A 43,480-nucleotide genomic window follows, 5' to 3' on the forward strand; every position below is an offset into this window, starting at 1 on the left:
GGCAATGCCGAGGAAGCTTCGAACTGGATCCATGCCAAGGGATACCGGAGCGTTTTGATCGTCACCAACAACTACCACATGCCGCGAAGCCTCGCCGAGCTCTCCTATGTCGATCCCGACATCGACTTCATCGCTTATCCCGTGGTCAATTCGGATTTGAAGAGCCGCAACTGGTTCACCGACCCGAATGCGATGCGCGTCATGCTTGCCGAATATGTGAAAGTGCTGCTGACCGGCGCCCGCAACATCACCGGCTTTGGCCGTCACACCGGGCTGCGCTCGGCAAATGCGTCCGGCCCGCAATAGACGCGCCACGCGTCGAGCCGAATTCGCGCGACGCGCTTTAAGCCCTGTTTTATGCGAGTCGTTGTCCCAAAACCGCTGCGCAGTTTTGGGCGACATGCACGAGCCTTTTGCATGAGGGCGTCATCAAACGCTTTTTATGACGGACAATATCGTGTAGGCCGGTCGCGTGAGCATGCCTCGGGAAAGTTCCATGATCGCCCTGCGTTCCGTTCTCTTCAATACGATCTTCTACGCCAACCTCATCATCCGGATGATCGTGCTCTCGCCATATTATTTCGTGGTGCCGCGCAAGATCGCCTATGCGATCCCGAAGAACTGGGCCCGCTCCAACCACTGGCTGATGCGGGTGATCGTCGGCACGACCTTCGAGATCGAGGGGCTGGAGAACCTGCCGGGTGACAGTTACATCCTGGCGCCGAAGCACCAGTCCTTCTGGGATACCTACGCGCTGCTGCCCTGGCTCAAGGACCCGGTCTATATCCTGAAGCGCGAACTGATGTGGATTCCGCTCTTCGGCTGGTATGCGAAGAAACAGCGCATGATCCCGGTCGATCGCGGCGCCCGCGGCAAGGTGATGGTGGAAGTGCTGAAACGCACCAAGGACGAGCTTTCCACCGGCCGGCAGCTGATCATCTATCCCGAGGGCACTCGCCGCCCGCCAGGCGCCGAACCGGTCTACAAATACGGCGTCGCCCGCATGTACCGCGATCTCGGCATCCCGGTCGTTCCGGTCGCCATGCATCCCGGTCTCTTCTGGCCGCGGCGCAGCATTCGTCGTTATCCCGGCCATTTCAAGGTGAGGATCCTGCCGCCGATCATGCCGGGAATGGATCCGGACGCCTTTTTCGCCCAGCTGATCGAGGTATCGGAGCGGGCAAGCGATGAGCTTCTGCTCGAAACCGTCGAACGAAATCCGCATCTGCCGCTGCCGCCGACGGCGATCAAAAGGCTGGCGGAGCTGCGCAAACTGAACGCCGCGACCGTCTAGATTAAGATCAGGCGGCGCGCAACCGTTCCACCTCGTGGACGACCTGCTCCAGCCAATGGTCGCGAATGCCCATCTGCTTCAGATGCGTCAGCGTATTGAAGACATAGGCATCATTCGGACCGGACTGGCCTTTTGCTTCGTTCACCACCCGTGCCGCGGCAAGCGCATCGAGGGCGCCAGCATATTGCTCATGGTCGCGGTCGATGATGTAGGCGACCGCTTCCACCCGGCGCCGGCCGGCAAGCTGCAGCCGCACCCGGCGCTCCAGGTAGACATTGGTGACCAGCTCGCGGGCGCGGAGATAATCGATCACCTCATCCCATTTTTCCGCGGAAATGCGGAAAGCCATGCCGCGGCAGGCGCCACCCCTGTCGAGGCCGAGAACCAGGCCAGGATTGTCGCGTGTGCCGCGATGGACAAAGGAACGGACACAGAGTGAACGCCTGTAGCCATAGACCAGAGCCTCTGCCCGCTCCATGAACTCGAAGCCCGGATTCCACATCAGTGAACCGTAGCCAAATACCCAAAATTCGTCCATATCGCACGCCAAGACCGGGAATCACATTCGCGATTCACCATTGGAGAACATCATGGCAGCGTCAAGCCGATCCGGCAGCAGCCAATCCGGCAGCGGCAAGAAATTCTGGTTGCTGGGTGGAGGCGTCCTCCTGGCGATCGCGCTTTATACCGGCGGCTGGTTCTATGCAGCGTCGGCGCTGAAGACCACGGTGTTGAAGGCGATCGCGCCGCGCGGAGAGGCTGGCGTCAGCGGCGAATGCTCCGATATCGAATTCCGCGGTTATCCCTTCCGCATCGGCCTGTTCTGCTCCAGGATCGACGTCGACGACAACGTCAACGGTGTCTCCGCCACCTTCGGCGCGCTGCGCTCGGCAGCCCAGGTCTATGCGCCCGGCAATATCGTCTGGGAGCTCGATTCGCCGGCCGAGATCCGCACCGGCAACGGCCTTTCGATCTCGGCCCAATGGACGAACCTGCAATCGAGCCTTGCGACCAGGCTCAGGGGCATCGACCGCAGCTCGACCGTCATCGAGGGTCTGAAAGCGATGGCAGTCTCCTCTTTCACCGGCCAGACCATCAGCTTTGATGCCGCTCGCACCGAAATCCATCTGCGCCAGAACGGCGCCGATCTCGACGGCGCGATCTCCGTGCAGGATGCGAACACGGCGATCAAGGATTGGCCGCAGATCTTCCCGAAACTGTCGGCCAGCATTGACCTGACCGTCGCCGGCAAGGCCGGCCTGATCGACGGCAGCGACCCAAATGGCCTCAATGGCGCCACCGGTGAACTGCGCCGCATCGTCGCCGACATCGGCGACGGCAAGGTGATGACGCTCACCGGCCCCTTCTCCTTCGACGAGCAGGGCTTCCTCTCGGGAAAATTCAAGCTGGAGATCGAACAGCTCGGCCCCTGGGGCGACAGCCTGAAGCAGGCCTTTCCCGACCTCGCCTCGACCGTCAACACGGCGACGAAGCTCTTGAAGGCGCTTGCCGCCGGCAGCGACAAGGTCTCGGTCGATCTCGTCGTCGATCGCGGCAACGCCACCGTCAGCGGCTTCATCCCGCTCGGCCGGATTCCGCCGATCTGACCTATCTCGCCTTTCAGGCTGTCGGCTTGATGAAGAAGACCTCCGGCACCGATTGCAGGCCTGGCAGTTCGATCGCGCCGGTTTCGGTAAATCCGTTGCGGCGATGCCAGTCCTGAGGCCGGCTTTCATCGCATTCGCTCGACGTCATCAGCAGACGGGCGCCCTCACCGCGCATAGCCTCTTCCCAGGCGAGAAACAGCGCGGTGCCGACGCCCGACCGGCGATGGCCGGGCAGGACGCGGATCATTTCCATATAGGGAACCCTGCCCCAGAAGCGGGAGAAGCGCAGAAAGCCGACGATCTCGCTGCCCTCCTTGGCAACGAGGTATTCTCCGAGCGTCACGCAGCGCGATACCCATGCTTCACCGGAACTGGCATCTTCACGAACCAGCCAATCGGTATCCGCCTGGCTCGCATTTGCCACTTCCACCATCGCGGCGGCTACTTCTTATCCAGCGCGTGGGGGCGGCCGAAATCAGGCGCGTCGACATCCTGGCCGGCCTGGACGATCGAGCGGCGGATGGCGCGCGTGCGGGTGAAGAGTTCGAAAATCTTGTCGCCCTCGCCCCAGCGGATGGCGCGCTGCAGATAGGCGAGATCCTCCGAGAAACGCGCCAGCATTTCGAGGATCGCATCGCGATTGTGCAGGCAGACGTCGCGCCACATGGTCGGGTCGGAGGCGGCAAGGCGGGTGAAATCACGAAAGCCCGAGGCGGAATATTTGATGACCTCGGACTCCGTCACCGTCTCCAGATCGTCGGCAGTGCCGACGATATTATAGGCGATGATATGCGGCAGGTGCGAAACGATGGCGAGCACCTTGTCGTGATGCTCGGCATCCATCTCATCGACCTTCGAGCCCAGCGCTTCCCAGAAGCTGCGCAGCCGCTTCAGCGCCACCTCGTCGGTACCGGCGACCGGCGTGAAGATGCACCAGCGGCCTTCGAAGAGGCCGGGAAAGCCGGCATCCGGGCCGGATTTTTCGGTACCGGCCAGCGGATGGCCGGGGATGAAATGCACATTATCAGGCATATGCGGCAGCATCTGTGCGATGACCGAGGCCTTGGTGGAGCCGACATCGGTGACGACAGCCCCGGGCTTCAGGCTTCCCGCGATCTCCTTCGCCACGCTTTCCGAAGCGCCGACCGGCACCGAGACGATCACCAGATCGGCATCCTTGACGGCATCCTGCGACGACGTCGTGTAGCGGTCGCCAAGGCCGAGTTCTTCCGCACGCTTCAGCGTATCGGCGCTGCGGGTGGCGACGACGATCTCCCTTGCAAGGCCGAGCCGTCTGATATCGTAGGCAAGCGAAGAGCCGATCAGGCCGATGCCGATCAGCGCGATCCGATCGAACTGCACGCTCATGACTGATGTCCCATAAATTCGCTGAGCGCGGCAATGACGCCGCGGTTGGCCTCTTCGGGACCGATGCTCATGCGCAACGCATTGGCGAAGCCATAGCCGCGCACGGCACGCAGGATGTAGCCGCGGCTCGTCAGGAACTCGTCGGCATCGGCGGCGCGCTTGCCGTCGATCTCGGGGAAATGGATGAGGACGAAATTGGCGACCGACGGCGTCACCTTCAGCCCGATCGCTTCGAGCGCCCGGGTGAGCGTCTCCACCCACATCTGATTGAAGGAGACGGCCTGCTGGACGAAGGCTTGGTCGCGGATGGCCGCGGCGCCGGCGGCGATTGCCGGCGCGTTCAAATTGAACGGCCCGCGCACGCGGTTCAGCGCGTCGACGATCTCGGCGGGCGCATACATCCAGCCGACACGCAGCGCCGCAAGACCATAGGCCTTCGAGAAGGTGCGGGTCATCACCACGTTGGCATTGGAGGACACGACCTCGATGCCGGCTTCATAATCGTTGCGGCGCACATATTCGGCATAGGCAGCATCGAGCACGAGGACGACATGTTTCGGCAGCCCGGCCTGCAGGCGGCGGATCTCGCTGACGGGAACATAGGTGCCTGTGGGATTGCCGGGATTGGCGATGAAGACGATCTTCGTCTTCTCCGTCACCGCGGCAAGGATCGCATCGACATCGACGGTACAGTCCTTTTCCCTGACGACGACAGGCACGGCACCCGCGCCCAGGATCTGGATCTTGTAGACGAGGAACCCGTGCTCGGTGATGATGCCCTCGTCGCCGGCGCCGAGATAGACATGGCAGAGCAGGCCGAGCAATTCGTCCGAACCGTTGCCGCAAAGGATGTTTGCCGGATTGAGACCATGCACGGCGGCGATCGCCTCGCGCAGCTCGACCGCCTGCCCGTCGGGATAACGCGCCAGAGTGTCGGCGGCCGCCTTGAACGCCTCGATTGCCTTCGGGCTGGCGCCGAGCGGCGTTTCGTTGGACGAAAGCTTGTAGACGCGGGCAACGCCCGGCGCATGTTCCTTACCCGGCACATAGGCTGCGATATCGAGAATACCGGGACGCGGAACGGGCTTGCTCATCTCAACGCTCATGGGTCGACCTTGGAATTGCCGGAAATCCGGGCTGAAAAACACCAAGTGGCATTAAAGCGGAATGCGATTGTTGTCGAGAGGTATGGGCGTGACGCAAGCAGCCTGAGAAGGCTGAGAGCGGCGTCAGCGGTTGCGTGTGGTCGGCACGCCATGCGGTGCGAGAACCGGCACGAAGACGCGGCGGGAAGCCCGCGCTGCAACCGGCAGCCCCTGATAAAGCCGCTTCTGCGCCTCGACGATGATGACGCCCGAGAAGGCCGGCCACAGCGTTCGGCCGATCCGCTCGAAGGCACGGCGAAGGCGCAGAATGGTCCTGAGCTTCGAAGGTGGGAAGAACAGCGCTTCGGCCGTCGCGCCCGGCGTGAAATTGGTCTCGCGCAGCAGATGCGTCAGCTGGCCGCGCGAATAGGGCCGGCCCGAACCGAAGGGTGTATGCTCCATGCGCGCCCAGACGCCGCGCCGGTTCGGCACGACGATAACAAGCCGTCCGCCTGGCGCCAGCACCCGCCAGAGCTCCTTCAGCGTCTCGCGCGGACTTTCGGCGAATTCCAGCGAATGCACCATCAGCACCCGGTCGATCGAGGAATCCGGCAGCGGCAACTCCTCGTCGAAGACAAGCGTCGTCGACGAGAGCGAGCCCATCGGCCAGTTCACCGCGCCCTGCCCGGCCGGCATGAAGGCGAAGGTGCGCTCGGTATCGGCCTGGAAACGGTCGAGGAAGGGCACGGCATAGCCGAGACCGACCAGACGCTCCTGCGGCAGCCGCACCCAGAGCGAGGATAGCGCCATGGCGATCGACTGCTCGGCAAGACGTCCGAGCTCGGAATGGTAGAACTGGCGTAGGTCGACGATATCGGCGTGCATTGCGACAAATGTTATCAGCGGGCGGTTGGACTTCAAGGCCGGAACCTCTACATTCCCGCGAGACTCCTGAGACAAGGGATTATTGAACGATGAAACCTTTGGAATTAGACGTTTTTCTCTGCCGCACCGACAATTTCGGCGTTCTCGTGCACGATCCGGAGACAGGCTTGACCGCGGCGATCGATGCGCCGGAGGAGGCGCCGATCCTGGAAGCGGCGACTCGCCGCGGCTGGAAAATCAGCCATATCTTCACCACCCACCACCACACCGACCATGTTAGTGCCAACCTGGCGCTGAAGGAGCAGTTCGGCTGCGAGATCATCGGCCCGATCAACGAGGCCGTCGCCATTCCCGGCCTCGACCGGACGATGGCCGATGGCGACAGCTTCCTTTTCGGCGATCACACGGTCAAGGTCATCGAGACTCCCGGCCACACCGCCGGCCATATCTGCTATCACTTCGTCGACGACAAGCTGCTCTTTGCCGCCGACACGTTGTTTGCGCTCGGCTGCGGCCGGCTGTTCGAACGCCCGGCCGCCGACATGTGGCATTCCCTGCAGAAGCTCGCCGTGCTGCCCGATGAGACTGCCGTCTATTTCGGCCATGAATACACCTTGTCCAATGCCCGCTTCGCGCTGACGATCGATCCGGACAACGAGCGCCTGAAGAGCCGCGCCGCCGAGGTCGAGGCCCTTCGTGCCGACGGCAAATTCACCATTCCGACGACGCTGGGGCTGGAAAAGGAGACCAACCCGTTCCTGCGCGCCGCCGATCCGGCGATCCGCCGCAATCTGATCATGGAAGGCAAGACCAACGAGGAGGTCTTTGCCGAGATCCGCAAGCGCAAGGACAATTTCTGATGTCGCCTCAGGACATCATCCGCGAACTCGGCATGCAGCCGCATCCCGAGGGTGGCTGGTATGCGCAGACGTTCCGCGATACGGCGGGCGGAGAACGCGGCCACTCGACGGCGATCTATTATCTGCTGACCAGGGGACAGCGCTCGCACTGGCATCGCGTCCATGACGCGGTTGAGGTCTGGCATTATTACGCCGGCGCGCCGCTCTTCCTGCATCGTTCGGAAGACGGAACCGCAAGCGAGACCCTGACGCTCGGGACGAACCTGTCCGCCGGCGAGCGGCCGCAGGCGATCGTTCCCGCCAATTGCTGGCAATCGGCCGAAACCCTCGGCGATTTCACCCTGGTCGGCTGCACCGTCTCGCCCGGCTTCGAATTTTCGAGCTTCGAGATGGCGCCACCCGATTGGAAGCCCGGCGCTAGAGCATGATGCCGAAAAGTGTGAGCGGCTTTCGGACGACATCATGCTCTAACTATATAATTTAGAACAGGATTCAGAATTTAGGCCAACCGGGCGTAAAATCTGGATCCTGTTTTAAGGCCTACTCTGCCGCAGACTGCGCCGGAACCTTGCGGCGGAACATGTCCTGGGCGGCCAGCACCGCCCCGCCGGTAACGAGCAGGCAGGCAAGAGCAACGCGCCAGCTCGGCTCGGCAAATCCGAACAGCAGCAGGATCAGCGTCGAAAGCAGAGGCGCGGCATAACTTGCCGCGCCGAGGATCTGAATGTCGCCGTTCTTGACGCCGTGATCCCATGCATAGAAGGCAGCACCGACCGGAAAAAGCCCGAGCCCGGCGACGGCAACCCATTCGAAACCCGTGGCCGGCCAGACGGTCGTCTCCAGGCCGAGATGGCAGAAGAACGACAGGATGGATGTCGCAAGGCAAAAGCCGGTGACGACATCCGTGGAGACGGCATCGAAACGCCGCGTCAGCAGCGAATAGCCGGACCATGTGAAGGCGCAGAGAAAGGCGGCCCCGTAGCCGACGGCATAGGCGCCGTCGAAATCGATGCCGTTGCGGCCAACGATCAGGAAGGTGCCGCAAAGCCCGGCAAGCGCACCCGCCAGATGATACCAGCGCAGCCGTTCGCCCGGCAGCAGCGCCGAACCGACGACGATCAACAGCGGCCAGAGATAGGCGACCAGCCCCGCCTCCACCGCCGGTGCGTTGCGGAGCGCGGTGAAATAGAGGAAGTGATAACCGAACAGCCCTGCAATACCCGTTATCCAGACCTTGGCCGGCTGCTTCAACAGCGCCAGCCGCGCGGGGTTGAGGACAAGCACCGCGAGGCCGGGGATGCTGCCGATCGCAAAGCAGATGGCCGCAAGCTGGAACGGCGGCATCTTGCCGGAGGCGGCCGTGAATAGCGCCAGGAACGACCACATCAGGATGGCCGTAAAACCGATCAATGTCGCGCGAAGCCTCACCCATCCCCCTTCACGGAGACAGAAGCTCCGTCAGCTGTCGCTGCCGTATTTGACGGCAGTGATCGTCACCATTCCATATTCGGTTGGAATACGCACATAGACGGGAGCGTATACATTTGCCGTGTCCGACTTGGCAAACCAGATTTCCATGCGGTTGCTTTTGCTGAGATAGTCGATGTCCTTGCGGCCCTTCTTGTAGCCGGAGCGCGGCACGAAGCGCACGCCGCAGACAACCGCCTTGCCTTTGAAGCCGTTGGTCGAAAAATCCTCGTCGCCCTTCGGCGAAAGCACCAGATCCATGCGCGTCTCGCCGTCGAAGATCGGCAGCGTCTGCGAGCAGACCTTGGTATCGCCGGTGAAGACCAGGCCGGAGATCGGATCGAGCACCGATCGCATGTCGCGTGGTGTGACATCGATCCAGTTCTTCGGACGCTTCGGCGCCGGTGTTGTCGTCGCCGAGACGATGTTGCCGTCGCGGTAACTGACCTCGTAGACGCGGGCCTTCTTGCCGCTCTTGTAGTAGAGCGAATATTTCTGCGCCTGCAATCTATCATTGCGCACGACACCGCTCACGCTGGTCTTGGCCGAAATCGTCGTGACGAGATCGGCAAGGCCGGCGGAATTGATGCTGCCGGCGATCTTGTAGCTGTGATCGTCCTCGATCTGCGTCAGGAAGGCGGCGCGCGCGATCGGCAAGCCGGCGAGCGTCACCCGGTATTCCGTCCGATGTTGGATTTCGGCCGCCGATGCCGGTATGGCAAGCAGCGCGGCGATGGCCGAAATGAAAATCCGTCTGCCCGAATGAGCCATGAATCAAGCCTTGTCTTGGCGCGCGCTGGCAGCCCTTGTTAAGCGCTCTATACTCCTGCCGTGAAGGGAAGAAAACAGCAGCTTTTTGACAGAATTGCGGGAAAGGCCAAGGTTTGGCTTGACGCAAGCAGCCTGTCTGACTATAGAACCGCAACTTTCCAATCATGCCTGTTGGATTGCGCGCCTGGTTTTGCCGGGAATGTCAATTCGATGGCCCGACAAAAACAAGAATAGGTGTTCCATGTCCCGCGTGTGCGAATTGACCGGCAAGGCCGTCCTGACTGGTAACAATGTCAGCCATGCCAACAACAAGACCAAGCGCCGGTTCCTGCCGAACCTGTGCCAGGTCACGCTGATATCCGACGCTCTCAACCAGCGTTATCGTCTTCGCGTTTCGGCTGCTGCTCTTCGCTCCGTCGAGCATCGTGGCGGCCTCGATGCCTTCCTGCTGAAGGCCGGCGAAAACGAACTCTCGATGCGCGCGCGCCTGCTGCGCCGTCAGATCGTCAAGAAGACCGCCGAAGCCGCTGCTGCGTAAGCTTCTGCCTTTCTTTCATACGGCTTCAAAAGGCTTGAACGGATAATACCGGACAAGCCTTTTGCTTTGTCGGTTTACTCCTCCAACTGGTGGCATCACCCAGGATAAAAAAATGCTGAAGACCCGCTATACCATCGCCTATGTCGCGCTGATGACGCTCGTCGTCGTCGCCTCCAACTTCCTCGTCCAGTTTCCGCTGAACGCCGAAGTCGCCGGCATCAACCTTGCCGACATCCTGACCTGGGGCGCCTTCTCCTATCCGATCGCCTTCCTGATCACCGATCTGACCAACCGCCAGTTCGGCCCACAGGCCGCCCGCAAGGTCGTCTTTGCCGGCTTCGTCGTTGGCGTGACACTCTCCTTCTTCACCTCGGTTCCGCGCATCGCCATCGCCTCCGGCTCGGCCTATCTCGCCGGCCAGTTGCTCGATATCGCCGTCTTCAACCGCCTTCGCCGCCAGGCCTGGTGGCGCGCGCCGCTGGTCGGCTCGCTGATCGGCTCGGCGCTCGATACGGTGATGTTCTTCTCGCTGTCCTTCGCCGCGTTCTTCGTCCTCCTCGGCCCGAACGATCCTTTCGCGCTGGAAGCAGCTCCCGTCCTGGGCGTCTTCGCCACGGAGGCTCCACGCTGGATTTCCTGGGCGATCGGCGATTTCGCCGTGAAGATGATCGTCGGCCTCGTCATGCTGCTGCCCTATGGCGCGCTGATGAACGTGCTGCGGCCGATGCAGGCCGCCCGCGCCAGCTAAACCGACGACCGTGTCAACGCCGCCGCCGGACCGCACCGGCGGCGATCGCCGGATGCAGCAGAGCCTCTGCAACCAGATCGTCGATATCTCGTGACGAATCGAGCCGCAACACCGGCGCTGTCTGCGTTTCCAGCCATTGCTCATGCGCCGCAAGACTGCGGCGTTCCGGACCGGCTGTGTCGTAACTCGCCGCCCACTGCAGGAATTCCCCGCTTTTAACTTCCATGTCGCCACCGGGCCCGATCCTGTTTCCATACCGGGCAATCTCCCGCGCATGGATTCGCGCTATCCGCAGTTCCGGCTCGATCCTGAGAAATACGATCAGCTCGTAAAGCGGCTCCAGTGGCCCGCCCCATTTCAGCGCCGATCCGGAGAGAACCCAGCCGTCATGCCGTGCGGTTTCATCAAGGAGCAGCCGGATACGCTCGTCGGCATTCCTCGGCGTCGTGAACGGCGGATCGGTCGGCATCCAGAAGAAATCGTCGGTGTCGAGATGGGCGATATCGAGCCTTTCGGCAAGCGCACGGCCGAGCGATGTCGTACCGGAACCGGACGCGCCCATGACATGAATATGCACCATGAATCTCCCTCCGAAGACGGATTCCCGATTGCGCGGGATAGCCGAGGCATATGACATCAGTCTGACGCTCTAGCATTTTCAATCCTCGCATCGCGCTTTCCGAAAATCGATTCCGATTTCGGGCCGGTGGCTAGGATCAATTCCGCTTCTGGGAACTCGGCGCTACCCACGCGGCTTCTTCCGAAAGCCGGAATTCCAGCATCAGGTTGCGCTGCAGGATCGAATGATTGTCGTCCGACACCAGGATGATATGGGTCGTGCCGTCGGCCGCCTGAAAGGCATCGAGCCCTTCCATATTGTCGATCTGCGAGTTGAAATTGCCTTCCAGCAGCAAGTCGCCGCTGACGACGGCGCCGGGCTTGATATCGGCGCCCTTGATGCGCCGAAGGCGCATGCCGATGCCTTCGGCCATGTTGAAGCGGCGTTCCAGCAGCAGCAGGTCGCCGTTCGGCAGGAAGGCGCCGTCGGTGACGTCGAAGCTGCCATCCCGCTCGACCGAGAAACGCCCTTTCAGCGGCCCGCTGAGAATGGCCGCCAGCCGGTTGCCGTCGCTGTCGAGACCGCGCTCGGAGACGATGACCACGCCGCCCTTCAGCGGGCTCGATGCCGGCGCCACCGTGATGGTCTCGATGCCGCGATTGTCGCTCAACATCTTCCGCGGGATAAGGATCGGCAAAGTGGCGATCGCGCTCGAATCGGCGAAGCCGGGGTCGGGATAGACATCGACGCGATGGCGCTGCTCGAAGGAGACCAGAATCCGGTCACCGTCCAGCGCCAGGCCCTCGGCATCCATATATCCCTTGCCCTCGAAGCTCAGCCCGGCGCTGTTCTTCATCGGCGTGATCTCGACATCCAAAAGGCCGGAAAGCCTGCCCTTGACGTCGCGCTCGATGCTGCCGGTCAGCCATTGGCCGGTATCGAGCACGACGACGAAATGTTTTTGGTCCGGCCGGAAACGGATGGAGGAGAGCGAACCGAACAGCGCTCGGCTGGACACCATCTCCAGCCCGCCGAGAAATTCCATCGATCCGAATTTCGTCTCTGAAGAGCCGATCCTGAAGTCCGATATTTGCCGGCTAATGACCGGCACCTCGTCAGCAGCCCAGGACGGGAAGGCGCCTGTGGCGATACAGAGGGCAATCGACGCCGCACCGCAGAGACGCTTGATCGTCATGCCGGGTATTTCCTTTGAGCGACATCAGCCGGCACGGCGCAGCCGGCCGCCACGCGGCTGGACGGATTGATCTTCGAATAGCGAGGCAAGCTGCTCGGTCATTGCACCGGCAAGCTCGTCCGCATCGACGATCGTCACGGCGCGGCGATAGTAGCGCGTCACGTCGTGACCGATGCCGATCGCCAGCAATTCCACAGGCGAGCGCGTCTCGATCCGTTCGATGACGGCGCGCAGGTGCCGCTCCAGATAATTGCCCGGATTGACCGACAGCGTCGAATCGTCCACCGGCGCCCCGTCCGAGATCATCATCAGGATGCGGCGCTGCTCGCGGCGTGCGAGCAGGCGATTGTGTGCCCAGATCAGCGCCTCGCCGTCGATATTTTCCTTGAGCAGACCCTCGCGCATCATCAGCCCGAGATTGGCGCGGGCGCGCCGCCACGGCGCGTCGGCCGACTTGTAGATGATGTGGCGCAGGTCGTTGAGGCGGCCCGGCGTCTGCGGCTTGCCGCCGGCAAGCCAGCTTTCACGCGCCTGCCCGCCCTTCCAGGCCTTCGTCGTAAAGCCCAGGATCTCGACCTTGACGCCGCAGCGCTCCAGCGTGCGGGCAAGAATATCGGCGCAGGTGGCGGCAACCGTGATCGGCCGGCCGCGCATCGAGCCTGAATTGTCGATGAGCAGGGTGACGACGGTGTCGCGGAACTGCGTGTCGCGCTCCATCTTGAAGGAAAGCGCTTGCATCGGGTCGATGATGATGCGCTGCAGCCGGGCCGGATCGAGATAGCCCTCTTCCAGATCGAAATCCCAGGAACGGTTCTGCTGCGCCATCAGCCGGCGCTGCAGCCGGTTGGCAAGCCGCCCGACCGCGCCCTGCAGATGCGCCAGTTGCTTGTCGAGGAAAGCGCGCAGGCGCTCCAGCTCGGCGGCATCGCAGAGCTCCTCGGCGGTGATGATCTCGTCGAACTCTTCGGTATAGACGTGATAATCGACCTTCTCGTTGAAATCGGCAAAAGGCGTGTTCGGACGGCGGGTTTCGCCCGGCGTTTCCGAATCGTCCTCGCCCTCTTCCATCATGTCGTCGTCGGAAATCTCGGCGCCTTCGGTCTCGCCGTCCTCCATCTGCTCGTCGGCGACTTCGCTGTCCTCGACGGGGGCGGCATCGGTGCCGGCATCCTCGTCGACCTCGTCCTGATCCTGCTCGTCGCCGTTCGGCTGGTCTTCCTGCTCCGACTGGTCGTCATTGTCGGCTTCGCTGTCGTCGTCGCCATACTCCTCGGCCATTTCCATGGCCGACAGCATGTTGCGGATGACCTTGGCGAAGGCCTGCTGGTCGTTGATCGAGTTCGACAGGTTGTCGAGCTCGGTCCCTGCCTTGTCCTCGATGAAGCCGCGCCAGAGATCGAGCACCTTGCCGGCAGAGGCCGGCGGGCGCTGGCCGGTCAGCTTCTCGCGCACCATCATCGCCACGGCTTCGCCGACCGGTGCGTCTTCCTGACGCTCGATGCCGGTAAAATTCGCCTTGGAATATTTCTCCTCGGTCATCGAGCGCAGGTTCGACGCCACGCCCTCCATGCGCAGCGCGCCGATCGATTCGACGCGCGCCTGCTCGACCGCATCGAAGATCGCCCGGGCGTCCGAGCCCTGCGGCGCCATCGTCGCATGCACCTTCTCGTCATGGCAGGCGAGGCGCAGCGCCATGGAATCGCCGAGCCCGCGGGTGACCGCCAGCTCATGCGCCGTCGGCCGCTTGGAAAGCTCCGGCAGCCGGATTCGCTCGCCGGTCATCCCCGGCCGTTCGTTGGCGAAGGTCACCTCGACATCGCCGTCGCCGGCGATCGAGCGCACGCAGCCGGTTATCGCCCGGCGCAATGGCTCGACGTCGACAGGCGCGCCGGGTTTTGCTTTCGAATTGTCACCGCGAGCTGCCATGATCGGTCGATCTCAAGCTCCGAGAACGATATTGGCGGCACTTTCCTTCAGCTCGACGCCGAAGGCGCGCTGATAGTGCTCGGCGACCAGCGGCCGCTCCAGCTCGTCGCACTTGTTGAGGAAGGTGACGCGGAAGGCGAAGGCGAGATCGCCGAAGATCTCGGCGTTTTCAGCCCAGGTGATGACCGTGCGCGGGCTCATGACGGTGGAGAGATCGCCGTTCATGAAGGCGGCGCGCGTCAGATCGGCAACCCGAACCATCTTCGAAACCGTCTCGCGGCCGTTCTTGTCCTTGCCGAAGCTCTTCACCTTGGCCGCAACGATATTCACTTCGTGATCATGCGGCAGGTAGTTCAGCGTCGTCACGATCGACCAGCGGTCCATCTGCGCCTGGTTGATCTGCTGCGTGCCGTGATAGAGGCCGGTCGTGTCGCCAAGGCCGATCGTGTTCGCCGTCGCAAACAGGCGGAAGGCAGGGTGCGGCCGAATGACGCGGCTCTGGTCGAGCAGCGTCAGGCGGCCGGAGGATTCGAGCACGCGCTGGATGACGAACATCACGTCGGGACGGCCGGCATCATATTCGTCGAAGACGAGTGCGACATTGTGCTGATAGGCCCAGGGCAGGATGCCGTCCTTGAATTCGGTGACCTGCAGCCCGTCCTTGACGACGATCGCATCCTTGCCGACGAGATCGATACGGCTGACATGGCTGTCGAGATTGATGCGCACGCAGGGCCAGTTGAGGCGCGCCGCCACCTGCTCGATATGCGAGGACTTGCCCGTGCCGTGATAGCCGGAGATCATCACGCGGCGGTTATGCGCGAAGCCTGCGAGAATGGCGAGCGTCGTGTCGCGGTCGAACAGGTAGTCGGGGTCGAGGTCCGGCACATAGGCGTCGCCCTTGCTGTAGGCGGGAACGCGGATGTCGGAATCGATACCGTAGGCCTCGCGGACCGAAACGGTGGTATCGGGCAGTTCTGATATATCCAGGTCGATCTTGCTCATCATGTCTCCAAGGCGGGTGATGCCACCCGGCCATACTGTCTCAGGCCATGTCGCAACCCGGACGCCGCGATTTTATTCCACGCCCGTCCAGGTCGGAACGTCGGCGATACTTCTCCGGGACTGAAACGAAACCTCGGCGGGATGATGACCGCGTGCGAGCATTCTTGAAAGAGTCCCGGACAAGAAACGCCGCGTCCGGAAGGTCGGCGGAGGCGATGTCGGGAAAACGCACAAATATGAGCCGCGTTTGCCTGCGGCCTCAGCCGATTTGGACCATACCCGATTGAAGCCCAAGAGCAAGGATGGGAATTAACAAAAACCGTTCTGCTTCAACAATTGATAGGCCTGGATGACGGCGCGGAAACGCTCCTCCGACCCGCGGTCGCCGCCATTGGCATCCGGATGGTGTTTCTTGACCAGTTCCTTGTAGCGGCTCTTGATCTCCGCCGACGTCGCATTGGCGTCGAGGCCCATCGTTTCGAAGGCTTTGCTTTCCAGCGATTTCAGTTTGCGGGCCTGGGGAAAACGCGGTCCGCTGCCCTTGCCGCCGCCTTCCTTGACGAAGCCAAAGGGATCGCGAACACGGGTATAGGCGCCGGAGCGGACCTCCGAATGCAGCGGACTGTCCTTCGCCGCCTTGTTGACGCCGACGGTCCATGTCGGCCGGTGGCCGGTGATCGCCTCTTTCTGATATCGCGCGATCTCACCGTCGGAAAGACCGGAGAAATAATTGTAGCCTTTGTTGTAGTCCTTGACGTGCTCGAAGCAGAACAAAAAGAACTGGCCTTCCGCATTGCGTCCGACAGGAGCGCGATGCGTGCCTTTCTTGTCGCAGCCGTCCCACTGACAGGTAGGCGGTGCCTGCTCTGGCTCCGGCTCCCGTTTGCGGCGTGTTCGGATGCGATCGAAATATTTGGAATCAAGTCTCATGACGGCGCTAATTATGGTCCTGCCGCGAAGCGACAACAAGAATTGACAAATGGGAATGTTACTGGCTTGGTGGGAACCCTTTTCGCGAAGCTGCAAGACCGGATGATGACCCTGCGAACCCGCATTGAAGAAAAACTAGTCGAAGCCTTCGCGCCCGAACGCCTGAGCGTCATCGACGAAAGCCATCTGCATGCCGGCCATCAGCCTGATATCACGGGCACCGGCGAAACCCATATGCGGGTGAGAATCGTTTCGGCCAAATTTACCGGCATGTCGCGGCTGGCGCGCCACCGGGCAATCACCGACCTGTTGAAACCGGAGCTGGATGCCGGACTGCACGCGCTGGCCGTAGAACCGGCAGCACCTGACGAACCGACCCGCTGGTAGCGGCAGCAAAGCTTATATAGGCATTGGCGGCCGGCAATCCTACAGCGCCGCGCATCTTTTCAGATGCGCAAGGGATCCTGTAGCAATTTGAATGGATCAGGCTGGTTTTGCGCCGTCTTCCCCGGCCGGGCGGATACGCAGCTTGGTGATGCGGTTCTTCTCCCGCTTCATGACGATGAAACGCTTGCCATGAAAGGTGAAGGCCTGGCGCTCCTCCGGGATGGTCATCGATTCGTGGATGACGAGGCCGGCGATCGTCGTTGCCTCCTCGTCGGGCAGGTTCCAGTCGAGCGCGCGGTTCAAGTCGCGAATCGGTACGCCGCCGTCGACGACGACGGAACCGTCGGCCTCCTGACGCACGCCCTGTATTTCGATATCGTGCTCATCGGAAATGTCGCCGACGATTTCCTCGAGAATGTCCTCCAGCGTGACGATGCCCTGCACCTCGCCATATTCGTCGACGACGACGGCGAAATGCTGCTTGCGGCGCAGGAAAGCGTTGAGCTGATCCTCGAGGTTGGTGCTGTCGGGCACGAACCACGGCTTCTGCGCGATTTTCACGATATCGAGGTTCTGCGGCTCCATGTTCGGCTCAGCAAGCGCCCGCAGCAGATCCTTGGCGTGCACGACACCGATGATGTTGTCGATCGTGCCGCGCCACAACGGCATGCGCGTATAGGGGCTTTCGAGAATGGCGCGCACCACCGCTTCCGGCGGATCGTCGGCATTGATCGCCCGCATCGCCGTGCGGTGGACCATGATGTCGGACAGTTCGAGCTCGCTGAGATCGAGCACGCCACCGAGGCGGTCACGGTCGGCCTTCACCACCGATCCCTCGCGGTGCAACAGGTCGACGGCGCCGCGCAGTTCCTCATGGGCCGTCAGCATCGAGGTCTCTCGTGACAGATTGATACCGAACAGCGAAAGAATCCGGCGAACGATCGCATTGACGAAGGAGGAAGCCGGGCCGACGACGATGACGAAGAGCCTGGCCGGGATAGCGATGGCGAGTGCGAAGCGGTCGGGCGTCGAAATCGCCCAGCTCTTCGGCAGCACTTCGGCGAAGATGACCAGGATAACGGTCATCGCCAGCGTCGCCAGCGCCACGCCGGAACTGCCGAACAGCCCGAGAAAGAGGCTGGTGGCGATCGAGGATGACAGGATGTTGGCGAGATTGTTGCCGATGAGCAGCGCCCCGATCAGCCGGTCGCGCCGCTCGATCAGCTGCCGGACAAGGCCGGCGCGTTCGTCGCCATTGACTTCAAGCGTATGGATACGGCTGCGCGAAACGGCGGTCAGCGCGGTCTCCGAGCCGGAAAAGAAGGCGGACATGAGCACGAGCGCCGTGATCGAAAGGATCTCCGGCCAATATGTCGCGAGAAATGCCAGAGCGCCTTCGACCGACATCAGGGATGCTTTTCCCGGAGAAAGCTGATCACTTCGGACGCCGGAACATCGTCGGCGACGAAGGACTGGCCGATGCCCCGTGTCAGGATGAAGGTGAGCTTGCCGCTTTTGACTTTCTTGTCCTGCGCAATCGCATCCATCAGCGATTCCGCCGGCGGCAGGTCGCCCGGAATATCGGACATGCGGGTCGGCAAGCCGACCTCCTTCAGATGCCGTTCGACGCGCCGGGCGTCGTCCGGGCTTGCAAGGTTCATGCGTGCGGAGAATTCGTGCGCCAGCACCATGCCGATCGAAACACCCTCGCCGTGCACGAGGCGCGAGCTGTCATAGGCGGTCGCCGCTTCGAGCGCATGGCCGAAAGTATGGCCGAGATTGAGCAGCGCCCGTTGACCGTTCTCGCGCTCGTCGGCAACGACGACATCGGCCTTCGCCTGGCAGCTCTTGGCAATCGCCTCGATACGCGCGGGGCCGCCTGTAAAAACCGACGTCCAGTTCGCTTCCAGCCAGGCGAAGAAATCCGGCTTGTCGATCAGCCCGTATTTCGCCACTTCGGCGTAACCTGCGCGGAATTCGCGCTCGCTCAGCGTATCCAGCACATCGGTATCGGCCAGCACCAGATCCGGCTGGTGGAAGACCCCGATCAGATTCTTGCCATGGCGGGAATTGATGCCGGTCTTGCCGCCGACCGAGGAATCGACCTGCGACAGCAGCGAGGTCGGCACCTGGACGAAGCGCACGCCGCGCCGGACGATGCCGGCGGCAAATCCCGAGAGATCGCCGATGACGCCGCCGCCGAGCGCGATGACGCAATCGTTACGTTCGACGCGAGCCTCCAGCACCTTGTCGCAGGCCGTGATGAGATGTTCGAAGCTCTTGGTCTTCTCGCCGGCTGGCAGGACGACCTCAGCCGACACGATGCCCGCTTGATTCAGGCTTGCGACGAGAGCCTCGAGATAGAGCGGAGCGACATTTTCGTCAGTGACGACAGCCGCCTTGCGGCCCTTGAGGCGAGAGGCGATCTCGGCGCCTGCCCGTGCAATCAGCCCCGGCCCGATCAGGATGTCGTAGGCGCGCTCGCCGAGCGGCACATGCACCGTTCGGATCGTGGAGGCGGAGGGTATCGCATTCATGACGCTGCACTTTCCTTCTGAGCTTCGATCATGGCCTTCAGCACCTCGTCGGCCATGATTTCCTTGCGCACGTCGCGCGAAAGCACGGTGATATCTGCCTGCGCGTAGATCGGATAACGCGCATTCATCAGGTTTTCGAGCGTCTGCTTGGGATTTTCGGTCTTCAGCAGCGGCCGCGTGTCGCGTTTGTTGACCCGCTCCCACAACACGTCGAGATCCGCCTTCAGCCAGACCGATAGGCCGCCCTTCTTGATATGTTTGCGCGTCCGCTCGTTAATGAAGGCGCCGCCGCCGGTAGAGACGACACGCGGCCCGCTTTTCAGCAGCCGCTTCATCACCCGCGTTTCCAGCGCCCGGAACTCTTCCTCGCCATAGGCGGCGAAAAGTTCGGGGATCGTCATCCGCGACACACGCTCGATCTCGAGGTCGCTGTCGACGAAGGGAATGGCCAGCTGGCTGGCGACGATGCGCCCGACGGCGGATTTGCCGGCGCCCATCAGCCCGACAAGGATCAGATTACGTGAACCGAGCGCGGCGCGAGCTCTGTCTTTCAGGCTGTCAGCAACGGTCAGCAGTGGTTCACTCATCGGTCCATTCACACTTTGTTTGCAAACGGTATCGACAAATGCAGATGGAGCGTCAAGTCGCGGACAAGGGAATCATGGCTTGAATACCGCTTCTTGCACTTGCAGACAGGCTTCCTATAACAGAAGCAGAGCATGAAGGAGTTGCCGGATGCCGACCCTGTTCCGTTTCCTGTTCGTCTGCGCGATCCTCGCCGGGACGGTCTACGGAGCGATGCTGGCGCTTGTGACCTTCGTGGAGCCGCAGCAGCGCGACGTGACGATCCGCATTCCGTCCGAGCGGGTCAATCCGCCCGCCACGGGCGCCATCGACACGACCAGGAAGTGACCGACATGGTGGATTTCGGCCGCGTCCACGTGGAATCCTTCCTGGAGATGATGAGCGCCGAGCGGGGTGCCGCCGCCAATACGCTGCAATCCTATGAGCGCGACCTCGATGACGTCAGCTCCTTCCTGAACGGCCGCAGCGTGCGGCTGACCGAAGCCGCCTCCGCCGATCTCGCCGCCTATCTCTCCTCGCTCGCCCAAAAGGGCTTCAAGCCCTCTTCCCAGGCGCGCCGGCTTGCCGCCATGCGGCAATTCTACAAGTTTCTCTATGCCGAGGGCCTGAGGACCGACGACCCCACCGGCATTCTCGACGCGCCGAAGAAAGGCCGTCCGCTGCCGAAGACGATGGGCGTCGAGGAGGTCGGCAGGCTGCTTTCCCAGGCCGAGACCGAGGCGGAAGATCCGGCTCCGGGCCAGCTGCAGCGCCTGCGCATGCTGGCGCTGCTGGAGCTTCTCTATGCCACCGGCATGCGCGTCAGCGAACTCGTTTCGCTTCCTGCCCGCGTGCTCGATCAGGAAGGCCGGTTCCTGATGATCCGCGGCAAGGGCAACAAGGAGCGGCTGGTGCCGCTGTCGCAATCGGCAATCACAGCCTTGAAATCCTATGGGCGCCTGTTGGCGACCGAAAACGCCGCGGCAAAGGAGCCGCAGGAAAGCGCCTGGCTGTTTCCCGCCGCCTCGAAGGAGGGATACCTGCCGCGCCAGGTTTTCGCCCGCGACCTCAAGAACCTGGCGATCCGCGCCGGCCTGACGCCGTCACTGATCTCGCCGCATGTCATGCGCCACGCCTTTGCCAGCCACCTGCTGGCCAACGGCGCCGATCTGCGCGTCGTGCAGGAACTGCTCGGCCATTCGGACATTTCGACTACGCAGATCTACACACATGTCCTGGAAGAGAGGCTGCAGCAGCTCGTCCAGACGCATCACCCCCTTGCCAAACAGGCGAAAAAGCACGAATAGGACCGGCGACATGGGGCGGAGCCAGGAAAACGCCCCGGGCACAAGGAACGGAAACGCACCTCATGCACAATTATCTCGACTTCGAAAAGCCGATCTCCGACCTCGAAGGCAAGATCATCGAGCTGAAGAAGCTCGCAACGGAAGACGAGAGCATCGACACCACCGATGAAATCGGCAGGCTGGAGGTTCGCGTCCGTGAGGCGATCGTCGAAATCTACTCCAAGCTCAACGCCTGGCAGAAGACACAGGTTGCCCGCCATCCGCAGCGCCCGCATTTCGTCGATTATGCCAAGACGCTGTTCCAGGAATTCACACCGCTTGCCGGCGACCGCAAGTTTTCCGAAGATGCCGCGATCCAGGCGGGCCTTGCCCGTTTCCGCGGCCAGCCGGTCGCCGTCATCGGCCAGGAAAAGGGCAACGACACCAAGAGCCGCATCAAGCACAATTTCGGCAGCCCCCGTCCGGAAGGCTACCGCAAGGCGATCCGCATCCTTGAAATGGCCGATCGTTTCGGCCTGCCGGTGATTTCGCTGGTGGATACGGCAGGCGCCTATCCCGGCGTCGGCGCCGAAGAACGCGGCCAGGCCGAGGCGATCGCCCGCTCGACGGAAATGTGCCTCGGCGTCAAGGTTCCGCTCGTTTCCGTCGTCATCGGCGAAGGCGGCTCGGGCGGCGCGATTGCCATCGCCACCGGCAACCGCGTCTATATGCTCGAGCATTCGATCTACAGCGTCATCTCGCCGGAAGGCGCCGCCTCGATCCTCTGGCGCGATTCCACCCGCGCCCGGGAAGCGGCGACCAACATGAAGATCACCGCCGAAGACCTGAAATCGCTCGGCGTCATCGACGGCATCATTTCCGAGCCGCTCGGCGGCGCGCATCGTGATCCCGACAGCGTCATTGCCGCGACCGGCGATGTGATCGCCAATGCTCTGGCCGAAATGGCGTCGCGCTCCGGCGAGCAGTTGCGCAACGATCGTCGCCAGAAATTCCTCGCCATGGGCCGCAATCTCTAACTCAACTTCGGCTCTTCACCGATTGGGGCCAAATCTTGGCCACATTGATGTTATCTGTAACTTTCGCGCTTGCGGGGATGTTCGTGGCAAGTCATAGGCTGGTAGGGATTTATAAAGTATAAGCCGCCTATGATTCCTTCCAATGCCCGGACTCCATAGGCGGGACCGGATCGCACTATCTTTATGGGCTAGTTTGGATGCGCATACGTCATTTTGCCTATATTTCCCTCATGGCGCTGGCTCTGTCCGGCTGCAATGACGCGTTGGAAACCGCGCAGGTCGATCTTTCCAAGGTCAAGAACAAGGTGGAGCAGCCGCTTCCCCCACATATCCTCACCGCCATGGCCGCCAAGGGCATGGACCGCAATTCGCCGATCATGATCCGCATCTTCAAGGAAGAAGGTGCCATGGAGATCTGGAAGGCGAAGACCGACAACCGTTTCGACAAGGTCGCCGATTACAAGATCTGCGCCTGGTCCGGCCGTCTCGGCCCGAAGGTAAAGACCGGCGACCGGCAGGCGCCGGAAGGTTTCTACGAGCTGACGCGCGCCAACCTGAACCCCAATTCGAAATATTATCTGGCGATCAACACCGGCTTCCCGAACCGCTACGACGCGGCGAACGGCCGCAGCGGCTCCGATCTGATGATCCACGGCGCCTGCTCGTCCTCCGGCTGCTATTCGATGACCGACCAGCAGGTGCTGGAGATCTACGCCTTCGCCCGCGACGCCTTCAAGGGCGGCCAGGCAACGGTGCAACTGCAGGCCTTCCCCTTCCGCATGACCGCGGAAAACATGGTCAAGCATCGCCTCGACAGCAATTACGACTTCTGGAAGATGCTGAAGGTCGGCTACGACAATTTCGAAGTCACCAAGCGCCCGCCTGAGGTGAACGTCTGCGAGAAGAAATACGTCTTCAATCAGCAGGCAACCGACGGCAGCGCCTTCAATGCCGCCGGCAAGTGCCCTGCTATGTCGACACCGCCGGCGCTGACGGCGGCCCTTGCCTCCTACGGCAAGACCTATGATGCCGACTATGCCAAGGCGATGAGCAAATATGACGGCATGGCCTGGTACGATCCCACGGAAGCCGAGCGCAAGGCCGTGGTCGCCAAGCTGCGTAAGGGCCGCGAACTCGCTTACGCCCCGACCGGCACCTCGCTGGAAGCCGGCCGCATGGTCAAGGTCGCCGAACTCGAAGACCTGATGGCCAAGCGCACCGCGCAGGGCCTTGCCGCCAAGAGCGCGCCGGGCGCCACGCCGGCAGCGCCTGCCGGGCCGCAGGCAATCTCCGCCCAGCCGCAGGAAACGGCCATCGCTGCCGCCACACCGGCGGTCGTGCCGGTGCCGATGCAGAATCCGCTGGCCTTTACCGCGCCCGAACCGCAAGAAACGGCAGACGCCGCGGCAAAGAAGCCGTTCTGGAAATTCTGGGCGAGGAACTGAACGGCTTGAACCCCGTTCTCTACGATCTTCGCGGCCTGAAATGCCCATTCCCCGTGATCAAGACACGCAAGAAGCTTGCCGCCATGGCAAGCGGTGCACTCATTCGCGTCGACACGACAGATCCGCTGGCTGTGATCGACATGCCGCATTTCTGCAATGAGGAAGGCCACGAGCTGGTCGAGACGGAAAAGACCGAAAGCGGCCATCGCTTCCTGATCCGCAAGCGCTAAAACGCGTCGTTATCGCAACACCGCTGCCGAGTTTTTCGCGACATGCTCTAAATTCGCATGCCGGGGATAGCAAGCGGATTGTCGGACAGCGCCGCGCGGTCGGGCATGTCGATGCGCGGCTTGCCTAGGAAGGCGTCGAAGAGGTCCTTCACGAAGGCTTCCGGCAGATCCCGGGTGATCAGCACCATGCGCGTGCGCCGGTCTTCTCCCGGCCAGGCAGGCAGCCGCACCGGCGGATGGAAGATGCTCTGCACCCCATGCAGCACCAGCGGCCGATCCGGCCGGTCGGAGACCGACACGATCGCCTTCATCCTCAAAAGCTTCTCGCCATGGGCCGAACGCAGGAGATCGATGAACATGTCGAGCGCCATCGGATCGATCGGCTTCTCCTCGATGATCGAGAAAGAGCGGATCGAGGCATCGTGACGATTGACGTCGTGCGGGTCCTGATCCGCATGCCCGTGATGATGATGGTGGTGGTGCCCATGGTGATCGCCATCATGATCCTGATCGCCATCACGATTGTCATCGTGATTGTGATGATGATGCGCCTCATGCGCATCCTCGTCCTGCAGCCAGCGGCCGACATCGGCGATCTTCGTCGCCGGATCGTAAAGCCCGTTCACCAGCACTGCGGCACTGCCCGCCTCGGCACTGTCGGCATCCATAATCGCCGCCCGAGGATTGAGCGCCCGCAGGCGCTTTTCCAGCCCGTCGGTTGCCTCGGCCATCGCCTTTTTCGAGACGATCAGCCGGTCGGCGACCGCTGCCTGCTTGCGCGCTTCCTCATGATTGTCGAGCGTCTGCAGGCCATTCACGGCATCCACGACGGTCACGACGCCATCGAGTTCGAAATTTGTAGCGATGACCGGATTTCCCATGATCGCCTGCATGACGGGTGCGGGATCGGCAAGGCCCGTCGTCTCGATGACGACGCGTTTCACCGGCTTGACGCGGCCCGTCTGCACGGCATCCATCAGGTTCGCCAGCGTATCCACCAGCTCGCCGCGCACGGTGCAGCACAGGCAGCCATCGGACAGTTCGATGATCGAATCGCCGGAGCTTTCGACCAGGAGATGGTCGATACCGACATCGCCGAATTCGTTGATGATGACGGCCGCATCCTTCATCACCGGGTCTTTGAGGATACGGTTGAGCAGCGTCGATTTGCCGGCGCCGAGAAAGCCGGTCAGGATGGTGACCGGAATCCTGTCGTTGAGCGCGCTCATGTCATTTTACCTTGAAGCTTAAAAGGATGTCGGGCGCGGCATCGGCACCGGCACGTTGGCGATCGCGCTTGCGGTATCGCCCCGCGCCATCTTTTCCGGCTGCGCGGCCGGCTGAGGGTCCTGGCCCGGAATGAGGCCGGCGAAGACGAATCGCGGATCGTGGTCCATTTCCAGGATATAGGGCGACTGCACCCTCATCCGGCCGACCTCGTCGCGCGTTTCGCTGCGCACCTTGGCGCCCTTGGCGCTGCAGATATCGGCGGTGATGTCGGTAACCTGATCCTGTCCCGGGCCGTAGGGCCGCAGCGAACCCAGCGTGTCATTGCCGGGAAACTGCGCGGTGAATCCCTTCTGCAAAAGGTTCGCCGTCGCATCGGCGCGCGCCGCAAGACTGTCGGTGCCGAGCACGACGGAGACGAGAGTGCGGCCGTTACGCGTCGCCGAACCGATCTGGTTGAAGCCCGAGGCGCAAATGAAGCCGGTCTTCATGCCATCGGCGCCGGCGAAGCGGCCGATCAGCATGTTGAGGCTCGGTACATTCTGCTGGCCGGTGGTGAAGCCCTCCAGCGAGAAATAACCGGCATATTGCGGAAAATCGCGGCGCAACGCCACGGTCAGCACCGCGAGGTCGCGCGCCGTCGTATATTGGCCCTTGCCGGGCAGGCCGTTCGGATTGACGAAATGCGAATCCGTCATGCCGAGCTTCAGCGCCTCGCCGTTCATCCGCGTCACGAAGCCTTCCTGCGTACCGCCGATGGCTTCCGCGACCGCGACGGCGATGTCGTTGGCCGATTTCACCATCAGGATCTTCAGCGCGCTGTCGAGCGTCAGCTTCTGGCCCGGCTTGAAATACATCTTGGCAGCCGGCTGCGCGGCGGCGCGCTTGCTCATGACGATAGGCGTATCGAGGCTGATCTGACCGGCGCGGATCGCGTCGAACACGGTATAGACGGTCATCAGTTTGGTCAGCGAGGCTGGATACCACTTGCGGAAGGCTTCTTCATGCTCGAGCACGCGGCCGGTCTGCACGTCGACGAGAATATGCGGATTGGCCTGGGCAAGCGGAACGAAGGCAAGAAAGCTAGTTGTCGCAGCGACGATGAAGCTCAACGGTCGCAGCGCTGCAAACAAACGGAAGTGGCTCGTCGACACAGTTCGTCCTTCGGATATCAGGAAAATCTCGAAACCTTCCCCTATTTAGCCTATATGGCTATGACATGGCAAAGGTCATTGACTAAGTAATTTCCAAAAGCCTCACACCCCAGCTTCACACCGTTGTGATGCGGTGAAAGATTGTCGGGATTTCATAACAGGAACGCGAATATGCCGATTTTGAACAGAGCCGCGGAGTTGCAGGACGAAGTCGCCGAATGGCGCCGCCACATCCACGCCCGGCCCGAACTCCTCTTCGCGGTGGAAAACACGGCCGCCTTCGTCGCCGAAAAACTCAAGGAATTCGGCGTCGACGAGATCGTCACCGGCATCGGCCGCACCGGCGTCGTCGGCCTGATCAAGGGCAAGGGTGAAGGCCGCCGCACGGTCGGCCTGCGCGCCGACATGGACGCCTTGCCGCTGACCGAGATCACCGGAAAACCCTGGGCCTCGAAGACGCCGGGCAAGATGCATGCCTGCGGCCATGACGGCCACACCGCCATGCTGCTCGGCGCTGCGAAATACCTGGCCGAGACCCGCAACTTCAACGGCAATGTCGCCGTCATCTTCCAGCCCGCCGAAGAAGGCGGCGGCGGCGGCAATCTGATGGTCAAGGACGGCATGATGGAGCGCTTCGCGATTGAAGAGGTCTATGGCATGCACAATCTGCCGGGCCTGCCCGTCGGCCAGTTCGCCATCCGCAAGGGCGCGATCATGGCGGCGACCGACGAATTCACCGTCACCATCAAGGGCCGCGGCGGCCACGCCGCCCAGCCGCACCGGACGATCGACCCGATCGCCATCGGTGCCCAGATCGTCGCCAACCTGCAGATGATCGCCTCACGCAGCGCCGATCCGCTGCGCTCTGTGGTCGTCTCGGTGACCAAGTTCAACGCCGGTTTTGCCCATAACGTCATTCCGAACGATGCCACCTTCGCCGGGACGGTCCGCACCCTCGACCCCGAGGTGCGCACACTCGCCGAGACACGGTTCCGGCAGATCGTCGAGGGCCTGGTCGCAGCCCACGGCGCCGAGGCCGACATCAGCTTCCACCGCAATTATCCGGTTACTGTCAACCACCCCGACGAGACAGAGCATGCGGTCGCCACCGCCAGTGCCATCGCTGGTGAAGGCAATGTCAACGCCGAGATCGATCCGATGATGGGCGGCGAGGATTTCTCCTACATGCTGAACGCCCGCCCCGGCGCCTTCATCTTCATCGGCAATGGCGACAGCGCCGGCCTCCACAACCCGGCCTACGACTTCAACGACGAAGCCATCGCCCACGGCATCTCCTATTGGGTCCGCCTCGCCGAACAACGCCTCGGCGCTTAGCAACAATTAAGGCTTGGCTTCCCGCCAAGCCTTTTGTATGCATGGCACTCAAGTGGTCCCGTAGCTCAGCAGGATAGAGCACCAGATTCCTAATCTGGGGGTCGCGCGTTCGAATCGCGCCGGGATCACCAGTCAATCAGATGCTTATCTCCCTTGAAAGAACGCACGTTCCTGCGGACATGCAAGAACGCAATAATGATGTCATGAGAAACCGGCCTTTGATCGGTAATAGCCAGGCCAAGTGTCGCGTTGAGGCCGCACGACCGAACTCTTCGGATGCAGAAATTGGCGATCGATTGGATTCGTTCAACTGGCTAGTTTTTCAACATCGGCGTCGATCTACGGTCAGTCAACTCAAAATGCACGATCGCGTCTCAGCACAGACTGCCCCATCGAAAAAACACTCCGGCTAGAACCGCTGGATCAGGACGATCAACGAATATATTCGCAATCAGTGTTGAGCCGGTCGCAAATCTGCGCACATCGGAGCATGCTATCGCAAAGTGGATACAACCACGCTAGCGAATTAGCCGTCCTAAACTGAAAACAGTCTCTGCAATAACCGCGCGCAGCGTCGGCCCTGATGGTCAGCCATGCGAAGTCCTTGGCACGGCTGCCTCGGCATCCCAGCCCGTAAAGAATGGCACGCTTCTTGCGTTGTTTGGCGTAGTGCCGAGCATATTCGGCGGAAGCCCGCGAATGCCCACAATCGGAAGGTGGACGAGTTCCCGGACATCGAGAATAGGCTGATCGACGGCCAGGAGCAGATGACAACATATTCGATCGTTCTAGGACGCGAACGCCATGTCTTTCAGGATCTGAAATCGGTATTGGCTTGCGCTTCGCCATTGAAATCAGGTGACGTGCTGGCCGGGATCGCCGCGTCAAGCAACGAGCGGCGGGTGGCCGCCCGCTATCTGCTTGCGGATATGCCTCTCAAAACCTTCCTGGAGGATCTCGTCATCCCATACGAGATCGACGAGGTCAGCCGACTGATCGTCGACCGCCATGATTGGACGGCATTCGCGCCGATATCTCATATGACGGTCGGCGAGTTTCGCGATTGGCTTCTCTCCTATGACGCGACCGCCGAAAGACTGCTTGCCATTGCACCGGGCCTCACCCCCGAGATGGTCGCGGCGGTCTCCAAGATCATGCGCAACCATGATCTGATCACCGTCGCCGGCAAATGCAGGGTGGTCACGGCCTTTCGTTCCACGATCGGTCTGCCCGGCCGGCTGTCGAGCCGGCTTCAGCCCAATCATCCCACCGATGATCCTGAAGGTGTCGCCGGCTCGACGCTCGACGGACTTCTTTATGGGATCGGCGATGCGGTGATCGGCATCAACCCGGCTACCGACAATCTCGAGGCATGCACAAGATTGATGGTTCTTTTCGACCGGCTGCGCGAACAGTTCGATATCCCGACCCAATCCTGCGTGTTGACCCATGTCACCACGTCAATCAAGGCGATCGAGGCTGGAGCGCCGCTCGATCTGGTGTTCCAGTCAATCGCCGGCTCGGAAGCCGCCAATAAGGGTTTCGGCATCGACCTCGCCCTCCTGAGGGAAGGCCAGCAGGCGGCACTTTCCATGAAGCGCGGCACGGTCGGCAACAATGTCATGTATCTGGAGACCGGCCAGGGCAGCGCCCTCTCGGCCGACGCCCATCATGGCGTGGACGAACAGACGGTGGAGGCGCGGGCCTATGCCGTTGCACGTGAGCTCGATCCGTTGCTCGTCAATACCGTGGTCGGCTTCATTGGCCCCGAATATCTTTTCGACGCCAAGCAAATTATCCGCGCCGGGCTCGAAGACCATTTCTGCGGCAAACTGCTTGGCGTGCCGATGGGGGTCGACGTTTGCTACACGAACCATGCGGAAGCCGACCAGGACGATATGGACAATCTGATGGTGCTGCTGACTGTCGCGGGTGTCAGCTTTCTGATCGCGGTGCCCGGCGCCGACGACGTCATGCTCAATTATCAGAGCCTTTCCTACCACGATATTGTCGGCCTCAGGCACCAGTTCAATCGTCCGCCGGCTCCGGAGTTCGAAGCCTGGCTTCATCGCATGGGCATGCTTGATCACACGGGTCGTCTTGCGCCTGCCAGCGCCTCGGGCGCCTTCTCCCGCAATCTCTTGAGCTACAGGGCATCCGCATGACTCCCTTCGAACGCGATCCGTTTGCGCGGTTCCGCAACGCCACACGCGCCCGCATTGGGCTTGGAAGAGCAGGCGACGCCTTGCCGACATCGGCAATTCTCGACTTCCAGCTTGCCCATGCCCGGGCGCGGGATGCCGTGCATGGGCAAGTGGATTTTGTCGCCCTTGCCAAGCAGCTTGCTCCCGTGCCGACGATCCGGATTCGGTCTCGCGCCAAAGACCGGACGATCTATCTGGCGCGCCCGGATCTCGGCCGTCAGACCAACGCAGCCGATCTCCCGAGCCCAGGCGATCGTTATGATATCGCCTTCATCATTGCCGACGGACTTTCGGCCTCGGCGGTCGAGCACCACGCGGTGCCGCTGTTTAACGCATGCATGAAGCGTCTCGGGGCCTTCAGCGTCGCCCCGGTGATATTGGGCGAGCAGGCGCGGGTGGCATTTGGCGATGAAGCGGCGGCGGCGTTTGGTGCGGAAGTTGCCATCGTGCTGATCGGCGAGAGGCCGGGACTAAGCGTGCCTGACAGCCTCGGCGCCTACATCACCTTCCGACCGCAATCGGGACGGCGCGACAGCGAGCGCAACTGTATTTCCAATATTCATGCCGACGGGCTCAGCTACGAGGTCGCGGCCGACAAGATCGTTTGGATCGTCCGGGAGGCGCTGCGACTGCAGCTGACCGGTGTCGATCTCAAGGAAAATGCCGAAGGCGCCATAGAAGCGCTGCCACACCAAGAAGCATAAAGTTCAATCTACAAAACAGGGGAACAATCATGTCAAATTCTCAACCGACGCTCGCCAAGAGCCTGACCGGGCTGCACTTATGGGGACTTGCAGTCGGCCTCGTCATCTCCGGCGAATATTTCGGCTGGAGCTATGGCTGGGCGGCGGCCGGCACACTCGGCTTCTTGATCACCACGATTCTGATCGCCGTCATGTACACCACCTTCATTTTCTCCTTCACGGAGTTGACAACGGCTATTCCGCATGCGGGTGGGCCGTTTGCCTATGCGCTCAGGGCCTTCGGCCCGCTCGGCGGCTTCGCTGCGGGTTTTGCAACACTGGTGGAATTCGTCTTCGCCCCTCCGGCCATCGCGCTTGCGATCGGCGCCTATCTCAATGTGCAGTTCCCGGGGCTCGATCCGAAACTTGCGGCCGTCGGCGCCTATATCATCTTCATGGCGCTCAATATCGTCGGCGTCACCATCGCCGCGACATTCGAGCTCTTCATTACCATCCTCGCCATTATCGAACTCCTGGTGTTTATGGGCGTCGTTCTGCCCGGCTTCTCCGTCGCCAACTTTGCGGCCAATGGCTGGGCTGGCGCTCCTGAATTCTCGGTCGGTGCCATTGGAGGCATCTTTGCCGCCATTCCGTTCGCCATCTGGTTCTTCCTGGCGATCGAAGGCGCGGCCATGGCTGCCGAGGAAACCAAGAACCCCACCCGCACCGTGCCGATCGCCTATATCGCAGGGATTCTCACCCTCGTATTCCTTGCTTTCGGCACGATGATCTTCGCGGGAGGCGTTGGCGACTGGCGTATGCTGTCCAACATCAACGATCCGTTGCCGCAAGCGATGAAGGCTGTCGTCGGCGAATCCTCCGGCTGGCTGCACATGCTCGTCTGGATCGGCCTGTTCGGCCTGATCGCATCGTTCCATGGCATCATCATGGGCTATTCCAGGCAGATTTTCGCGCTGGGTCGCGCCGGCTACCTGCCGGAAGTTCTCGCGAAGATCCATCCGAAATTCCGCACGCCCTACCTTGCTATCCTCGCAGGCGGCGTTGTCGGCATTGCGGCGATCTTCTCCGACAACCTGATCCAGATTGGCGGCTTGCCGCTGACTGCCAATATCGTCACGATGTCGGTGTTTGGCGCGATCATCATGTACATCGTCTCCATGGCATCGCTGTTCAAACTTCGTCGGACCGAGCCGGAGCTTGCCCGACCGTTCAAGGCATGGGGCTATCCCGTTGTCCCGGCCATTGCCCTTGGGCTTGCGCTCGTCGCGCTGGCGGCGATGATCTACTACAACTTCCTGATCTTTTTGATCTTCCTGGCCATGGGCGTGGTGGCGTTCGGTATCTGGCGCTTGCTGTCAGGCGGCGTCACCAAGGAAGCGGCCGCTTCCGCGTAACAAGGTTCTCCGGCCCGATCATCAAGCCGGCAATTGGACGAACCTGTTCCGATCGATATCAACAATCCCCCGCCGACGTTTGGCGGGGGAATTCGAGCGCAAAGCCCAGCCCGCTCGCAAAATTCTTAATTTCCTCCTCGAGACAAGCTCGCGCCAAGCCGCTTCGCCGTCGTTGGTTACCGCACCTCACGATGGACCCGCCGCGTCCTCACCGCCTGCCGCGCGCCTAATCCCAGCAGCGCCGCCACGATCCAGCCACCGATAAAACCGATCGCGCCCCAGACAAGCCCGGCAAAACTGACCGGCACGCCGGGCACGAAATCACGCCAGGTATTGGCGAAGACGACGTCATCGGCATTGCCCAGCAGCACGAAGGGCTTGGCGACGGGTGCGGCGGTACCGAGGTGGAGCTGCTGCGACAGCAGCGTTTCGTAGCGCGTGATCGTGCTGCGCATCGAGACGCCGCGGTCGCGCAGGAAATCATCGGACGATTGCGCATAGGCGTTCAGCGCTTGCTGGCGATCGAGATGGTGTTCGGCCGCCTGGGCATTGAAATCCTCGACGATGACGCGCAATTCGTCGATCGCCCCGCCGATCCGCTGGCGGTATTGCTGCGCAAATTCCGGCGCCTGCGAAAACACCGTGCCGCCGGCAAGCCCGGCGACAATAGCGATGATTCTTGCAATCGGACCCATGATTGATGCCTCCGGCTGTCCCCTGCGCTAACGATCCGCGGCCGTAAAGGTTTCTGCCTTCGACACAATCGGTAACGCTATGTGATTGAACCGACGGCGCTTCCGGCGAGTTGATGCCCTGACCAACCCAGAATGACCAACTCAGAAAGAGAGACTTGTCATGAAACAGATTATCCTTGCCTGCACGCTCGCCGCAGCATCTATCTTTTCCGCAATGCCGTCCCAGGCGGCAAGTGTAACCATCACCACGGACGACGCGCGTCCCACCTACCGTCATGCGGAACGGCCCTATTACCGCCATCACATGAGGCCGCGCCACGTCTCCCAGGATTGCTTCACCAAGACGGAAAAAATCCGCCGTCACGGCCATACGGTCGTCAAGGAAACCCGAATCTGCCGATAAGGCAAATCCCTACGGGAAAGCCCGGCTGATCTTCGCAGCCGGGCTTTTCATCTGATCTCGCCTCGATCTCGCAGATGAGGAACTTTCGCAATATCAGCCGCGTTTATTGCGAAACGGGAGTGTTCATCATGCGTATCAAGATGATTCTTTTGGCCATCGCCTATGTCGCCGTCAGCGCCGTGCTGCTGGCCATCGCCTACCAGCCGCAGGGGTCGGGCGCCATGCAGAAGACGGATCGTCTGGCCGGCTCGTCCTTCCTCGTCGAACGCTTCGCCGGTTGACCAGCTGAGCGCGGCCCTACCGGTGACGACGTGATAGTCCTCGTCCGGGATGTTTGGCCCCGGAGCGAGCTTTCGGTTTAATGCGTGCCGTCAAGTGACAATCCACCAAGCGGGCCGCCAAGCAGGATTCGGTTCTGCACCGAATGCACGCCCTCGACCGCCTTGGCGACCACGGTTGCCCGTTCGATCTCGCCGACCGTGCCGACAGTGCCGGTGAGCACGATGTGGTCGTTTTCCATCGTCACCTCGACATCAGACGCATCGATCCCGCCGGCAATCGCCAGCGCATTGGCGACATCCGCCTCAACAGATGCACGATTGGCGATTTCCGCTTCCATCTCGGGCTCGAGCCCGTGAAATGTCTGCTCCTTGAAAACCATGATCCATTCCTCCGTGAAACCTGCTTAGCAAACGCCGTTCGACGGAGTTGGTTTCAGCGCCGCTACCACTGCACGCGATAGCGGAGATTGATGCTGCCGGTCTCACCTCCCGAAAACGGGTTGCTCACCGAGGCATCGAGATTGAGGTTCGGCAGGATGGCCTGGTTGACCGCCACCGTGCTCGAGAAGTCGCCGCTGGCATTGCTGACGCCTGTGCCCGCCGAAAGCGACGTTCCCGTCCAGGGATGGATCAGTTTCAGCGCCTGCGATGCCGTCACCGAGGCCTGCCTGATATCGACCGCATCAAATTGAACGCTGATGGACCGGCTCGATTGCATATCGAGCGAATCGGACAGGATCCAGCTGCGCGAGCGGCTCAGCGTCAGCGCACCGCTGCCGCGCAGCGTATCGACACTGACCTTCGCGCCCTGCTGCGATTGGCCCGCTGGCGTGACGGCCGTCTTTACGATCCTGCCCCAGAGCATTGCCTGTTCGGAATCGGGCAGCGGCGCCCCGCCTTTGGTCGAGGCAAGGGCTATGTCGGCGCCGGCGCTCGTTTCCCATTCCGCCGGCAGGCGAAAACCCAAGGTCGCCTTGTAGGACCGGTCCGAAAGCTTGGCCGGCGACCAGATCACCAGATCATCAGCTCTCGCTGCAACGGTGAGCGAGAGCAGGATGGCGAAAAGAATGCATGCTATTTTGAATGTCGTCATCAAGTTAAGAACGTTTTGACCTAACACAGGGCCGCCGTGCCGAAACCGACCCAACAGCGGACATGAAGCGCTCGCAGCCGAACGCGATGGGGGATCACGGCAAGCCGTCCATCCCGGTTTCATCCTCGATTTAATGTTGGCCGAAAAGGCCGGCGGCACGCGTGCCAGTTCTTCGATGGACGCCGCAGCGCCCCGAATTGCCATGCGACCGTGACCGGCCGCAGCGGAATCGCGATTCCGCCAGCAATGTTAGAAGGATCACATCTACCTGCGGCTCTGTAAACCCCTTACGGGCTGAAATCTGCTGCACCGCACACTTGCCGCCCCTTCCAAACCCTAGTAGAGCCTGAGCCTACGAGAGAAATTTTCGCGAAATTTCACATGATGACCGGCAAAAGCGCGCCGCGGCGCCTCAGCATCTTCGGTTCGACGGGTTCGATCGGCCAGAATACACTCAATGTCGTCGAGCACCTGGGCGGACGGGAGAATTTCGAAATCTCCGTGCTGACCGGCAACGGCAATATAGAATTGCTGGCCCGGCAGGCGAAATCATCCGGCGCGCGGCTGGCGGTAACGGCGAACGACCGGCACTACGAATCACTGAAAAGCGAACTTTCCGGCAGCGGCATCGCCGTCGCCTCGGGAAGATCCGGCCTGATGGAAGCGGCTGAGCGCGAAGCCGACTGGGTGATGGCGGCAATCGTCGGCACCGCAGGCCTGGCGCCGACGCTTGCGGCTACGCGCCGCGGCGCCGATATCGCCCTTGCCAACAAGGAATGCCTGGTATCGGCGGGCGATCTCTTTATCGCAGCCGTTCGCCAGGGCGGCGGCAGGCTGCTTCCTGTCGACAGCGAGCACAATGCCATCTTCCAGGTGCTGGAGGAAACCCAGCGCCACGCCGTCGAGCGCGTCATCCTGACGGCGTCGGGTGGTCCCTTCCGCACCGCCTCGCTGCGGCAGATGGCCGATGTGACGGTGGAAAGCGCGCGCGCCCACCCGAACTGGTCGATGGGGTTGAAGATCTCGATCGACAGCGCCTCGATGTTCAACAAGGCGCTGGAGATGATCGAAGCCCGGCACCTTTTCGGTCTCAGGCCCGAACAGATCGAAGTCATCCTCCATCCGCAATCGATCATCCATTCCATGGTCGGCTATACGGACGGGTCGGTGCTGGCGCAGCTCGGCGCACCGGATATGCGCACCGCCATCGGTTATGCCCTGTCCTTTCCGCGCCGGCCGAACCTGCCGATCGAGCGGCTGGATTTCGCCAAGCTCGCCAGGCTGGATTTCGAGGCGCCGGATGAGGTGCGGTTTCCCGCGTTGCGGCTGGCGCGCCTGGCGATGACGCGCGGCGGCGTTCAGGGTGCGGTGCTGAACGGCGCCAAGGAAGTGGCGCTTGAAGCCTTCATCGAGGGGCGGCTGCCCTTCCTTGCCATGGCCGAGATCACCGAGAGGGTCATGGACGATCTCGCCGGCCTGCCGCCGGCTGCCGGCATGGACGATGTCTTCGCCGCCGACAGGCAGGCCCGGCAGAGAGCGGCGGAGCTCATGACGCCGGCGATCGCCGTGTGAAATGCCCACGGGCCGTTCGCCGAGAGGCCGCCCGCTTATCCCTGGCGGCCGCCATTACCGCAACCGGTTGCCGCCCTCGTCGAACAATCTGCAATCCGACGGTTCGAACAGCAGGCTCACCTGCTCACCCGCCGCGATGCTGACCGGTGACCGATGCTCGACGGTGAGCGACTGGCCATCGGCAAGCTGGCAATAGAGATATTGCGTTCCGCCGAGATACTCCGAAAAATCGACCCTGGCCGTCAGGCTGCCCGAAAGGTCGGATGCCACCTTCAGATGCTCCGGCCGCAGGCCGAGCGTCACCGCGGCGCCAACCGGCCTGTCTGCCGGCGGCAAGCCGCTGCCGATGCGCCGGCCTGCGACTTCGACCAGACCGCCCTCACCCCAGCGGGCGTTCAAAAGGTTCATCCGAGGCGAGCCGATGAAGCCCGCGACGAAGGTATTCGAGGGATTTTCGTAGATTTCCCGGGGCGTCCCGGCCTGTTCGACACGGCCGTCACGCAGCACGACGATCTTGTCGGCGAGCGTCATCGCCTCGGTCTGGTCGTGCGTGACATAGATCATCGTGTTGCCGAGTTCGCGGTGAAGGCGGGCGATCTCGATGCGCATCGAAACGCGCAGTTCCGCATCGAGATTGGACAGCGGTTCGTCGAACAGGAAGACATCGGGCTTGCGCACGATCGCACGGCCGATCGCCACGCGCTGCCGCTGACCGCCGGAAAGCTGTCCCGGCCGCCGGTCGAGAAGATGATCGATCTTCAGGATCGCGGACGCGGCCTTGACACGCGTCTCTATCTCGGCGGCTTGCGTGCGCGCCATCTTCAAGCCGAAGGCCAGATTCTCCCGCACGCTCATATGCGGATAGAGCGCGTAGGACTGGAAGACCATGGCGATGCCGCGCTCGGATGGATCGAGATCGGTGACAACACGTCCCTTGATTTCGACCTCCCCGTCGGTCACGTCTTCCAAGCCGGCGATCATGCGAAGAAGCGTCGATTTTCCGCAGCCGGACGGCCCGACGAAGACGACGAATTCGCCCTCGGCGATCGTCAGGTCGATGCCGTGAACCACCTGCAGACTGCCATAGCTTTTTCGCACGTCCTGGAGCACGACGCTCTTGTTACCCATATCCTTCGTCATCCCCAAACGGCCTATTTGTCCGACTGGACCCAGACGAGCATCTCTCCGGGCGCGCGGTTGTCCCAAAGATGATAGGGCACGAAACGCGCGGTGGCGACCTGCCTTTCGGCCGGCGCTTTGCGGTAGAGCGGCGTTCCCCAATTCGATGTTTCCTCGCGCTCTACCTGGAGATCGAGGGCGACGGCATCGTTGAGATCCTTCAGCACCACGGTTTCGGCGGCCGGAAGCTCGCGGGGCAGGACGATGGCGTTGAGGTCTTCGCCATTGTCTGTGGTTTCGACGCAATAGACGAGCGGGCCGCGCATCAATGCGACCCGGCCGGCATCCTGACGCACCTTCGGATTGGCATATTGCGGGCGAAGCGAAAGCGGCAGGTAGAGGGCGACACGATCGCCGTCGGCCCATTCACGATCGATCCTGATATATCCGTCCTGCATATTGGCGTTGAGATCGAGCATCGTTCCGTTGATGCTGAGGGTGGCGCCCTCCGCCCAGTCCGGGATGCGCAGCGACAGCGCGAAGCGCGCCGGCCTCTCCAGCCGGGTGGTAAAGGCGACCGCGCCCTCCCACGGGTAGTTGGTCACCTGCTCGAGCTCCACGTTGGCGCCGTTGGCAAGCTTCAGCCGCGCGGTGCTCTCGCCATAGAGATGCACGGCGATCTCGTTGTCGGCAACGGCGTACATATAGGAGCCGATCGAGGTCACCAGCCGGGCAATGTTGGGCGGGCAGCAGGGGCAATGGTGCCACTTCCAGCGGTGGTGCTTGCCGGCACTTTCGAGCGGATTGTCATAGAAGAACGTCTTGCCGTCTGTCGAAAGCCCCGGCAGCGCGCCGTTGTAAAGCGCCTGCTCCATGATATCGGCATAGCGCCGATCCGGACCGCGGCCGAGCATTCGGCTTGCCCAGAACACCAGGCCGACCGAAGCGCAGGTCTCGGCATAGGCGGTGGCATTGGGCAGGTCGTAATAGTCGGTGAAGCCTTCGTTGGAGGCTGCCGGGCCGATGCCGCCGGTAATGTACATCTGCTTGGTGGTCAGATCGTCCCAGAGCGTTTCCAGCGCCGCCGTCAGGCTGTCGTCCTTGTATTCGGTGGCGATGTCGGCCATGCCCGAATAGAGGTACATGGCGCGCACCGCATGGCCGACGACCTTCGTCTGCGCACGCACCGGCTGGTGCGCCTGCGCATATTCATAGGTCTTCTGGTGGTATTCGGAGACATTGCGGCCGTCGCGGCTTGCCTCGGCGGTGAAGAAATGCGGCTCGGTGCCGCGTTCGTCGATGAAATATTTCGACAGGTCGAGATATTTCTTCTCGCCGGTCACGCGGGCGAGCTTGACCAGTGCCAGCTCGACTTCCTCATGGCCGCAATAGCCTGATATCTGGCCTTCGCCGTGGCCAAAAATCTTGATCATGTAATCGGCATAGCGGCACATGATGTCGAGCAGCTTGCGTTTGCCGGTCGCCTGGTAATAGGCGACCGCGGCTTCCATGAGATGGCCGGCGCAATAGAGCTCATGATGGTCGCGCAGATTGGTCCAGCGGCGGTTCGGTTCGACGCGCTGGAACCAGGCGTTCAGATAACCGTCCTCGTCCTGCAGTTTCTCATACATGTCGATGATTTCGTCGGCGCGCGCCTCGAGCTTCGGGTTCGGCCGGCGATAAAGCGAATAGGCGATGGTCTCGATCGACTTGCCGAGGTCGGAATCCCAGAACATCTGCGTCGTCCCGCCCCAAGGCTGAATGGGAATGACGACCCCGGGGCTCGGCTGGCTGACATCGACCGCCTTGAGCATGCCGGCCTCGACGCAGCGGTCGAGCAGGGTCTCGGCGGTGGAATTGCAGACGGCGTCCTGCCATTTGCCCCAGAAGCCGCCGAGCTCGACATCGGGAACGGCGACGGGACGAAACTGGCGATCGTTGCTTGCTTTGGTCATGGCTCCACTTTCTCTCAAATCATTTCACCGCGCCGGCCATCAGCCCGCGCATGTAGTAGCGTTGCAAAAGCAGGAAGACGATCAGGCAGGGGATCGTCATGACGACGACACCGGCTTGGACCGCTCCCCAGTTGATGGCGCCGAGCCGTCCGGCGCGAACCGCCGTCATCAGCACCGGCAGGGTGTATTTCTCATTGCTGGAGAGCAGCACGAGCGCCGCGAGAAACTCGTTCCAGGCGTTGAGGAAAGCAAAGATCGCGACCGTCGCCACACCGGGAAGCACCAGCGGCAGAAGAACCCGGACCAAGAGCCTGAGGTCGCGCGCGCCGTCGATGCGCGCCGCCTCTTCGATCTCCTTCGGCACGGCGTCGAAGGCGTTGCGCATCATGAAGACCGAGAAGGGCAGTTGCAGCGTCACATAGACGAGCGTCAGCCCAAGCAGCGAATTGTTGAGGCCGAGCTTTGCCAGGATGATGAAGAGCGGCGTCAAGATCGATTGGAACGGGATCATCAGCGTCGCGATGATCAACACGAAGAGCGCATTCTTCATCGGGAACCGGTAGCGCGAGAAGCCGTAGCCGGCGAGCAGGCTGACGGCGACGGTGAGCACCACGGTGGCGACCGAAACGAACAGCGAATTGATCATGTGCCGCCATATGCCGGCGCCGAACGTATCGAGCAGCGCATAGGAATCGATGCTGACGCCGGAGGTCGGCCACGGCGGCAAGGGCGGCAGGCTGGCCTCCGTGCCATGTCGGAAGGACGACAAGAGCGTGATCGCGAAAGGGGCGAGAAAGAAGATCGATATGGCGATGCCGGTCAGGTGATAGACCGATTTCGTCCGGATCGCCTTGCGCGTGCGGCGCTCTTTTGAGGTGGTCATGGACGCTCCTCCCCGACGCGAAGCAGCCAGAGCTGCACGATGCTGATCGCCACCAGGATGGCGAGAAGCACGATCGAGAGTGCTGCGCCATAACCGAGATTGAACGACACGAAGGACTGATTGAAGATGTAGTAGACCACCGAGATCATCTTGTTCTGCGGTCCGCCTGCGGTCATGATGTAGAACTGGTCGAAGGCGAGGATCGAACCGGTGACGGAGACGATCAGCGCCAGCGCGATCGTCTTGCGCATCAGCGGCAAGGTCAGATGCCTGAACCGCTGCCAGCGGCCGGCGCCGTCGATGCGGGCGGCCTCCGTCAGCTCGGACGGAATGGCCTGGAGCCCGGTTAGAAGAATGATCATGGTGAAGCCCGCGATCTTCCAGACGACCATCACCACGATCGTCAGAAAGGCGGTGTCGAAGGTCGCGAGAAGATTGGGGCTCTTTTCCAGAAGACCGAGCGCCTTCAAGGCGGGACCGATGAAGCCGCTATCGACATTGGCAAGCCAGACCCAAAGCAGCGAGGCCGTGGCAAGGCCGACCACGACGGGCAGGAAGATGATCGTGCGGTAGGCGCTGACGAACTGCCGTTCCTTTTCGACGAAGATCGCCAGCGGAAAGGCGATCGCGAAGATCGCGACAGTGACGATCACCGTATAATAGGCCGTGAAATTCAGCGCCGTCATGAAGCGGCTGTCGTTGGCCATGCGAACGTAATTGTTGAAGCCGATCCAGCGCGACGCCCCCATCAGCGGCCAGTTGTGAAGGCTCATCCATCCAGTGAAGAGAACCGGCATGATGAAGAAGACGATGACCAGCGCCATAGCAGGCGCGATGTAGACGAGGCCGCGCCAGTTCGATTTGCGCCGTCGTCTGCGTCGAGGCAACAGGATCTCCGAACCGAAACCGGTCATCAAACGCTCCGCATCTGTCAATTGAAATTGGCCGGGAAGCTGCCACCGCTCCCCGGCCGCGGCCGAGGGAGAGTTATTGGCCGCTATCGATGATCGATTGCATTTCCGACTGGGCGCTCGAAAACGCGCCGTCGACGTCCTCGCCGAAGATCGCGGCGTTGGTGAAGCTTGCCCAAGGCCCGTTGGCGCTGTTGATCAGATCGTTGAACTGCAGCGTATAGGGCGTCTTGGCGACGGCGATCGCCTTCAAGCCAACCTGCATGCGCGGGTCGAGACCCTCCAGCACCTTGTCGGCGATATCACCGCGCGTCGGCAGGCTGCCATATTTCGCCATGATCTTCTGGCCGTCCATCGAATAGACGTATTCGAGGAACTCCTTCACCGCATCGATCTTCTTCGTGCCCTTGGTGATGACGAAATTGTCGCCGCCGGCAAAGGACGAAGGCTTGCCGTCGACACCGGGAATGAGGGTCACGCCGAAGTTGATATCGGGATGTTCGGTCACCAGCGTGCCGATGGCAAAGGCGCCGAGGCTTTGCTGTCCGATCTTGCCGTTGGTGAAGGTCAGGAAGTTGGCGCCGTTGTCGCTGGCAGCACCCGCCGGCACGAGGTCCTTCTTGACCATGTTGCGGTAGATATCGACCGCCTTGCGCATCTGAGGCGTATCCAGCGTCGCCGTCTTGCTGTCGGCCGACAGGATATCGACGCCGGCGCCCCAGACCAGCGGCGTGAAGGTGAAGATCATGCAGCCGCCGCAGCCGCCGCCGGAGAAATAGAAGCCGTAGGTATCGTCACCCAGCGCCCGGATCTTCTCGGCATTGGCGGTGATTTCGTCCCAATTCACCGGTGCTTTCTCCGGGTCGAGACCGGCCTTCTTGTAGAGGTCCTTGTTCCAGGCAAAGACCGAGGTTTCGACCGAAAGCGGCAGGCCGTAGATCCGATCCTGATAGGTGCCGAGGCGAACATGCGACGGCGAAAGCGAATTGAAATAGGGAAGCGACTTCGCCCAGTCCGTCAGGTCTTCCAGCTGGCCGGCCGCGGCAAAGGCAGGGTTATAAATCAGATCCATCGACAGGGCGTCCGGCGCCTGTCCGCCGGCGATCGCCGTCGCATATTTCTGCACCAACTCGGAGAACGGCACCTCGGTCATCACGACCTTGTTCTCGTGACCGGAATTATAGGCTTCGACGACCTTCTTGAAGGCATCGCCGATCCCCGAGCGAACCCACATCTCGACATTTTCGGCAGCCGACGCGGCCGATACCAGACATAGGGTAGCGATGCTGGTCGCCACCAATAAACGCTTGATCATGACACTCCTCCCGATATGGCGCATCTCCCTGCGCCTTTGCTCATTCCCTTGTTCTCATTCCGTGGAAGCTTTGCTCCCGCATGACTGCCGGACGATCAGCCGGCAGGGCAATTTCCTCACGCCCGGCTCGACAGGCCGTCCTTCCGCGAGCGCCAGCACCGTCAATCCGGCCTGCCGTCCGAGTTCCTTCAATTCCATGTCCACCGTCGTCAGCGGCGGCCGCGTCTGGGCCGCGACAATCTCCCAATTGTCGAAGCCGATGACCGAGACGTCCTGCGGCACCTTGACGCCGCGCTCGCGCAACGCATCCACAGCGCCGCGGGCGATCTGGTCATTGCCGCAGAAGAGCGCATCCGGTTTTTCTCCCGGCCTCTTCCACAGCTGTTCGACCGCGTCATGGCCCCAGCTTTCCGACCAGACGCCGTAGAGCACCGGTTCGCGGTGACCGGCCACCTCGTGATAGGCGCCGGCGCGTTCCCGCACCGAGAAGAAGTCCTCCGGCCCGGTGATATGGGCAATCCGCCGCCGCCCGATCTTCACGAGCCATTCCACCGCCAGCCGCGCACCCTGCTCGTCGTCCGACCGGAAGGTAACGCTGTTCTGCGTCCCCTCCGTGAAGGCGTAGACAACAGGCACATGCAAATTCGACAGATCGACGGGCAGGCGCCGATCCAGGCGCTTCCCCGTCGCGATGATGCCGTCGACCTGTTTGTCCAACATCGCATCGACATGGATCTGCGCAAGGGCCGGATCGTCTTCGATGGCGCACAGGAAGACCGAAACGCCGTGATCGACGAGCGCGTCCGAAATACCCGCCATGACAGGCAGCGTGAAACGGCCGTAGGTATCGTTCGTCAGCAGCCCGACGGTGAAACTGCGCTTGCTGAGAAGACCTCTTGCCAGCGCATTCGGCCGGTAGCCGATTTCGGCGGCGATCCGCTTCACCCGTTCACGCGTTTCCGACCCCATCCGGCCGGTATCGTTGAGCGCTTTCGACGCCGTCGAGATGCTCACCGCGGCAGCCGCCGCCACCTCGTGGATGGTAATCCTGCCCCTTTTTCCTCCCGATATGTTCAGACCTTCCTCCTTCTGAAGTGAGCTGAGAAAAGCTTTTACCAACTCGCATGTCAAGTGAGAAAAGGTTTTCTCTTTCCCGCCGAGCGTCCAGTCAGCAAGTGCAGTGGCGGAATAATAGGGATGGCGCGAGCAAGACCGGGCGCGCATCGGCGGGGCCGGATTGCCGGATGATGTAAGGGTTGGAGGAAATGCGATGGAGCTGGATCGCCCTGTCCTTGCGAAGACAGGTTTGTTGCTGCGCCTGATGATCGCCGAAACAGGCCGCTGTCAGCGCCTCCAATGGAGGCGCCGCGTTACGGCCGAACGATCATCGAAAGATCAGGCTACGTGCCTTGCGAGTGCACAGCGCGACCAGAGCGAATGCAGCGCCTCGACCAGATGGGCGATATCGGCATCGGAATGCAGCGGGGTCGGCGTGATGCGCAGCCGTTCGG

Annotated in this window: 46 protein-coding genes and 1 tRNA gene (1 of these 47 running past the window's edge); 21 read left to right on the top strand and 26 right to left on the bottom strand. The window is 61.8% G+C overall.

Going from position 1 to position 43,480, the window contains the following annotated elements; genetic code table 11:
- Window positions 1-306 carry the 3' end of a YdcF family protein gene (locus FHT69_RS32870; RefSeq protein WP_082849754.1) on the top strand. The gene continues 411 nt to the left of window position 1, outside the view, so 306 of the gene's 717 nt are visible here — the last part of the coding sequence; the start codon falls outside the window, past its left edge; it ends in the stop codon at window positions 304-306.
- Window positions 307-496: 190 nt separating this feature from the next.
- Window positions 497-1,294 (top strand): lysophospholipid acyltransferase family protein, encoded by a 798-nt coding sequence (locus tag FHT69_RS32875; RefSeq protein ID WP_168332721.1) that lies wholly within the window; start codon window positions 497-499, stop codon window positions 1,292-1,294.
- A 7-nt stretch (window positions 1,295-1,301) separates the two neighbouring features.
- On the opposite strand, the gene FHT69_RS32880 is transcribed toward FHT69_RS32875, so the two are convergent.
- A complete protein-coding gene (locus FHT69_RS32880) occupies window positions 1,302-1,832 on the bottom strand; it encodes a gamma-glutamylcyclotransferase (RefSeq protein ID WP_028756426.1) in 531 nt (176 codons plus the stop codon).
- 52 nt (window positions 1,833-1,884) lie between these two features.
- Between FHT69_RS32880 and FHT69_RS32885 the strand changes: the two genes are divergently transcribed.
- Window positions 1,885-2,901, top strand: a complete 1,017-nt coding sequence (locus FHT69_RS32885) for a DUF2125 domain-containing protein (RefSeq protein ID WP_063476293.1) — start codon at window positions 1,885-1,887, stop codon at window positions 2,899-2,901.
- Between the two features lie 13 nt (window positions 2,902-2,914).
- Here FHT69_RS32885 and FHT69_RS32890 read toward each other — a convergent pair whose 3' ends face one another.
- From FHT69_RS32890 to FHT69_RS32905, 4 genes are all read right to left on the bottom strand, one after another.
- On the bottom strand, window positions 2,915-3,334 hold the full coding sequence (locus FHT69_RS32890; protein WP_063476292.1) for a GNAT family N-acetyltransferase: 420 nt from the start codon (window positions 3,332-3,334) through the stop codon (window positions 2,915-2,917).
- A gap of 8 nt (window positions 3,335-3,342) precedes the next feature.
- Window positions 3,343-4,269, bottom strand: coding sequence for a prephenate/arogenate dehydrogenase family protein (locus tag FHT69_RS32895; RefSeq protein ID WP_028756429.1), 927 nt, complete (start codon window positions 4,267-4,269; stop codon window positions 3,343-3,345).
- Window positions 4,266-5,363, bottom strand: a complete 1,098-nt coding sequence (hisC, locus tag FHT69_RS32900) for a histidinol-phosphate transaminase (protein WP_028756430.1) — start codon at window positions 5,361-5,363, stop codon at window positions 4,266-4,268. Before hisC ends, FHT69_RS32895 begins: the two co-directional genes overlap by 4 nt.
- Window positions 5,364-5,498: 135 nt before the next feature.
- Window positions 5,499-6,275 carry a class I SAM-dependent methyltransferase gene (locus tag FHT69_RS32905; RefSeq protein ID WP_028756431.1) on the bottom strand — a complete coding sequence of 259 codons (777 nt, stop codon included), beginning with the start codon at window positions 6,273-6,275 and terminating at the stop codon, window positions 5,499-5,501.
- A gap of 53 nt (window positions 6,276-6,328) precedes the next feature.
- Here FHT69_RS32905 and gloB point away from each other — a divergent pair, with 53 nt between their 5' ends.
- Both gloB and FHT69_RS32915 read left to right on the top strand, forming a co-directional pair.
- Window positions 6,329-7,099: a hydroxyacylglutathione hydrolase gene (gene gloB, locus FHT69_RS32910; protein ID WP_063476290.1), complete on the top strand. Its 771-nt coding sequence runs from the start codon at window positions 6,329-6,331 to the stop codon at window positions 7,097-7,099.
- On the top strand, window positions 7,099-7,527 hold the full coding sequence (locus FHT69_RS32915; RefSeq protein WP_063476289.1) for a cupin domain-containing protein: 429 nt from the start codon (window positions 7,099-7,101) through the stop codon (window positions 7,525-7,527). The genes gloB and FHT69_RS32915 overlap by 1 nt, the downstream gene beginning before the upstream one ends.
- Window positions 7,528-7,639: 112 nt before the next feature.
- On the opposite strand, the gene FHT69_RS32920 is transcribed toward FHT69_RS32915, so the two are convergent.
- Window positions 7,640-8,527, bottom strand: coding sequence for a DMT family transporter (locus tag FHT69_RS32920; protein ID WP_063476288.1), 888 nt, complete (start codon window positions 8,525-8,527; stop codon window positions 7,640-7,642).
- Between the two features lie 30 nt (window positions 8,528-8,557).
- Window positions 8,558-9,337, bottom strand: coding sequence for a DUF3108 domain-containing protein (locus tag FHT69_RS32925; RefSeq protein WP_063476287.1), 780 nt, complete (start codon window positions 9,335-9,337; stop codon window positions 8,558-8,560).
- A gap of 241 nt (window positions 9,338-9,578) precedes the next feature.
- Here FHT69_RS32925 and rpmB point away from each other — a divergent pair, with 241 nt between their 5' ends.
- Window positions 9,579-9,875 (top strand): 50S ribosomal protein L28, encoded by a 297-nt coding sequence (gene rpmB / locus FHT69_RS32930; protein WP_028756436.1) that lies wholly within the window; start codon window positions 9,579-9,581, stop codon window positions 9,873-9,875.
- Between the two features lie 112 nt (window positions 9,876-9,987).
- Window positions 9,988-10,623 (top strand): VUT family protein, encoded by a 636-nt coding sequence (locus FHT69_RS32935; protein ID WP_028756437.1) that lies wholly within the window; start codon window positions 9,988-9,990, stop codon window positions 10,621-10,623.
- Window positions 10,624-10,636: 13 nt separating this feature from the next.
- Here FHT69_RS32935 and FHT69_RS32940 read toward each other — a convergent pair whose 3' ends face one another.
- From FHT69_RS32940 to FHT69_RS32960, 5 genes are all read right to left on the bottom strand, one after another.
- Window positions 10,637-11,203: an AAA family ATPase gene (locus tag FHT69_RS32940; RefSeq protein WP_028756438.1), complete on the bottom strand. Its 567-nt coding sequence runs from the start codon at window positions 11,201-11,203 to the stop codon at window positions 10,637-10,639.
- 136 nt (window positions 11,204-11,339) lie between these two features.
- A complete protein-coding gene (locus FHT69_RS32945; RefSeq protein ID WP_028756439.1) occupies window positions 11,340-12,377 on the bottom strand; it encodes an esterase-like activity of phytase family protein in 1,038 nt (345 codons plus the stop codon).
- A gap of 24 nt (window positions 12,378-12,401) precedes the next feature.
- On the bottom strand, window positions 12,402-14,303 hold the full coding sequence (cobT, locus tag FHT69_RS32950) for a cobaltochelatase subunit CobT (protein WP_047615893.1): 1,902 nt from the start codon (window positions 14,301-14,303) through the stop codon (window positions 12,402-12,404).
- Between the two features lie 12 nt (window positions 14,304-14,315).
- Window positions 14,316-15,308: a cobaltochelatase subunit CobS gene (gene cobS / locus FHT69_RS32955; protein ID WP_047615895.1), complete on the bottom strand. Its 993-nt coding sequence runs from the start codon at window positions 15,306-15,308 to the stop codon at window positions 14,316-14,318.
- 309 nt (window positions 15,309-15,617) lie between these two features.
- Window positions 15,618-16,238, bottom strand: coding sequence for a J domain-containing protein (locus tag FHT69_RS32960; RefSeq protein ID WP_028756442.1), 621 nt, complete (start codon window positions 16,236-16,238; stop codon window positions 15,618-15,620).
- Between the two features lie 102 nt (window positions 16,239-16,340).
- On the opposite strand from FHT69_RS32960, the gene FHT69_RS32965 reads away from it, so the two are divergent.
- Entirely contained in the window at window positions 16,341-16,625 is a 285-nt protein-coding gene (locus tag FHT69_RS32965) for a BolA family protein (protein WP_028756443.1), read from the top strand.
- A 96-nt stretch (window positions 16,626-16,721) separates the two neighbouring features.
- Here the strand turns inward: FHT69_RS32965 and FHT69_RS32970 are convergent, their stop codons facing one another.
- Genes FHT69_RS32970 through FHT69_RS32980 form a run of 3 tightly spaced genes read right to left on the bottom strand, consistent with a single transcriptional unit; the run spans window position 16,722 to window position 19,749 of the window.
- A complete protein-coding gene (locus FHT69_RS32970) occupies window positions 16,722-18,032 on the bottom strand; it encodes an HlyC/CorC family transporter (RefSeq protein ID WP_028756444.1) in 1,311 nt (436 codons plus the stop codon).
- On the bottom strand, window positions 18,032-19,162 hold the full coding sequence (gene aroB / locus FHT69_RS32975; protein WP_183845239.1) for a 3-dehydroquinate synthase: 1,131 nt from the start codon (window positions 19,160-19,162) through the stop codon (window positions 18,032-18,034). The genes FHT69_RS32970 and aroB overlap by 1 nt, the downstream gene beginning before the upstream one ends.
- The gene (locus FHT69_RS32980) at window positions 19,159-19,749 is read right to left on the bottom strand and encodes a shikimate kinase (protein ID WP_028756446.1); all 591 of its coding nucleotides are present in this window, start codon (window positions 19,747-19,749) and stop codon (window positions 19,159-19,161) included. Before FHT69_RS32980 ends, aroB begins: the two co-directional genes overlap by 4 nt.
- Window positions 19,750-19,897: 148 nt before the next feature.
- On the opposite strand from FHT69_RS32980, the gene FHT69_RS32985 reads away from it, so the two are divergent.
- From FHT69_RS32985 to FHT69_RS33005, 5 genes are all read left to right on the top strand, one after another.
- Window positions 19,898-20,074, top strand: coding sequence for a hypothetical protein (locus tag FHT69_RS32985; RefSeq protein WP_012759201.1), 177 nt, complete (start codon window positions 19,898-19,900; stop codon window positions 20,072-20,074).
- A 5-nt stretch (window positions 20,075-20,079) separates the two neighbouring features.
- Window positions 20,080-21,033, top strand: a complete 954-nt coding sequence (gene xerD, locus FHT69_RS32990; RefSeq protein ID WP_047615897.1) for a site-specific tyrosine recombinase XerD — start codon at window positions 20,080-20,082, stop codon at window positions 21,031-21,033.
- Window positions 21,034-21,095: 62 nt separating this feature from the next.
- Window positions 21,096-22,049: an acetyl-CoA carboxylase carboxyltransferase subunit alpha gene (locus FHT69_RS32995; RefSeq protein WP_028756449.1), complete on the top strand. Its 954-nt coding sequence runs from the start codon at window positions 21,096-21,098 to the stop codon at window positions 22,047-22,049.
- Between the two features lie 197 nt (window positions 22,050-22,246).
- A complete protein-coding gene (locus FHT69_RS33000) occupies window positions 22,247-23,494 on the top strand; it encodes a murein L,D-transpeptidase family protein (protein WP_028756450.1) in 1,248 nt (415 codons plus the stop codon).
- Between the two features lie 5 nt (window positions 23,495-23,499).
- Window positions 23,500-23,724, top strand: a complete 225-nt coding sequence (locus FHT69_RS33005; RefSeq protein WP_028756451.1) for a sulfurtransferase TusA family protein — start codon at window positions 23,500-23,502, stop codon at window positions 23,722-23,724.
- A 47-nt stretch (window positions 23,725-23,771) separates the two neighbouring features.
- On the opposite strand, the gene FHT69_RS33010 is transcribed toward FHT69_RS33005, so the two are convergent.
- Together FHT69_RS33010 and FHT69_RS33015 are read right to left on the bottom strand one after the other, a co-directional pair.
- Entirely contained in the window at window positions 23,772-24,953 is a 1,182-nt protein-coding gene (locus tag FHT69_RS33010) for a CobW family GTP-binding protein (RefSeq protein WP_028756452.1), read from the bottom strand.
- Window positions 24,954-24,971: 18 nt separating this feature from the next.
- Window positions 24,972-26,105: a D-alanyl-D-alanine carboxypeptidase family protein gene (locus FHT69_RS33015; protein WP_028756453.1), complete on the bottom strand. Its 1,134-nt coding sequence runs from the start codon at window positions 26,103-26,105 to the stop codon at window positions 24,972-24,974.
- A 171-nt stretch (window positions 26,106-26,276) separates the two neighbouring features.
- Here FHT69_RS33015 and FHT69_RS33020 point away from each other — a divergent pair, with 171 nt between their 5' ends.
- The 5 genes from FHT69_RS33020 (at window position 26,277) to eat (ending at window position 31,742) form a co-directional block, all read left to right on the top strand.
- The gene (locus tag FHT69_RS33020; protein ID WP_028756454.1) at window positions 26,277-27,440 is read left to right on the top strand and encodes a M20 aminoacylase family protein; all 1,164 of its coding nucleotides are present in this window, start codon (window positions 26,277-26,279) and stop codon (window positions 27,438-27,440) included.
- A gap of 54 nt (window positions 27,441-27,494) precedes the next feature.
- Window positions 27,495-27,571, top strand: a tRNA-Arg gene (locus FHT69_RS33025).
- 585 nt (window positions 27,572-28,156) lie between these two features.
- Entirely contained in the window at window positions 28,157-29,605 is a 1,449-nt protein-coding gene (locus FHT69_RS33030) for an ethanolamine ammonia-lyase subunit EutB (RefSeq protein ID WP_063476280.1), read from the top strand.
- A complete protein-coding gene (gene eutC / locus FHT69_RS33035; protein WP_028756456.1) occupies window positions 29,602-30,348 on the top strand; it encodes an ethanolamine ammonia-lyase subunit EutC in 747 nt (248 codons plus the stop codon). The genes FHT69_RS33030 and eutC overlap by 4 nt, the downstream gene beginning before the upstream one ends.
- A 29-nt stretch (window positions 30,349-30,377) precedes the next feature.
- Window positions 30,378-31,742 carry an ethanolamine permease gene (gene eat, locus FHT69_RS33040; RefSeq protein WP_183906559.1) on the top strand — a complete coding sequence of 455 codons (1,365 nt, stop codon included), beginning with the start codon at window positions 30,378-30,380 and terminating at the stop codon, window positions 31,740-31,742.
- Window positions 31,743-31,918: 176 nt separating this feature from the next.
- Here the strand turns inward: eat and FHT69_RS33045 are convergent, their stop codons facing one another.
- Window positions 31,919-32,437 (bottom strand): DUF2937 family protein, encoded by a 519-nt coding sequence (locus FHT69_RS33045; RefSeq protein ID WP_063476277.1) that lies wholly within the window; start codon window positions 32,435-32,437, stop codon window positions 31,919-31,921.
- 160 nt (window positions 32,438-32,597) lie between these two features.
- Here FHT69_RS33045 and FHT69_RS33050 point away from each other — a divergent pair, with 160 nt between their 5' ends.
- Entirely contained in the window at window positions 32,598-32,840 is a 243-nt protein-coding gene (locus tag FHT69_RS33050) for a hypothetical protein (RefSeq protein WP_012759211.1), read from the top strand.
- A 128-nt stretch (window positions 32,841-32,968) separates the two neighbouring features.
- Window positions 32,969-33,121: a hypothetical protein gene (locus FHT69_RS33055; RefSeq protein WP_164736003.1), complete on the top strand. Its 153-nt coding sequence runs from the start codon at window positions 32,969-32,971 to the stop codon at window positions 33,119-33,121.
- 77 nt (window positions 33,122-33,198) lie between these two features.
- Here FHT69_RS33055 and FHT69_RS33060 read toward each other — a convergent pair whose 3' ends face one another.
- Window positions 33,199-33,501, bottom strand: coding sequence for a BON domain-containing protein (locus FHT69_RS33060; protein WP_028756459.1), 303 nt, complete (start codon window positions 33,499-33,501; stop codon window positions 33,199-33,201).
- Between the two features lie 62 nt (window positions 33,502-33,563).
- Window positions 33,564-34,214 carry a hypothetical protein gene (locus tag FHT69_RS33065; RefSeq protein WP_063476275.1) on the bottom strand — a complete coding sequence of 217 codons (651 nt, stop codon included), beginning with the start codon at window positions 34,212-34,214 and terminating at the stop codon, window positions 33,564-33,566.
- Window positions 34,215-34,595: 381 nt separating this feature from the next.
- Between FHT69_RS33065 and dxr the strand changes: the two genes are divergently transcribed.
- Window positions 34,596-35,786 carry a 1-deoxy-D-xylulose-5-phosphate reductoisomerase gene (gene dxr, locus FHT69_RS33070; RefSeq protein ID WP_183906560.1) on the top strand — a complete coding sequence of 397 codons (1,191 nt, stop codon included), beginning with the start codon at window positions 34,596-34,598 and terminating at the stop codon, window positions 35,784-35,786.
- A 54-nt stretch (window positions 35,787-35,840) separates the two neighbouring features.
- Here the strand turns inward: dxr and FHT69_RS33075 are convergent, their stop codons facing one another.
- The 6 genes from FHT69_RS33075 to FHT69_RS33100 form a co-directional block, all read right to left on the bottom strand.
- The gene (locus FHT69_RS33075; protein ID WP_174824527.1) at window positions 35,841-36,914 is read right to left on the bottom strand and encodes an ABC transporter ATP-binding protein; all 1,074 of its coding nucleotides are present in this window, start codon (window positions 36,912-36,914) and stop codon (window positions 35,841-35,843) included.
- A 23-nt stretch (window positions 36,915-36,937) separates the two neighbouring features.
- A complete protein-coding gene (locus FHT69_RS33080) occupies window positions 36,938-38,860 on the bottom strand; it encodes a glycoside hydrolase family 127 protein (RefSeq protein ID WP_183906561.1) in 1,923 nt (640 codons plus the stop codon).
- A 19-nt stretch (window positions 38,861-38,879) separates the two neighbouring features.
- Window positions 38,880-39,743: a carbohydrate ABC transporter permease gene (locus FHT69_RS33085; protein ID WP_063476273.1), complete on the bottom strand. Its 864-nt coding sequence runs from the start codon at window positions 39,741-39,743 to the stop codon at window positions 38,880-38,882.
- Complete coding sequence (locus tag FHT69_RS33090) at window positions 39,740-40,657, bottom strand: carbohydrate ABC transporter permease (protein WP_097545471.1); 918 nt, start codon at window positions 40,655-40,657, stop codon at window positions 39,740-39,742. The genes FHT69_RS33085 and FHT69_RS33090 overlap by 4 nt, the downstream gene beginning before the upstream one ends.
- A gap of 73 nt (window positions 40,658-40,730) precedes the next feature.
- Window positions 40,731-41,969, bottom strand: a complete 1,239-nt coding sequence (locus tag FHT69_RS33095) for an ABC transporter substrate-binding protein (protein ID WP_063476271.1) — start codon at window positions 41,967-41,969, stop codon at window positions 40,731-40,733.
- Between the two features lie 54 nt (window positions 41,970-42,023).
- Window positions 42,024-43,001 (bottom strand): LacI family DNA-binding transcriptional regulator, encoded by a 978-nt coding sequence (locus tag FHT69_RS33100; protein WP_063476270.1) that lies wholly within the window; start codon window positions 42,999-43,001, stop codon window positions 42,024-42,026.
- Window positions 43,002-43,480 lie beyond the last annotated feature (479 nt).

This window comes from Rhizobium sp. BK008, assembly GCF_014197345.1.
Taxonomy (GTDB): Bacteria; Pseudomonadota; Alphaproteobacteria; order Rhizobiales; family Rhizobiaceae; genus Rhizobium; species Rhizobium anhuiense.

Excerpts from the sequence above, each read along its gene's own strand:
- FHT69_RS33060 (WP_028756459.1), bottom strand. The coding sequence starts at position 33,501 with ATGGTTTTCAAGGAGCAGACATTTCACGGGCTCGAGCCCGAGATGGAA.
- FHT69_RS33055 (WP_164736003.1), top strand. The coding sequence starts at position 32,969 with ATGCGTATCAAGATGATTCTTTTGGCCATCGCCTATGTCGCCGTCAGC.
- FHT69_RS33045 (WP_063476277.1), bottom strand. The coding sequence starts at position 32,437 with ATGGGTCCGATTGCAAGAATCATCGCTATTGTCGCCGGGCTTGCCGGC.
- hisC (WP_028756430.1), bottom strand. The coding sequence starts at position 5,363 with ATGAGCAAGCCCGTTCCGCGTCCCGGTATTCTCGATATCGCAGCCTAT.
- aroB (WP_183845239.1), bottom strand. The coding sequence starts at position 19,162 with ATGAATGCGATACCCTCCGCCTCCACGATCCGAACGGTGCATGTGCCG.
- FHT69_RS32935 (WP_028756437.1), top strand. The coding sequence starts at position 9,988 with ATGCTGAAGACCCGCTATACCATCGCCTATGTCGCGCTGATGACGCTC.
- FHT69_RS32985 (WP_012759201.1), top strand. The coding sequence starts at position 19,898 with ATGCCGACCCTGTTCCGTTTCCTGTTCGTCTGCGCGATCCTCGCCGGG.
- FHT69_RS33080 (WP_183906561.1), bottom strand. The coding sequence starts at position 38,860 with ATGACCAAAGCAAGCAACGATCGCCAGTTTCGTCCCGTCGCCGTTCCC.
- xerD (WP_047615897.1), top strand. The coding sequence starts at position 20,080 with ATGGTGGATTTCGGCCGCGTCCACGTGGAATCCTTCCTGGAGATGATG.
- cobT (WP_047615893.1), bottom strand. The coding sequence starts at position 14,303 with ATGGCAGCTCGCGGTGACAATTCGAAAGCAAAACCCGGCGCGCCTGTC.
- cobS (WP_047615895.1), bottom strand. The coding sequence starts at position 15,308 with ATGAGCAAGATCGACCTGGATATATCAGAACTGCCCGATACCACCGTT.
- FHT69_RS33050 (WP_012759211.1), top strand. The coding sequence starts at position 32,598 with ATGAAACAGATTATCCTTGCCTGCACGCTCGCCGCAGCATCTATCTTT.
- FHT69_RS33085 (WP_063476273.1), bottom strand. The coding sequence starts at position 39,743 with ATGACCACCTCAAAAGAGCGCCGCACGCGCAAGGCGATCCGGACGAAA.
- FHT69_RS32980 (WP_028756446.1), bottom strand. The coding sequence starts at position 19,749 with ATGAGTGAACCACTGCTGACCGTTGCTGACAGCCTGAAAGACAGAGCT.
- FHT69_RS33075 (WP_174824527.1), bottom strand. The coding sequence starts at position 36,914 with ATGGGTAACAAGAGCGTCGTGCTCCAGGACGTGCGAAAAAGCTATGGC.
- FHT69_RS32965 (WP_028756443.1), top strand. The coding sequence starts at position 16,341 with ATGATGACCCTGCGAACCCGCATTGAAGAAAAACTAGTCGAAGCCTTC.
- FHT69_RS32885 (WP_063476293.1), top strand. The coding sequence starts at position 1,885 with ATGGCAGCGTCAAGCCGATCCGGCAGCAGCCAATCCGGCAGCGGCAAG.
- FHT69_RS33000 (WP_028756450.1), top strand. The coding sequence starts at position 22,247 with ATGCGCATACGTCATTTTGCCTATATTTCCCTCATGGCGCTGGCTCTG.
- FHT69_RS32940 (WP_028756438.1), bottom strand. The coding sequence starts at position 11,203 with ATGGTGCATATTCATGTCATGGGCGCGTCCGGTTCCGGTACGACATCG.
- FHT69_RS33010 (WP_028756452.1), bottom strand. The coding sequence starts at position 24,953 with ATGAGCGCGCTCAACGACAGGATTCCGGTCACCATCCTGACCGGCTTT.
- FHT69_RS32995 (WP_028756449.1), top strand. The coding sequence starts at position 21,096 with ATGCACAATTATCTCGACTTCGAAAAGCCGATCTCCGACCTCGAAGGC.
- FHT69_RS33095 (WP_063476271.1), bottom strand. The coding sequence starts at position 41,969 with ATGATCAAGCGTTTATTGGTGGCGACCAGCATCGCTACCCTATGTCTG.
- FHT69_RS32925 (WP_063476287.1), bottom strand. The coding sequence starts at position 9,337 with ATGGCTCATTCGGGCAGACGGATTTTCATTTCGGCCATCGCCGCGCTG.
- FHT69_RS32970 (WP_028756444.1), bottom strand. The coding sequence starts at position 18,032 with ATGTCGGTCGAAGGCGCTCTGGCATTTCTCGCGACATATTGGCCGGAG.
- FHT69_RS32945 (WP_028756439.1), bottom strand. The coding sequence starts at position 12,377 with ATGACGATCAAGCGTCTCTGCGGTGCGGCGTCGATTGCCCTCTGTATC.
- FHT69_RS32915 (WP_063476289.1), top strand. The coding sequence starts at position 7,099 with ATGTCGCCTCAGGACATCATCCGCGAACTCGGCATGCAGCCGCATCCC.
- eutC (WP_028756456.1), top strand. The coding sequence starts at position 29,602 with ATGACTCCCTTCGAACGCGATCCGTTTGCGCGGTTCCGCAACGCCACA.
- FHT69_RS33020 (WP_028756454.1), top strand. The coding sequence starts at position 26,277 with ATGCCGATTTTGAACAGAGCCGCGGAGTTGCAGGACGAAGTCGCCGAA.
- FHT69_RS32875 (WP_168332721.1), top strand. The coding sequence starts at position 497 with ATGATCGCCCTGCGTTCCGTTCTCTTCAATACGATCTTCTACGCCAAC.
- dxr (WP_183906560.1), top strand. The coding sequence starts at position 34,596 with ATGATGACCGGCAAAAGCGCGCCGCGGCGCCTCAGCATCTTCGGTTCG.
- FHT69_RS32890 (WP_063476292.1), bottom strand. The coding sequence starts at position 3,334 with ATGGTGGAAGTGGCAAATGCGAGCCAGGCGGATACCGATTGGCTGGTT.
- FHT69_RS32880 (WP_028756426.1), bottom strand. The coding sequence starts at position 1,832 with ATGGACGAATTTTGGGTATTTGGCTACGGTTCACTGATGTGGAATCCG.
- FHT69_RS33065 (WP_063476275.1), bottom strand. The coding sequence starts at position 34,214 with ATGACGACATTCAAAATAGCATGCATTCTTTTCGCCATCCTGCTCTCG.
- FHT69_RS33090 (WP_097545471.1), bottom strand. The coding sequence starts at position 40,657 with ATGACCGGTTTCGGTTCGGAGATCCTGTTGCCTCGACGCAGACGACGG.
- gloB (WP_063476290.1), top strand. The coding sequence starts at position 6,329 with ATGAAACCTTTGGAATTAGACGTTTTTCTCTGCCGCACCGACAATTTC.
- FHT69_RS32960 (WP_028756442.1), bottom strand. The coding sequence starts at position 16,238 with ATGAGACTTGATTCCAAATATTTCGATCGCATCCGAACACGCCGCAAA.
- eat (WP_183906559.1), top strand. The coding sequence starts at position 30,378 with ATGTCAAATTCTCAACCGACGCTCGCCAAGAGCCTGACCGGGCTGCAC.
- FHT69_RS32895 (WP_028756429.1), bottom strand. The coding sequence starts at position 4,269 with ATGAGCGTGCAGTTCGATCGGATCGCGCTGATCGGCATCGGCCTGATC.
- rpmB (WP_028756436.1), top strand. The coding sequence starts at position 9,579 with ATGTCCCGCGTGTGCGAATTGACCGGCAAGGCCGTCCTGACTGGTAAC.